This window comes from Nocardia sp. NPDC050713, assembly GCF_040654315.1.
Taxonomy (GTDB): Bacteria; Actinomycetota; Actinomycetes; order Mycobacteriales; family Mycobacteriaceae; genus Nocardia.
The window spans coordinates 56,886-114,556 of record NZ_JBFAHS010000007.1 but is presented as its reverse complement, the minus strand read 5'-3'; the positions used below and the strand labels follow the sequence as shown (position 1 = coordinate 114,556).

51 protein-coding genes (2 of these 51 cut by a window edge) are annotated in these 57,671 nt (G+C 69.9%); 18 read left to right on the top strand and 33 right to left on the bottom strand.

The genetic code is table 11. From position 1 onward, the window contains the following. From AB0H49_RS15680 to AB0H49_RS15610, 15 genes are all read right to left on the bottom strand, one after another. Positions 1-76, bottom strand: the start of a protein-coding gene (locus tag AB0H49_RS15680; protein WP_357251753.1) for a ComEA family DNA-binding protein. Its footprint begins 797 nt before the window's first position; the window shows 76 of its 873 coding nt (coding positions 1-76); its start codon is at positions 74-76; its stop codon lies off the left edge, out of view. Between the two features lie 364 nt (positions 77-440). After that, positions 441-908 (bottom strand): GNAT family N-acetyltransferase, encoded by a 468-nt coding sequence (locus tag AB0H49_RS15675; RefSeq protein ID WP_355000798.1) that lies wholly within the window; start codon positions 906-908, stop codon positions 441-443. A 61-nt stretch (positions 909-969) separates the two neighbouring features. Beyond that, a complete protein-coding gene (locus AB0H49_RS15670; RefSeq protein ID WP_355000799.1) occupies positions 970-1,812 on the bottom strand; it encodes a DegV family protein in 843 nt (280 codons plus the stop codon). Between the two features lie 3 nt (positions 1,813-1,815). Further along, positions 1,816-2,568 (bottom strand): diglucosylglycerate octanoyltransferase, encoded by a 753-nt coding sequence (gene octT, locus AB0H49_RS15665; RefSeq protein ID WP_355001151.1) that lies wholly within the window; start codon positions 2,566-2,568, stop codon positions 1,816-1,818. Between the two features lie 928 nt (positions 2,569-3,496). After that, the gene (locus AB0H49_RS15660) at positions 3,497-4,156 is read right to left on the bottom strand and encodes a histidine phosphatase family protein (RefSeq protein ID WP_355000800.1); all 660 of its coding nucleotides are present in this window, start codon (positions 4,154-4,156) and stop codon (positions 3,497-3,499) included. Next, the gene (rsfS, locus tag AB0H49_RS15655; protein ID WP_355000801.1) at positions 4,153-4,557 is read right to left on the bottom strand and encodes a ribosome silencing factor; all 405 of its coding nucleotides are present in this window, start codon (positions 4,555-4,557) and stop codon (positions 4,153-4,155) included. Before rsfS ends, AB0H49_RS15660 begins: the two co-directional genes overlap by 4 nt. Before the next feature lie 83 nt (positions 4,558-4,640). After that, positions 4,641-5,282 (bottom strand): nicotinate-nucleotide adenylyltransferase, encoded by a 642-nt coding sequence (gene nadD, locus AB0H49_RS15650; protein WP_084483097.1) that lies wholly within the window; start codon positions 5,280-5,282, stop codon positions 4,641-4,643. Positions 5,283-5,418: 136 nt separating this feature from the next. Continuing rightward, complete coding sequence (locus tag AB0H49_RS15645; protein WP_355000802.1) at positions 5,419-5,850, bottom strand: hypothetical protein; 432 nt, start codon at positions 5,848-5,850, stop codon at positions 5,419-5,421. Positions 5,851-5,862: 12 nt separating this feature from the next. Continuing rightward, on the bottom strand, positions 5,863-7,989 hold the full coding sequence (locus AB0H49_RS15640; protein WP_357251746.1) for an ATP-binding protein: 2,127 nt from the start codon (positions 7,987-7,989) through the stop codon (positions 5,863-5,865). 155 nt (positions 7,990-8,144) lie between these two features. Continuing rightward, a complete protein-coding gene (locus AB0H49_RS15635; protein WP_357251743.1) occupies positions 8,145-8,822 on the bottom strand; it encodes a DUF3298 domain-containing protein in 678 nt (225 codons plus the stop codon). Between the two features lie 101 nt (positions 8,823-8,923). Beyond that, complete coding sequence (locus AB0H49_RS15630) at positions 8,924-9,802, bottom strand: hypothetical protein (RefSeq protein ID WP_355000805.1); 879 nt, start codon at positions 9,800-9,802, stop codon at positions 8,924-8,926. A gap of 58 nt (positions 9,803-9,860) precedes the next feature. Beyond that, entirely contained in the window at positions 9,861-10,205 is a 345-nt protein-coding gene (locus AB0H49_RS15625) for an MmcQ/YjbR family DNA-binding protein (RefSeq protein WP_355000806.1), read from the bottom strand. A 1-nt stretch (position 10,206) separates the two neighbouring features. Continuing rightward, positions 10,207-11,634 (bottom strand): VWA domain-containing protein, encoded by a 1,428-nt coding sequence (locus AB0H49_RS15620; RefSeq protein WP_357251739.1) that lies wholly within the window; start codon positions 11,632-11,634, stop codon positions 10,207-10,209. 3 nt (positions 11,635-11,637) lie between these two features. Further along, positions 11,638-12,513, bottom strand: a complete 876-nt coding sequence (locus AB0H49_RS15615; RefSeq protein WP_355000808.1) for a MoxR family ATPase — start codon at positions 12,511-12,513, stop codon at positions 11,638-11,640. Positions 12,514-12,575: 62 nt separating this feature from the next. Further along, a complete protein-coding gene (locus tag AB0H49_RS15610; protein WP_357251735.1) occupies positions 12,576-13,841 on the bottom strand; it encodes a glutamate-5-semialdehyde dehydrogenase in 1,266 nt (421 codons plus the stop codon). Positions 13,842-13,956: 115 nt separating this feature from the next. Between AB0H49_RS15610 and AB0H49_RS15605 the strand changes: the two genes are divergently transcribed. The 3 genes from AB0H49_RS15605 to AB0H49_RS15595 all read left to right on the top strand — a co-directional run bounded on the left by AB0H49_RS15605 (position 13,957) and on the right by AB0H49_RS15595 (position 17,525). After that, positions 13,957-14,835: a ribokinase gene (locus tag AB0H49_RS15605; protein ID WP_357251732.1), complete on the top strand. Its 879-nt coding sequence runs from the start codon at positions 13,957-13,959 to the stop codon at positions 14,833-14,835. Between the two features lie 110 nt (positions 14,836-14,945). After that, a complete protein-coding gene (locus AB0H49_RS15600) occupies positions 14,946-16,307 on the top strand; it encodes a glutamine synthetase family protein (protein WP_357251729.1) in 1,362 nt (453 codons plus the stop codon). A gap of 126 nt (positions 16,308-16,433) precedes the next feature. Next, entirely contained in the window at positions 16,434-17,525 is a 1,092-nt protein-coding gene (locus tag AB0H49_RS15595) for an amidohydrolase family protein (RefSeq protein WP_357251726.1), read from the top strand. On the opposite strand, the gene AB0H49_RS15590 is transcribed toward AB0H49_RS15595, so the two are convergent. Beyond that, entirely contained in the window at positions 17,483-17,857 is a 375-nt protein-coding gene (locus AB0H49_RS15590; RefSeq protein WP_357251724.1) for a GNAT family N-acetyltransferase, read from the bottom strand. The genes AB0H49_RS15595 and AB0H49_RS15590 overlap by 43 nt on opposite strands. Positions 17,858-18,045: 188 nt before the next feature. Between AB0H49_RS15590 and AB0H49_RS15585 the strand changes: the two genes are divergently transcribed. After that, complete coding sequence (locus tag AB0H49_RS15585; RefSeq protein ID WP_357252120.1) at positions 18,046-19,269, top strand: RtcB family protein; 1,224 nt, start codon at positions 18,046-18,048, stop codon at positions 19,267-19,269. Positions 19,270-19,564: 295 nt separating this feature from the next. Next, on the top strand, positions 19,565-21,697 hold the full coding sequence (locus tag AB0H49_RS15580) for a RecQ family ATP-dependent DNA helicase (RefSeq protein ID WP_357251720.1): 2,133 nt from the start codon (positions 19,565-19,567) through the stop codon (positions 21,695-21,697). 256 nt (positions 21,698-21,953) lie between these two features. On the opposite strand, the gene AB0H49_RS15575 is transcribed toward AB0H49_RS15580, so the two are convergent. After that, complete coding sequence (locus AB0H49_RS15575; RefSeq protein WP_355000818.1) at positions 21,954-22,262, bottom strand: hypothetical protein; 309 nt, start codon at positions 22,260-22,262, stop codon at positions 21,954-21,956. Beyond that, entirely contained in the window at positions 22,259-22,510 is a 252-nt protein-coding gene (locus AB0H49_RS15570) for a DUF6364 family protein (RefSeq protein ID WP_355000819.1), read from the bottom strand. The genes AB0H49_RS15575 and AB0H49_RS15570 overlap by 4 nt, the downstream gene beginning before the upstream one ends. Positions 22,511-22,606: 96 nt before the next feature. Between AB0H49_RS15570 and ligD the strand changes: the two genes are divergently transcribed. The 7 genes from ligD (at position 22,607) to AB0H49_RS15535 (ending at position 30,109) form a co-directional block, all read left to right on the top strand. After that, positions 22,607-23,569, top strand: a complete 963-nt coding sequence (gene ligD / locus AB0H49_RS15565; RefSeq protein ID WP_355000820.1) for a non-homologous end-joining DNA ligase — start codon at positions 22,607-22,609, stop codon at positions 23,567-23,569. A gap of 195 nt (positions 23,570-23,764) precedes the next feature. Further along, complete coding sequence (locus AB0H49_RS15560; protein ID WP_355001152.1) at positions 23,765-24,706, top strand: D-isomer specific 2-hydroxyacid dehydrogenase family protein; 942 nt, start codon at positions 23,765-23,767, stop codon at positions 24,704-24,706. A gap of 169 nt (positions 24,707-24,875) precedes the next feature. Then, positions 24,876-25,862 carry an alpha/beta hydrolase gene (locus tag AB0H49_RS15555; protein WP_357251717.1) on the top strand — a complete coding sequence of 329 codons (987 nt, stop codon included), beginning with the start codon at positions 24,876-24,878 and terminating at the stop codon, positions 25,860-25,862. Positions 25,863-25,864: 2 nt separating this feature from the next. Beyond that, entirely contained in the window at positions 25,865-26,764 is a 900-nt protein-coding gene (locus AB0H49_RS15550) for an SDR family NAD(P)-dependent oxidoreductase (RefSeq protein ID WP_357251714.1), read from the top strand. A gap of 10 nt (positions 26,765-26,774) precedes the next feature. Then, positions 26,775-27,695: a ferritin-like domain-containing protein gene (locus AB0H49_RS15545; protein ID WP_357252118.1), complete on the top strand. Its 921-nt coding sequence runs from the start codon at positions 26,775-26,777 to the stop codon at positions 27,693-27,695. A gap of 8 nt (positions 27,696-27,703) precedes the next feature. Then, the gene (locus AB0H49_RS15540) at positions 27,704-29,212 is read left to right on the top strand and encodes an NAD(P)/FAD-dependent oxidoreductase (RefSeq protein ID WP_357251711.1); all 1,509 of its coding nucleotides are present in this window, start codon (positions 27,704-27,706) and stop codon (positions 29,210-29,212) included. Positions 29,213-29,347: 135 nt separating this feature from the next. Continuing rightward, a complete protein-coding gene (locus AB0H49_RS15535; protein ID WP_355000824.1) occupies positions 29,348-30,109 on the top strand; it encodes a MerR family transcriptional regulator in 762 nt (253 codons plus the stop codon). A 1-nt stretch (position 30,110) separates the two neighbouring features. Here AB0H49_RS15535 and AB0H49_RS15530 read toward each other — a convergent pair whose 3' ends face one another. Continuing rightward, positions 30,111-30,866 carry an ABC transporter permease gene (locus AB0H49_RS15530; protein ID WP_355000825.1) on the bottom strand — a complete coding sequence of 252 codons (756 nt, stop codon included), beginning with the start codon at positions 30,864-30,866 and terminating at the stop codon, positions 30,111-30,113. Between the two features lie 49 nt (positions 30,867-30,915). Next, positions 30,916-32,196 carry a glycosyltransferase gene (locus AB0H49_RS15525; RefSeq protein ID WP_357251707.1) on the bottom strand — a complete coding sequence of 427 codons (1,281 nt, stop codon included), beginning with the start codon at positions 32,194-32,196 and terminating at the stop codon, positions 30,916-30,918. Between the two features lie 65 nt (positions 32,197-32,261). On the opposite strand from AB0H49_RS15525, the gene AB0H49_RS15520 reads away from it, so the two are divergent. The 3 genes from AB0H49_RS15520 to AB0H49_RS15510 all read left to right on the top strand — a co-directional run bounded on the left by AB0H49_RS15520 (position 32,262) and on the right by AB0H49_RS15510 (position 36,263). Beyond that, entirely contained in the window at positions 32,262-34,850 is a 2,589-nt protein-coding gene (locus AB0H49_RS15520; protein WP_357251704.1) for a cytochrome P450, read from the top strand. Between the two features lie 129 nt (positions 34,851-34,979). After that, entirely contained in the window at positions 34,980-36,062 is a 1,083-nt protein-coding gene (locus AB0H49_RS15515) for a methyltransferase (RefSeq protein ID WP_357251700.1), read from the top strand. A 30-nt stretch (positions 36,063-36,092) separates the two neighbouring features. Beyond that, positions 36,093-36,263, top strand: coding sequence for a hypothetical protein (locus tag AB0H49_RS15510; RefSeq protein WP_355000829.1), 171 nt, complete (start codon positions 36,093-36,095; stop codon positions 36,261-36,263). A gap of 4 nt (positions 36,264-36,267) precedes the next feature. Here the strand turns inward: AB0H49_RS15510 and AB0H49_RS15505 are convergent, their stop codons facing one another. From AB0H49_RS15505 to AB0H49_RS15470, 8 genes are read right to left on the bottom strand one after another with little or no spacing between them, the layout of a single operon-like run. Beyond that, positions 36,268-37,188, bottom strand: coding sequence for a hypothetical protein (locus AB0H49_RS15505; protein WP_357251697.1), 921 nt, complete (start codon positions 37,186-37,188; stop codon positions 36,268-36,270). An 8-nt stretch (positions 37,189-37,196) separates the two neighbouring features. Further along, positions 37,197-37,832, bottom strand: a complete 636-nt coding sequence (locus AB0H49_RS15500; protein ID WP_357251694.1) for a nitroreductase family protein — start codon at positions 37,830-37,832, stop codon at positions 37,197-37,199. Beyond that, positions 37,829-38,815 carry a ScbA/BarX family gamma-butyrolactone biosynthesis protein gene (locus AB0H49_RS15495; protein WP_355000832.1) on the bottom strand — a complete coding sequence of 329 codons (987 nt, stop codon included), beginning with the start codon at positions 38,813-38,815 and terminating at the stop codon, positions 37,829-37,831. Before AB0H49_RS15495 ends, AB0H49_RS15500 begins: the two co-directional genes overlap by 4 nt. After that, positions 38,812-39,738 (bottom strand): nucleoside-diphosphate kinase, encoded by a 927-nt coding sequence (locus AB0H49_RS15490; RefSeq protein ID WP_357251690.1) that lies wholly within the window; start codon positions 39,736-39,738, stop codon positions 38,812-38,814. Before AB0H49_RS15490 ends, AB0H49_RS15495 begins: the two co-directional genes overlap by 4 nt. Then, positions 39,735-40,826 (bottom strand): SDR family oxidoreductase, encoded by a 1,092-nt coding sequence (locus tag AB0H49_RS15485; RefSeq protein WP_357251688.1) that lies wholly within the window; start codon positions 40,824-40,826, stop codon positions 39,735-39,737. Before AB0H49_RS15485 ends, AB0H49_RS15490 begins: the two co-directional genes overlap by 4 nt. Beyond that, positions 40,819-41,088, bottom strand: a complete 270-nt coding sequence (locus AB0H49_RS15480; protein WP_355000835.1) for an acyl carrier protein — start codon at positions 41,086-41,088, stop codon at positions 40,819-40,821. Before AB0H49_RS15480 ends, AB0H49_RS15485 begins: the two co-directional genes overlap by 8 nt. Next, positions 41,085-45,224 carry an AMP-binding protein gene (locus AB0H49_RS15475; protein WP_357251685.1) on the bottom strand — a complete coding sequence of 1,380 codons (4,140 nt, stop codon included), beginning with the start codon at positions 45,222-45,224 and terminating at the stop codon, positions 41,085-41,087. Before AB0H49_RS15475 ends, AB0H49_RS15480 begins: the two co-directional genes overlap by 4 nt. After that, the gene (locus tag AB0H49_RS15470) at positions 45,214-47,934 is read right to left on the bottom strand and encodes a phosphoenolpyruvate synthase (RefSeq protein WP_357251682.1); all 2,721 of its coding nucleotides are present in this window, start codon (positions 47,932-47,934) and stop codon (positions 45,214-45,216) included. Before AB0H49_RS15470 ends, AB0H49_RS15475 begins: the two co-directional genes overlap by 11 nt. 219 nt (positions 47,935-48,153) lie before the next feature. On the opposite strand from AB0H49_RS15470, the gene AB0H49_RS15465 reads away from it, so the two are divergent. The 3 genes from AB0H49_RS15465 to AB0H49_RS15455 all read left to right on the top strand — a co-directional run bounded on the left by AB0H49_RS15465 (position 48,154) and on the right by AB0H49_RS15455 (position 50,641). Then, positions 48,154-48,867 carry an ESX secretion-associated protein EspG gene (locus AB0H49_RS15465; RefSeq protein ID WP_355000838.1) on the top strand — a complete coding sequence of 238 codons (714 nt, stop codon included), beginning with the start codon at positions 48,154-48,156 and terminating at the stop codon, positions 48,865-48,867. Between the two features lie 83 nt (positions 48,868-48,950). After that, complete coding sequence (locus tag AB0H49_RS15460) at positions 48,951-49,325, top strand: hypothetical protein (RefSeq protein ID WP_355000839.1); 375 nt, start codon at positions 48,951-48,953, stop codon at positions 49,323-49,325. Continuing rightward, a complete protein-coding gene (locus tag AB0H49_RS15455; protein ID WP_357251679.1) occupies positions 49,322-50,641 on the top strand; it encodes a hypothetical protein in 1,320 nt (439 codons plus the stop codon). The genes AB0H49_RS15460 and AB0H49_RS15455 overlap by 4 nt, the downstream gene beginning before the upstream one ends. Positions 50,642-50,806: 165 nt before the next feature. Here AB0H49_RS15455 and proB read toward each other — a convergent pair whose 3' ends face one another. The 5 genes from proB to AB0H49_RS15430 form a co-directional block, all read right to left on the bottom strand. Beyond that, on the bottom strand, positions 50,807-51,946 hold the full coding sequence (gene proB / locus AB0H49_RS15450) for a glutamate 5-kinase (RefSeq protein WP_355001154.1): 1,140 nt from the start codon (positions 51,944-51,946) through the stop codon (positions 50,807-50,809). 130 nt (positions 51,947-52,076) lie between these two features. Then, entirely contained in the window at positions 52,077-53,531 is a 1,455-nt protein-coding gene (gene obgE, locus AB0H49_RS15445; RefSeq protein ID WP_355000841.1) for a GTPase ObgE, read from the bottom strand. A gap of 140 nt (positions 53,532-53,671) precedes the next feature. Further along, positions 53,672-53,938 carry a 50S ribosomal protein L27 gene (gene rpmA, locus AB0H49_RS15440; RefSeq protein ID WP_068065451.1) on the bottom strand — a complete coding sequence of 89 codons (267 nt, stop codon included), beginning with the start codon at positions 53,936-53,938 and terminating at the stop codon, positions 53,672-53,674. A 22-nt stretch (positions 53,939-53,960) separates the two neighbouring features. Further along, positions 53,961-54,272, bottom strand: a complete 312-nt coding sequence (gene rplU, locus AB0H49_RS15435; RefSeq protein ID WP_068065454.1) for a 50S ribosomal protein L21 — start codon at positions 54,270-54,272, stop codon at positions 53,961-53,963. A 297-nt stretch (positions 54,273-54,569) separates the two neighbouring features. Next, on the bottom strand, positions 54,570-57,671 hold the 3' portion of the coding sequence (locus AB0H49_RS15430) for a translation initiation factor IF-2 N-terminal domain-containing protein (protein WP_357251674.1). Its footprint extends 45 nt past the window's final position; the window shows 3,102 of its 3,147 coding nt (coding positions 46-3,147); its start codon lies off the right edge, out of view; the stop codon is at positions 54,570-54,572.

Sequence of the window (57,671 nt, the reverse complement as noted above, 5' to 3'; positions counted from 1 at the left end):
CCGCGCTGGTTTCCGTGGAGCGATGATCCGGCGGCAGCCGCTCCAAATGCCAACGGCCCGAGCTTTTCCCGGTCACGTCAGCTGGATGTGCCGTCTCGCTCTCAGGTGACGCGAAGGCATGCGCCTCCCCACGAGCAGCTTTCGGGGCACTGCCACCGGACGTCGCGGAGGCATCCGATCCGAACCCAACCCCTCGACTCGCCCCTACCCGGACGGTCAGCGCCCCGAGCTGCCGTCGTATCCGCTCGCGTTCGTCGTGTCGTCCCATGCCCGCGACCGTACGCAGCCGCCAGACCGAACAGCCCGCTGCGACCAGGCATTTCGTCAGCCCTGTTGATAACCCCGCCCCTGGGGACAACCCACCCGCCAAAGCCCCGGACCCGCACGTGCCAGTCCGGACCGCCAACTCCCGTGCGAAGGCGGTTCCGCGGGCCTGACGCTCAGTTCAACCGCTTGGCAAAGCAATTCGACAGAGGCAGCACCTCGTACGGCGCGAAGATCGGAATTCGGTGGTACCCGCTGCGGGTATAGAACCGCACGGCCTCCGGCTGAAGATGTCCGGTCTGCAGGATCAGCCGTGGCAGACCGGCGGCGCGGGTGGCGTCCTCGGCCGCGGTGAGGAGCGCGGCGGCGACGCCCGAGCCGCGGTGGGCGGGGCGAACGAACATTCGTTTCAGCTCGAGTTCGCCCGCGTTCCAGCGCAGCGCCGCGTGACCGGCCGCCCCGTCCGAATAGGCGACGAACGTGCGATGCACGGTGGCCTCGTCGACCGCGTTCGGATTGCCGCGCACCGAGCGGGCGAGATCGGCGTAGCGCGGTCCGACCTCGGCGGCCATCTCCTCGCGCAGGGTGACCGCGTCGGGATGCGCCCAGTCGACCGTCGCCACGGTCAGTGTCGAACTCGTCACCGTCGCGACGTTATCCGGCGCGGCGGCTCGGCGAACCGGTTGCGATCACCGTGATCGGCATTCACGCGCACCCGCCGGGCACCACGAGCACACCGACCGCGCCGAGACCCAGGTGCACGCCGAGCACCGGACCGAACTCCGCGACGATCAGTTCGCGGATCCCCGGAATCAGTTCGCGCAGTTGCCCGGCCAGGGTCTCCGCGGCCTCGGCCGCCTCCAGGTGCTGCACGGCCACCGCGGCGCCGTCTTCCCCGGCCGCGTCCACCGCCGCGGCGAGGAGTTTCGCGTACGCCTTGGAACGCGTCCGCGCTTTCTCACGCAGCTCGAGCCGACCCTCGACGATCTGCAACAGCGGTTTGGTGACCAACTCGCTGCCGAAGAACGCCGCCGCGCTGCTCAGCCGCCCGCCGCGGCGTAGCTGCTCGGTGCGGTTGACCAGAAAGAAGGTGCGCGCCCGGCTGGCGGTGGCGACGGCGGTGTCGTAGACGATGTCCAGCGGCGCACCGGCCCGCGCCCTACGTGCCGCCGCGAGGGTGGGAAGTCCGGTGGCGAGGCCCGCCCCGAGGGAATCGACGAGACGAACGCGGTCGGCGGCGTCCATGTCGCGCACGGCCTGCCTGCCCGCCTCCCAGGTTCCGGACAGCTGACGCGAAAGGTGCACGGCGACAACCCCATCGCCGCCGCTGCGCGCCAACGCCCGCTCGTAGACCTCACGCAACTCGCCGGGCGAGGCCGCCGACGTGGTCACGGTATCGGCGGCGTAGTCGATGTCGATCGGTTCCACGCCCTCGCGAATGGCGCGGTCACCGACCAGGACGTGCAGCGGAACGACGGCGATATCCAGCTCGTCGACGAGTTCGGCAGGGAGGCTCGCGGAGGAATCGGTGACGACCACGACGGCCACGGACTACCGAACCTCCTGCAAGGTCTTGACCATCGCGTTGGCGACGGCGGTGTGCCCGGCCCAACCCCAGTGGATCCCATCCGGATTGGCGTCGCCGGAGAAGATGTTCTCCCGCACCGCTTCACCGAGATCCACCAGCGGCACCGAACTCCGCGCCGACCACGCCTGCAGCGCCTTCACCGCGCGTGGCCTGCCGGAATGCACCCGCCCATAAGCCTCGCAGTTGTGCACCGAGGGCAGCACCGCGACGAACGGCAGATCCGGACGCAACTGCGCGAGCGCCTCGCGGGACTGCTCCAAGTAATCGACGCTCACCTTCGGCGGCAGCGCGACCGGGCGACCCAGCTTCGACAGCTTCGGTTGCAGCCAGTTGTACAGGGAACGGACGCGCCTGCGCAGACCCGGCGGACGCACATAGCGGATCAGCTCGCGGAGCGCGGTCGGCAGCGGCGACGGCAGGGTGTCCATGCCGCCGACGGCGAAGACCACCGCGCCCGCGTTCGGCACGGCCGCCCACACCCGCGGGTCGCCGATCAGCGCCCAGTAGGCATCGCGGCAGGTCCAGCCGATCCGGCCGACCAGCTCCACGTCCCAATCCAGTTCGGCGCCGACGAGATTCGGCCAGATTCGCGGATCGTCGGCGGGCAGGCCGCCCTTCGGACCGAAGTAGGACAGCGAGTCGGCGATGACCAAGAGCACCGGACGCTTGGCCGGAACCTCCTCGGCAGCGGGAACGACTTCACCGGCCGTCGCCACACTGGCGTCTGCGTTCACCCGCTCGGCGGCAAGCTCGGACGCGCCCGAAACTGCTGCCGCGGACGGGATCAGCGCCGAGACGGACGCCGCCGACGCCGCAGAAGGAGTCGACTCCGATGCCGCAGCGGGAGCAGACATCGCAGCCGGTGCCGCCAGAATTTGCGGCGCTGACACCTCGACCGTTGCTGCGCCATCGGACTTCGCAGGATCCACCGGCGCCGATTCAGTGGTCAGCGCGGAATTCGCAGGCGCGCCAGCATGCTCCCGCGCGCCGGCCGAGACCGATGCCGGTCCAGGGGCCGAGGTCGCGCTATCGGCCTCCGCGACGCGCGGAACGCTCTCGCCCGCAGCTACTTCCGTCTCGGGGTCGACAGAGCCGTGCGTCGCCGAATCGTCCTCGACGGCACGCCGCACTTCGTCCGAACGCTCGCTCCCCAGCGGGCCATCGATGGTCTCCGACGACCCGCTCGGACCCGGCTCTCCGGAATCCGCCACAACCTCGCTGCCCACCGCACCAACCGGGACATCGGACACCACTGCGGCACCCGAATCACCCTCGGCGACTTCGGTTCCCGAGGCGCCGTTTTCGACGGCACCGGTTTCCTGCCCCGATTCGACGTCGTCCTCGGCCTCCGCGTCCGCGGCATCTCCGCCCAACGGACCGTCGACCGCGCCCGACGCAGGCTCGACATCCCGATTCGGCGGTCCACCGAACAACGCGTCCGGCAGCTGCCGTTCCGGCTTGGCTGTCACCTGCTTGAACAACTCGTCCGGCACCGTGCGAAGGGGTTCCTCACCCTTCGCGGTGCTCTTCGCGGACCGCGCGGGCTTGTCGGCGGGACCGCCGAACAGCGCGTCCGGAAGCCGGCGTTCCGGCTTGGCGGTCACCTGCTGGAACAGTTCGTCCGGCACCGACCTGATCGGCTCTTCAGAGGACATCGGGAGCTACCTTTGCCGCTGCGTTCCACACATCGAGGCGCCACCCGGGCTGTTCGATGCCTGGACCGTGGCTGCTCAGTTGCACCCAGCTGGTATTGGCCAGTCCTCCGAGGATCGGCCAGTTCTGCGGCGGCAGGTCGAGCAGCGCGGCCGTCAGGGCGGCGATCAGCCCGCCGTGCGCCACCAGGATGATAGTCCGGCCCGGCCAATCCTGTCGCTCGCTGAACAGTTCCCGCACGACGGGAAGCGAGCGCGCGCCCACCTCGAGTTTGCTCTCGCCGTTGGGCGGCCGATAGGTGGCGTCGAGCCGCCAAGCGACCCGCGCGCCCGGATAATCGGCGTCGACCTCGAGGTGAGTGAGCCCTTCCCAGTCACCGAGGTGGGTTTCCCGCAGACGCGGGTCCCGCACGACGGGCACCGCGGTGTGCTCCGCGAGGGCGAGCGCGGTGTCGTAGGCGCGCTTGAGGTCGGAGGAGACGATCGCGATGGCATTGCGCGAGACCAGCTCGCGCGCCGCCTCTTTGGCTTGTCTTCGACCGAGCTCGGTGAGATCGGTGTCGATCTGCCCCTGCATCCGATCCGAGGCATTCCATTCGGTCTGCCCGTGCCGCAACAGGATCAGGGTGCGCACACCGGCATACTTGCTCACTCGGCGCCGTTCCCCTCGTCACCCTCGACGGCGCGCGGATCACCGACACCTGACACCGGAACCACCGGGCAGTCCTTCCACAGCCGTTCCAGCGCATAGAAATTGCGCTCGTCGTTGTGCTGGATGTGCACGACGACGTCGACGTAGTCCAGCAGGGCCCAGCGGCCCTCGCGGGTGCCCTCCCGGCGGACAGGCTTGTGACCGGCCTGCCGCAGCCGCTCCTCCACATTGTCGACGATCGCGTTGACCTGGCGTTCGTTCGGCGCGGAGGCGATCACGAAGCAGTCGGTGATCACCAGCTGCTCGGAGACGTCGAGCACGACCACGTCGGCAGCCAGCTTCTCGTCCGCCGCCCGCGCGGCGACCTGCGCCATCTCGACCGCCTCGACAGATGCGCTCATGCCTGCGCCTCGCTGACGCTCGGCTTCGGCATGCGCGAAGCGCGCTGGCACACGATTCGCTCACTCCGTTCGCTCATGCCTTCTCAGCTACCTTCCGCTGCTCCGGGCACGTAGAGGTGCCGCTTCGATATGTACTGGACCACGCCGTCGGGGACGAGGTACCACACCGGCCGATTCTCGGCGGCGCGTCGCCTGCACTCACTCGACGAGATGGCCAGGGCCGGGACCTCGATCATCGTCACCGCATCGGCCGGAAGATCACGCAGGTGTTCCTGGAGATGATCGGCGTTCAGCTCGTAGCCCGGACGGCTCACCCCGACGAACTTCGCCAGTTCGAACAGTTCCGCCCAATCCTGCCACGAGAGGATGTTGGCCAGTGCGTCCGCTCCCGTGATGAAGTACAGCTCGGCGTCCGGATACTGCGCGCGCATCTCGCGCAGGGTGTCCACGGTGTAGGTGACCTTGCCCCGGTCGATGTCGGCCCTGCTCACCGAGAACCGCGGGTTGGAGGCCGTCGCGATGACGGTCATCAGGTACCTGTCCTCGGCCGGACTGACCTTTTTGTGTGCTTTCTGCCACGGCTGTCCGGTGGGGACGAAGATCACTTCGTCGAGGTCGAACCGGTTGGCGACTTCGCTGGCGGCGACCAGGTGCCCGTGGTGGATCGGGTCGAAGGTGCCGCCCATCACCCCCAGCTTGCGTCCGGTCCGGCCTGTCTCTTGCATGAGTGCCGAGCTTAATGCTCAGCCGTCGGCCACCGTCCGGACGCCCGGCTGCTGGGCAAGCGTCCGGTTCATCGGCGCCGGGCGCGAACGGCGGCTGCACCCGGCCGACTGGATCACGACCCCGGCGCGGCGCAGCTCACGCCCCGTCGGTCGAACCGAAGCGGCGCACGAACTCGCCCGCCAGTCCCGTGCCCGCCGCGGCGACCAGCGCCCCGACGGCGGGATGGACGATCAGCCCCGTCACCGCGCCCGCGAGCTCGGGCAGCCGCCGGGCGAACCAGTTGCGGACGTACTCCATGGTCGACAGGTCCGGCTCGGACGCGGTGACCGCCTCTTCCAGCTCGTCCACCCGCTCGGCGGCTTGGTCCCGCAGCGGGCCGTCGGTGGGCAGCTGGGCGCGCAGCCGCTCGAACTCGGCGCGCAGACCGGCGAGGTCGACGCCGACGTTCTGGGTCGAGTCCCCGCCTGCCTCCACCCGGCTGACGGTGTTGTGGTGCCCGACGGCGATCTGCCCCGGCACGTCGCCGCCGACGTTCAGGTGGTAGTTGGCTCCTGATGCCTCGGTCACGGTGGTGTCCTCTCAGTTGGTGGGGAAGGGCAGATCGAAAGTGGGGGCGGTGGACGGTGGCGGGACGCTCACCGTCGGCGTGGTCGTGGTCGGCGGGATCGTGGTTGTCGAAGGCGGGGTGGACGGCGTGCTGGTGTCGCTCGGCGAGGTGGTCTCCGACGGTTCCAGCACCGCGACACCGCGCAGTTCGAAGGTGATGGCCGAACCACCCGAGTCGGACGGGATGACCAGCTTCGCGGCGTAGTCACCGGGCTCAGTGGGGCTGAAGGTGAAGTCGTACACGCATCCGCCCGCTCCGACGGGCGGGCAGGGGTTGGGCGTCGCCCGAAAGACCGGATCGCCGGAGAGAGCGGCGGCCGCCTCGTTGTCGCAGGTCAACCAAGGGAATCCTCCCGAACGAGTCACGGGTTCCCCGCCCGCGATCGCCTCGAAGGTGATCACATAGGTCTGGGGAGCGCAGTCGGTGGCTCCCGGCCCGGGGTCTGCCCGCGGCGGTGGGGGTGTCCGCGGCGGAGCCTGGGCCGGGCCGCTGGTCTGCTCCGGGGTCGAGGTGACCGGGAGCGGACCGGTCGTCGCGGTGGCCAGGACAGTCGTGATCGGCGCTTGCCCGACCGCGGGCGGGGCGTCCCCAGAGGTGAGGCGGACTCCGGTGACCGTCGCGGCGACCGCGAGCGTCGCGACCACGGCGCCCGTCGCGACCGGATGACCCAGTGCGGTCGAACGCAGCGCCTCCCGCACCGTGTGCGACCCCACCTGCTTCGCCGCGACGACCGTCGCGCTCGCCCCGACGCCGACGGTCGCCCCGACCGCCATGCCGAGCGCCTGCTCGCGCACGTGCGTCTCCCTGGTGAAGTACGCGAGATCGGCGGCGTGACCCACGTGGGTCGCCGCCTGCGAGCCGAGCGCGAGCACCTCTTTCCAGCATCCCCACCGCAGGGACCGGCCGAGCACCGGCGAGACGGCCCTGGCCAGCTCGCGCACCGGATCGTGCCGGCCGCGGACCATTCCGGCCCGCAGCACCCGCACGACGACGATGTCGACCTCGAGTATCTCGGCGTGCGTCGCCGACCCGACCACCCAATCACGCAGCGGGACAAGGTAATCGGACGGGTCGGGCGGGGGTCCCTGCCACTCGGCGGTGAGCGCGGCCGGACTGCCGGTCAGCCGGTAACCCGACGCGAACCGTTCGGCGAGGTGGATGCGCTCGAGCGCGGTCAGCGCCGCCGACGCGTCCGGCCTGCGGATCAGCACGCCGAGCGCGGCGGGCGTCACCGTGGCGCCCGCCAGTGCGCACAGGGCCCGGAGGGCATCGCGCACGTGACCGGCCAAACCGGCGACCATCGCCCGCTGGAGCACGCCGGGATCGGCGAAGAGCTCGTCGGAACCCGACATCCCGACCCACGCGGCGGCGCGCACCAGGGCGAGCGGATGCCCGCGCGCCGCCCGGCACAACCGCCTCGCCGCGTCCGTGTGGGGGCCGAGACCGCGACCGAGCGTGCGGGCGATCAGCGCCATGGCTTGCGGCTCGGGCAGACCCTGTACTTCCAGCGAATATCCGTGGCCCCACAGCATTCTCGTCGTCGTCGCGACGATCAGATCACCGGAGGGCACCGTGTCGAGCAGGCTTTCCAGGTCGGCGGCGGAACCCTCGAAGTCATCGATGACGATCAGCGCGCGGATCGATCCCATCAGCCTGCGCAGCGCGGTGGGATCCGGCCGGTAGTCGACCGCGTCGTAGCAGGCCTGAAACAAGGAGTGGAGCAGATCCTCGACGGCGAGACCAGCAGCCGACAGGTACACGACGGGATGACCGCCCCGCGCACGGTCGGCCGCGAAACGGCGAAGCAGCGTCGTCTTGCCGACCCCCGGTAGTCCCGAGATCTCCACCGGCACAGACCGATCCAGTGACGTGGCCACGCTGTGCAATTCACGCAGCCGCCCGATCATGTCGCCGCGCGCCCGCGGGATCGGCATCCCGACCGGCCTGCTGCGCCGCCGCACCGTGGGCGGCGGACCCTCGCGCACGAAGACCTGTGATCCGTGCGCGTTGATCACGACGTTGTGCTCGCCGACCACAACCTGCCCCGCGACACTGCCGCCGACGGTGACGCGGTGGCTCCCGCCGTATTCCCCATCCATACGAATCTCCCCCGCGACCTCGGTCGTAGCGCAAAGAGTAATCGATGGATTACTTTCCGGCTCAGTGATTTACGCGAGCCGAATGCCGACATCTTTCGTTCGGGCAATCAGTAATTTCGCCGCATACTTTGCGGACTGGACGACCACGGCGTTGCTCAGCTGCCGACGATATCCCGAATGCCCGGCGTGAGAACGGTTTCCAGCTGGTACCAGGGCACCGTGACGACGACGTCACCGGAAATCCGCTCGGCGGGCGCGCCGAAATGTATTTCCATTCCGGCGGGGGTAGCCAGCCAGACGCGGTAGTTGTATTCGGCGGGCTCGAGCGTGCTGGCGGGTAGCTCGGCGTTCTGCGGCAGAAGGGCCGCGGCCCGGGTGGCGAGCGTGTCGAGGCCACGGTCGAGATCGGTGAACAGGTCGGCGAGGGTGATCGTACGACCGGTGCGCGCGTCGGTCACGTGACTCGTGCGCAGGGCGACCTGCGTATCGCCGGTATTCACCGACACCGACAGCAGCCCGCTCAGCACCCGCGTCCCGACGTAGGTGACCTGTCCCGGACCTGGCGCGAGCGTGGTCCGCGAATCCACCTGATCGATCCAGAATCGCGCCGCCGCACGCATACCGGCGTTGAACGCCGCCGCGGCGGGATCGTCACCCGCGACCCGCGGGACGTCGAGGACGTATCCCGGCCCCGTCACGAGTTCCGAAGTCGCGACGCGCACCGGGACGCTCGGCGGCGCCGCGACGGCGTCCGGCTCGATGCCCGCCGCGCAGGTGGTCAGCAGCCCGGCCAGCACCGCGACGATGGCGGCGGCGGTGGCGTAGATCCTCATTCCGGTCTCCGAATTCGCGACGCACCGAGGCGATCTCGGTGTCTTCGGTTACGGTCCGGCACGCCGCCAAAGAACGGCTGAGCATCCGCTGAAGAACGCCGTCAGCGCTCGCGCATGTCCGCGAGCTGGTTGCGCGTGTATTCGAGTTCGAGGCTCACCTGGGCCGAGGGTTCGCGTTCGGCCAGCGCCTCGAGTTCGGCGAGCACCTCGCCGAGCGCGGCGATCCCGTCCTCCCGCTCGGTCTCCGAATCGGCGGACCAATACCGCAGCCAGGCCGCCGAACGCAGGCAGCGCGCGCGGGGACCGATCCGGTCGAGCTCGCCCCAGAGCTGGGCGGCCCGCAGGTACGCGAGCCGGGCCTGGTCCTCCGCGCCGCCCGCGTCCAACGCGGAGGCGGCCGACCAGACCAGCTCGGCTTGGAGTTCGACGCGCGCGTGATCGGCGCGGACCAGCCGCGCGCCTTCGAGAAACTGCTCGCCCGCTTCGCGATACCTGCCGACGACTCGCAGCGATTTGCCGAATTGCCCACGCAGCACCGCCATTTCGGCGGCCGGGTAGGGCGCGGCTCCCACCGTGAGCGGCGGCTCGAAGAGTTCGACGGCCTCGGCATGCCGTCCCGCCCGGTGCAGCGCGCGCGCCGCGACCAAGGTCAGATGCACCGCGTCCGCGTCGGACACACCGCCCCAGCGCGCGGCGGCGTGCAGGGCCGTCTCCGCCAGCTCCAGCTCCCGCCCCGCCCTGCCCGAAAGCACCATGACCAGTTGCGAATGCCACCGCGCGAGCGTCTCGGCGGGTAGCGCGCCCGCGCCGAGCGCCAGCGCCTTACGCAAGTACTCCTCCGCCTCCGCGGGCGCGTCGAGCAGCCGGGCCGCGGCCAGTTCGGCCAGGCGCTCGGCTTCCTCGCCCCGTTCGTCCCCTTCCCCGTCGCCACTCTGCTCGGCACACCCCGACCCGACGCCTTCCGGCGCTTCGTTCCCCATGCGGGGCATCGTTCGCGGGACCGCCAAAGAAACGCTTAACGAATCCTGATGGGATCGGTCATAGCTTCGGGCGCTTGGATTTCGGCAGCTTGCTCACGATCGCGTCGTAGGACTGGTCGACGAGTTCGCGCAGTTCGTCGGCCGGGACGGCGCCGCCGACGCGGATGCTGTTCCATCCGTAGCGGCCGATGTACGCCGAGGCGGTGACGTCGTCCGGGTAGATGCGCACGAGTTCGTCGGCCTCCTCGCGGTTTCGACCGCATTTGAGGCCGACCGAGTCGCCGCCGCCGAGGAACGCGAAGATCTTGTCGCCGACCTTCGCGACGACGTCGCCCTCCCACGGTTCGTCCTGCCATGCCCCCGGCTTGGCGAGGCAGTAGGCCAGCAGCTGTGCGTCGTCCATCTCAAACCGGCAGGAGTCGGGAGACGACGTCGGTCAGCTGTCTGGCCGAACGGCATTCGTACATGTCGATCACCTCGCGATAGCGGTCGGCGGCGGAATCACCGGAGCCCCATTGGGTTCGCGGTTCCGGATTGAGCCAGTGCGCGTGCTTGGCGAACCCGACGAGTGCGCGCAGCGTATCCAGTTGCGGGTCACGGTAGTTCGTGCGGGCATCGCCCAGGATGAGCAACGAGCTGCGGCTGGTGACGGCATCGGGGAACTCCCTGGCGAACGCGGTCAGCGCGCCGCCGTAGTCGGAATGCCCGTCGAAGCCGACGACGTCGGACTCGGTGAAGATCTTGGCCATCGCCTCGTCGAGCTGCGTGCTCGGGTCGAAGAACCGGGTCACCTCGTCGGTATTGTCGACGAACGCGAAAATCCGTACCCGCGAGAACTGTTCGCGCAGCGCGCTCACCAGCAGCAGGGTGAAGTTGCTGAAACCGGCAACGGAACCGGAGACGTCGCACAGCAGGACCAATTCCGGCCGCCCCGGATGCGGCTTGCGGTTCACCAGATCGATCGGCACGCCACCGGTCGACATGGACTTGCGCAGGGTGCGCCGCAGGTCGATCTCGCCGCGGCGAGCGTGCTTGCGCCGCACTGCGAGTCGCGAGGCCAGGATGCGGGCCAGCCGCTGGCTGCTGCGCCGCAATTCGGCGAGCTCGCGGTCGGAGGCGCGCAGGAAGTCCACGTCCTCGGCCTGCCGCGCGACACCGTAGCTGGCGACCCGCTCGCGGCCGATGCGTTCGGCCACTCGCCTGCGCGTCTCGGCCTCGACGGCGGCGCGGAAGCCATCGATGCGCTGACGGGCCGCGCGCCGGGCGATCTCGGTGTCGAACTCGCTGGTGTCCGGTCCGATGGCGAGCCCGGCCAGTATCTTGGCCAGCAGCGTCTGCGGCTGAACCTCCTTGAGCGCCTGGTAGGCCGAGAAGGAGGGGCCACGCGCGGACTGGTACTGGCCGAGTTGTTCGACCAGCTGCCCCGCCAACTGCTCCAACTGTTGGCCGGGATCGTCGAGCGCGAGCAGTTCGGCGAGCATTTCCCGCAGCGCGGGAATGTCCACCTCACCGGCGGGCGTGCGCGGGATCGCCACCTCGTCGGCGGCCACGCCGCGCTGACCCACCGCGACCGGGAACCACAGGTCGAACAGCCCGTCGAAGGTCGCCCGGTGGGTGGTGCGACGCAGCAGCGCGCAGGCCAGGCCCTCGCGCAGCACCTCCCGATCCAGCAGATCCAGCACCGTCATCACCCGGCCCGCGTCCACCGTCTCCGACGGTCCGACCGGGATACCGCGCGCCCGCAGCGCCTCGACGAAACCGACGAGATGGCCCGGCAGCCCGTGCGGGGCGTCCAACGACACCGAATCCGCCGGGCCCGATCCCGCGACCACGGCTCAGGCCAGCTTCAGCTCGGCCAGCGCGCGCTGGTGATCGCTCTGGTGCTTCAGCACGACGCCGAGGGTGGCGCGCACGGTGGAGTCGTCCAGATCCTTCAGGCCGAGCGCCAGCAGGGTGCGGCCCCAGTCGATGGATTCGGCGACCGAGGGCAGCTTCTTCAACTGCATCCCACGCAGCACGTGCACGATGCGCACCAGCTGGGCCGACACCGCGGCGGACAGCTCCGGCACCCGGCTGGCCAGGATGCGGCGCTCGAGTTCCTCGTCCGGGAAGTCCAGGTGCAGGTACAGGCAGCGTCGCTTGAGCGCCTCGGACAGCTCCCTCGTGGCGTTGGAGGTCAGCACCACGAACGGCTTACGGCTGGCGGTGATAGTGCCCAATTCCGGGACTGTGACGGCGAAATCGCTGAGCACCTCGAGCAGCAGGCCCTCGATCTCGACGTCGGCCTTGTCGGTCTCGTCGATCAGCAGCACCGTGGGGTCGGCGCGGCGGATGGCGGTCAGCAGCGGCCGGGAGAGCAGGAACTCCTCGGTGAAGACATCGGCTTTCGTCTCCTGCCAATCGTTTTCGCTGGAGGCCTGGATGCGCAGGATCTGCTTGGCGTGGTTCCACTCGTACAGCGCGCGGGCCTCGTCGACACCTTCGTAGCACTGCAACCGCACCAGTTCCGCGCCAGCGGTCTGCGCGACGGCGCGGGCCAGCTCGGTCTTGCCGACACCGGCCGGGCCCTCGATCAGCAGCGGCTTGCCCAGCCGGTCGGCGAGGAACACCGAGGTGGCGGTGGCCTTGTCGGCCAGATAGCCGGTGGTGGCGAGCCGCTCGATCACATCGTCGACCGAGGTGAAGATCGGCTCTTGCGGTGCATCGGCCACTGGTCATTCCTTCCTTCGAAAAGCAGGAGGCGGTCGCCTCCGAAAAGCCCGCGCGCAGCGGACTACACCGGCCGGGTCTGCCCGTCGCCCCAGACGATCCACTTGGTGGAGGTGAGCTCCGGCAGCGCCATCGGGCCACGCGCGTGCAGCTTCTGGGTCGAGATGCCGATCTCGGCGCCGAAGCCGAACTGCTCACCGTCGGTGAACGCGGTGGACGCGTTGACCATCACCGCCGCGGCGTCGACCCGGCTGGTGAACTCCCGCGCCGCCGCCAGTTCGGCGGTGACGATGGCCTCGGTGTGGCCGGTGCCCCAGGTGTTGATGTGCTCTACGGCGGCGTCCAGGTCGTCGACGACCTTGAGCGCGATGTCCAGGGTGAGGTACTCCTCGCCCCAGTCGGCGTCGGTCGCGGGCACCTGACCGGGCAGGTCGCCGTGGATGGTCACGCCGTGCCGCTCGAGCGCCGCGGTGAGCTTGGGCAGCGCGGTGTCGGCGATGGCCTTGTCGATCAGCACCGTCTCGGCCGCGTTGCAGACGCTGGGGCGGCGGGTCTTGGCGTTGATCAGGATCCGCTCGGCCATCTCCAGGTCGGCGGCCGCGTGCACGTAGACGTGGCAATTGCCGGTGCCGGTCTCGATGGTCGGCACGGTGGCGTCGCGCACCACCGCGTTGATCAGCCCGGCGCCGCCGCGCGGGATCACCACGTCGACCAAGCCGCGCGCCTGGATAAGGTGGGTCACGCTGGAACGGTCGTGGCTGGGCAGCAGCTGCACGGCGTCGACCGGAATGCCCTGGGCCGCCAGCGCTTTCCGCAGCACCTCGACCAGCGCCGCATTGGACTCGGCGGCCGAGGAGGAACCGCGAAGCAGCGCGGCGTTGCCGGATTTCAGCGCGAGACCGAAGGCGTCGACGGTGACGTTCGGCCGTGCCTCGTACACCATGCCGACCACACCGAGCGGCACCCGCACCTGACGGACCTCGAGCCCGTTGGGCAGCGTCGAGCCGCGCAGCACGCCGCCGACCGGGTCCGGCAGACCGGCCACCTGACGCAATCCGGAGGCGATGCCGTCGATGCGCGCCTTGGTCAGCCGCAGCCGGTCCAGCAGCGAGGCTTCGGTGCCCGCGGCCTCGGCGGTCGCGATGTCCTTGTCGTTGGCCGCGAGCACCTCCTCGGCCGCCGCGAGCAGCGCGTCGGCGGCGGCGTGCAGCGCCTCGTTCTTCTGCGCGGTGGTCAGCTGGGCCAGCGCCCTGGACGCGACGCGGGCCTTTCGCGCGGCGTCGTGTACCGCCTCGCGGACATCCAGCTCGGTCGTCGTTCCTACCGTCATGGGTACAGCCTACGCACCGGGTCGGCGGCGCTTTCCACCTGCTCGAGCACCCGGCGCGCGGGCGTACCGTTCGGTTGCGTGCGGGCACGGCGACCGGGGACTACCGTCCGGCGGTATGACCGCTGACGCCCCCGCGATCGCCGTCCTCGGCAGCATCAACATGGATCTCGTCACCACCACGCGGCGACGCCCCGCGCCCGGCGAGACGGTGCTCGGCAGCGGGTTCACCATGGTGCCGGGCGGCAAGGGCTCGAATCAGGCGATCGCGGCGCGGCGGGCGGGTGGCGCGGTGTCGTTCCTCGGCGCGGTCGGATCCGATGTGTTCGCGGGCGATCTGCGCCGGACGCTCACCGCGTCGGGCGTCGGCGCCGACCGGCTGCGCACGGTGCCGGGACCGAGCGGGATCGCGGCCATCGTGGTGGACGGCACGGGTGAGAACAGCATCGTCGTGGTCGGCGGGGCCAACGCGGCGCTGACCGAGCTGACGCCGGACGATCTCGCGGTGATCGCCGCGTCCGATATTCTGCTGTGCCAGTTGGAGATTCCCGTGCCGACCATCGCCGCCGCGGCGCGGCACGCGCGAGCCAACGACACTGTCGTCATGCTGAATCCGTCTCCAGTGCAACGTCTTCCGCCGAAACTGTGGGAGGACGTCGATGTGGCTGTGGTCAATTCGGGTGAGGCAGCCGAGCTGGGTGACGCGCTGGACACAGTCGCACACCTCGTGGTCACCCGTGGGGCCGCGGGCGCGACCTATCGCGATCCGGACGGTGCGGAGCTGTCGGTTCCCGGCGTCCCGGTGGAGGTCGTCGACACGACCGGCGCGGGCGACACCTTCACTGGAGCGCTCGCCGCCGCGTGGCATCGCGGACCGCGGCATGCGCTCCAATGGGCTTGCGTCGCAGGGGCTCTGGCCACCACTCGGCTCGGTGCGAGCAGTGCGATTCCGGACCGCGAGCACATCGAGGCCCTACTGGGCGAACACACGACCTAGCCAGGTTTCCCTCGCCGCTCCGGCAGCCCGCGAAGGGCCTCGTCGGGCACCGGCGCGTCACCCCGCGTTGTCCCCACGACCGCGCGGCACAGCGCCTATCGTTGGGATTCATGCCCACTATGCCCGAGCGCATTCCGGCCGACGGGGAAGCAGCGGAGCTCATCGCCCGCGTCGACCCGGAGATGGTCGCGCTGTCCTTCGTGGACAACGCGGGCATCACGCGGGTGAAAACGGTACCGGCCGCGCGTCTGGCGCACGCGGCACGCTTCGGCGTCGGCGTCTCGCCGTGTTTCGAGACCTTCGGCTTCGACGATCTGATGACGGTCGGCCGCTATCTCGGCGGACCCGACGGAGACCTGCGGCTCGTCCCCGATCTCGCCGCGCTCACCGAACTCGCCGGTCAGCCCGGCTGGGCGTGGGCGCCCGCCGACAAGTACACCCAGGACGGCACGCGGTTCGCGGCCTGTCAGCGCGGTTTCGCGGCGCGACAGGTGGAGGCGGCGCGGCGGGCGGGATTGCGGCTGTCGATGGCCTTCGAGACCGAGTGGGCGCTGGGCCGAGCCGAGGACGAGATCGGCTTCACCCCCGCGATACGCGGACCCGGCTACGGCATCATCCGGCTCGGCCAAGTAGCGGAGTATGCGCGCGAATTGGTGGGTTTACTGATTCAGCAGGGCCTCCGGGTCGAACAGTTCCACCCGGAATACGCCGCGTCGCAACTGGAGATCTCCATCGCGCCCACCGATCCGGTCGCGGCGGCCGACGGGGCGGTGCTGCTGCGGCACACGATTCGGCAGCTCAGCGCGAAATACGGATGGCGCGCGACGCTGGCGCCCTGCCTCACTCCCAATGACGCGGGTTCCGGTGCGCACCTGCATCTTTCGGCGCACGACGAACGCGGTTCGCTGTTCGCCGATGGGCCGGGTCCCTATGGCATGAAGGAGCAAGGCGCGTCGTTCCTCGCAGGCGTGCTGCGGGAACTGCCCGCATTGGTCGCGATCGGCGCCGGGAATCCGGCCAGCTTCCTGCGGCTACAACCCTCCCGGTGGGCGGGGATCTGGCAGTGCTGGGGGCGTGAAACACGCGAAGCGGCAGTGCGTTTCGTCACGGGTGTGCGTGGCACCGAGCGCTGGGCCGCCAATGCCGAGGTCAAATGCTTCGACGGGACGGGCAATCCGTATCTCATCGTCGGCGCGGTGATCGCCGCCGGGCTCGCGGGCATCGCCGAAGGCTTGGCGCTGCCCAACGAAATCATCGGTGATCCAGCGACTTTCGGACGGAAGAATCAGGTGCGCAGGCTGCCGACCAATGCCGCGGAAGCGGCCGATCATCTGGCCGCCTCGACCGTGCTGGCCGAGGCGCTGGGGCCCGAGCTGCACGACGCGCTGCTCACGGTGCGGCGAGCGGAGGCCTATCGGTACCGTGACGCCACTCCGGAAGAGCTCGTCGAACTCACTCTCTGGCGGTTCTGATGATCATCTCCCGGGCTGCGAGGGGCGTCGATCGACGGCCTTCAGCGCGCCACCCCGTCGACCGCGACGGCATGGATCCCCGACTGCCGGTCGGCGCGGCCGCTCGAGCCGTGGAGGGCGCTGATCATGCTCACCGATGACGTCACGCTCACCGACCACCACTGCCACGGCGTCACGGCAGCCGACCTGGACCGTCCCGGCTTCGAGGCGCTGCTCGGCGAAGGTCCGCGCGGCAGCTTCGACTCCGCCCTCGGACTCGCGGTGCGGCGCTGGTGCGCGCCGGTGCTCGACCTGCCGCCGCACACCGGGGCGGACGCGTACCTGGCGCGCCGCGTCGATCTCGGCTGGCGTGAGGTGGCCGCGCGACTGCTCGGCGCGGCGGGGACGGCGCGCTGGCTGGTCGACACCGGACTGCCCGGCGGGCTCACCGATCTGCCCGAGTTCGGCGCGCTGGCCGGTGGCGAGGTCGGCGAGATCGTGCGGCTCGAACAGGTCGCCGAACAGGTCATCGCGGAGGTCGGTGGCACCGCCAAGGTCTTCGACCGCATCGAAGCCGCGGTGCGGGAACGGGCCGTCGGCGCGGTCGGACTCAAGACCGTCGTCGCCTATCGAGTCGGCCTCGACTTCCCGCTCACGAGCACGCCGCCGCCCACGCTCGCGCCCGAACACCGCCTCACCGACCCCGCCACGCTCGGCTGGCTCGTCGGACTCGGCGCCCGGCTCGGCGCGGAACTGGGCCTGCCGTTGCAAATCCACACCGGTTTCGGCGACCCCGACCTGCGCTTGCACCGCGCCGACCCGCTGCTGCTCACCGACTTCCTACACGCGAACACCGGCCTCACCGTCGTGCTCCTGCACTGCTGGCCGTTCCACCGCAACGCCGCCTATCTCAGCCACGTGTTCGAGCACGTCCACATGGACCTCGGCCTCGCCATCCCGCACGTCGGACGTGGCGCGCGGGCCGTGCTCGGCGAGGCGCTGGAGCTCGCGCCCTTTCGCTCCTTGCTGTACTCGTCGGACGGGTACGGGCTTCCGGAACTGCACTACCTCGGCGCGGCGCTGTGGCGTGAGGCGCTCGGCAGGTTGGTGGATGAATGGCTCGGCGACGATGTGATCACGATCGCCGACGCCGAAGCCCTCGTCTCCGGTCTCGCCCATGGGAATGCGGAGCGGATCTATCCGTCCTCGGATACTTCACGAAAGCCCAAGCCACGGTAGAGCGCGATCGCCGCGACACGAAAATCCTCGGTACGCAAAGTCATTCGGACATACCTGGGCGAAATCGCGAAGCCGCAGGCAGCGCGTACCAAGGCGTTGCCGATGCCGTGACCGCGCCATCCGGTGTCCACGGCGAGCCAGTGCAAATCGGCGGCCTCTTGGTCCCCGGTGGAATGCACCGATAATAGTCGCGAGGTCTCCGCTGCCCGAGGTGGCCAGCGTGACGCCGTTGGGCAGGTGATATCGGTCAGCAGGACGTTGAAGGTATTCCCATAGCGCTGGTACAGGCGTCGCAGCTTCCCGAACAGGTCATCCCCTACGCCGAACGGCATCCTGCGATCAAGGGTAGGTCCGGCGACGAAATGGGGGCATCGACTTGCTCGACATCGGTCCCGGTTGCTGCCGGGCGCTGGCGCTCGCTCGGCTGCGTCGATGCCCGGTGACGGCGCGTTTTAATCGAGTGCGGAGCGGTCAACCAGTCTTTACGGTGGAATCATCGAGAGAGAAAGAAGGTAGACCGATGTTTCCCGTCGAGCTGCGCGGTACCCGAGCGCAGACGCTGATGTGGGCCAACGAGCACGATATCGAGCCTGCCGCGTTGCGGCAGCTGCGGAACATCGCGCAACTCGAGTGGGTGCACGGAGTGCGCGTGATGCCGGATGTGCATCTGGGTAAAGGGGCGACGGTCGGGTCGGTGATCGCGATGAAGAACGCGGTGGCGCCCGCGGCCGTCGGCGTCGACATCGGCTGCGGTATGGAGAGCGTGCGGACGGACCTGACCGCCGCCGACCTGCCCGACAACTTGCATTCGCTGCGGTCGCGGATCGAGGCCGCCGTCCCGGTGGGCTTCCACGCGCACGACGACCCGGTCAACGTCGGCAAGATCGGCGCCGAGGCCTCGGCCTTCGGCGCGGGCACCGCTACGTTGCGTTCGGGATGGGATCGGTTCTGGGGATCGTTCACCACTCTCGACAAGGGTGTCTTCGCGCGAGAGTCCAAGGCGCACAAGCAGATGGGCACCTTGGGTGGCGGCAACCACTTCATCGAAGTGTGTCTGGATCAGGACGATACGGTGTGGATCCTGCTGCATTCCGGTAGCCGCAACATCGGCAAGGAACTCGCGGAACGGCATATGAGCGTCGCGCGTTCGTTGCCGCACAACGTGGGCCTGCCCGACCGAGACTTGGCGGTATTCCTTTCCGGCACTCCGGAAATGGACGCCTACCGCCACGACTTGACGTGGGCTCAGGAATACGCGGCGCGCAACCGCGCGGTGATGCTGGCCCTGGTCTGTCGTGCGGTGCGCGACGAATTCGCCGGTCGCACCGTGTGTTTCGACGACCCGATCTCGTGCCACCACAACTATGTGGCGGAGGAGATCATCGACGGCATGCCGATGCTGGTAACCCGCAAGGGCGCCGTTCGTGCGGGCGAAGGTGATCTCGCGCTGATCCCGGGCTCGATGGGGACGCGCTCGTATGTCGTGCGAGGCAAGGGAAATCCCGACTCGTTCCAGTCCGCCTCGCACGGCGCGGGTCGCCGGATGAGCCGGACCGCGGCGAAGAAGCAGTTCTCCGTCGCGGACCTGATCGCCCAGACCGAGGGCGTCGAGTCCCGCAAGGACGCCGGTGTCGTGGACGAGATCCCGGCCGCCTACAAGGACATCGATGAGGTCATCGCCGCCCAGCGCGACTTGGTCGATGTGGTGGCGACACTGCGTCAGGTGCTCTGCGTCAAGGGGTGACCGTCGCCCGGTCTGCCGCGGCAACTACCCGAAGAACGGCGTGCTGGTTCCCGCACGAACAACCCGCGGCGAGTGATGCGCCGTCCCATGTACCGGTATGCCGCCGCCCTTGGCCCAAGGACGGCTGAATCGCGCTCGACAGACAGCGCTGCGGGCGGTGCGCCGTCCTGCTCCCGGGCCCCCGGTCCGAAGAACGGCGGGCTGCCTGCCGCACAGATGGCGGGGCGGCGGGCGGGCGCCGTCCCGTCTCCCGGGGAGGGGCGGGCCGTGGAAGGTGTCGGTGGGGTGGGGCACGATGGAGCGCGTGACCACGGCCGAGGAGAGTTTCGCGATCGACGGCACCACTTCCGACCTGCGGGAGCGGGCCGAAGCACTGTTGCGCGAGCTGGCGGGGGCAGGGGCGCGGCTACGGGAGGATCAGTGGACCGCGATCGAGGCGCTTGCGGTCCACCGGCGCCGGGCTCTGGTCGTGCAGCGCACCGGTTGGGGTAAGTCGGCGGTGTACTTCATCGCGGCGAAACTGCTGCGCGCCGAGGGCAGAGGTCCGACGGTGATCGTCTCGCCGCTGCTGGCGCTGATGCGCAATCAGGTGGCGGCGGCCGAGCGCGCGGGCGTCGTCGCGGCGACCATCAATTCCGGCAATGTCACCGAATGGGACGAGATCCACGAGCGAGTCGCCCGTGGCGAGATCGACGTGCTGCTGGTGAGCCCGGAACGGCTGAACAACCCGGACTTTCGCGATCAGGTGCTGCCGAAGCTGGCCGCCGACGCGGGCCTCGTCGTCATCGACGAGGCGCATTGCGTCTCCGACTGGGGCCATGATTTCCGCCCCGACTACCGCCGCATCCGCACCCTCATCGCCGACCTCGGTTCGGATGTGCCGGTGCTCGCCACCACCGCGACCGCCAACGACCGCGTGGTCACCGACGTCGCGACCCAGATCGGCACCGATACCCTCGTCCTGCGCGGCACCCTCGACCGGGAATCGCTGCACATGTCGGTGGTGCGCTTCGACGACGCGGTAGAACGCACGGCCTGGCTGAGCGGTCACTTGCACCGGCTGCCCGGCTCCGGCATCGTCTACACGCTCACCGTCGCCGCGGCCCATGATCTGGCCGACGTGCTGAACTCGCACGGCCACAACGTCGCGGCCTACACCGGTCAAACAGATCCGGCCGAGCGCGAGGCGCTGGAATCGGCGCTACTGCGCAACGAGGTGAAGGCGCTCGTCGCGACCTCCGCGCTGGGCATGGGCTTCGACAAACCCGATCTCGGGTTCGTGGTGCACGTCGGCGCGCCTTCCTCGCCCATCGCCTACTACCAGCAGGTGGGTCGCGCCGGTCGCGGCACCGAGCGCGCCGAAGTGGTGCTGCTGCCCGGTCCGGAGGACACCCGGATCTGGAGCTATTTCGCCTCGGTCGCCTTCCCGCGCGAGCACATCGTGCGCAGCGTGCTCGACGCCCTCGACCACGACCGAGCGCTCTCGACCGCCGCGCTCGAACCGCTGGTGGAGCTGAACCGTTCGCGTCTGGAGATGGTGCTCAAGGTGTTGGACGTGGACGGCGCCGTGCGCCGGGTGCGCGGCGGCTGGATCGCCACCGGTGAGCCGTGGGTCTACGACACCGAGCGCTACGAACGTCTGTCCGCCGCCCGCGAGGTCGAACAGCAGGCGATGCTGGACTATCAGTCGACCACCGGCTGCCGGATGAACTTCCTGCGCCGCCAACTCGACGACCCCGGCCTCCCCGCATTGGACGGCCGAACCCCGGGCTGCGGCCGCTGCGACAACTGCACCGGCACGCGTCCGGACGCCACGGTGGATGCCGACGCCGTCGCGGCCACCCGCGCCCGCTTGGACCGTCCCGGCCTCGACCTCGCGCCGCGCAAACAGTGGCCGACCGGCATGGCCAAGCTCGGCATCCCGCTATCGGGCAAGATCAGCGACGGTCCGGAGACCGGCCGTGTGCTCGGCAGGCTCACCGATCTCGGCTGGGGCCAGCGCCTCCGCGCCCTTCTCGACGCACCCGACGACCCCGTTCCCGACACCGTCTTCGACGCCTGCATCGCGGTCCTGCGAGATTGGGACTGGTCCACCCGCCCCACCTCGGTCATGGCACTTGCCCCCGACCGCCACCCCGTGTTGACCGCCACCCTCGCCGCGCGCCTGGCCGAAATCGGACGCCTGCGCGATCTCGGTACGCTCCCGACCCGCCCCGGCCACCCGCCGGTCTCGGCCGCCAACTCCGCCCACCGGGTCGCGGGGCTCTACGACTCGTGGGACGTGCCCGATCTTTCCGGGCTCGACGGGCCGGTGCTCTTGGTCGACGCCCTGACCGATACCGGCTGGACGCTCACACTCGCCGCCCACGCACTACGGCGCGCGGGAGCGCCTGCTGTTCTTCCGTTCGCCCTGGCTTCGGTCACGTAACCGCGCCCAGCACCGTTCGAGGCAACCTGGGGAAACCGCACCTTCTCGCACGCGAACATCCGGAACTCGTCCCCGAAAGCCGCCCGCGCCGAATGTTCCGCCACGCGTGCCACAGTCCCCGGCCACGTTGAGGAGCCCGCCGTCGGCACCAAAGGGTTCCGCGCACCAAAACCCACCGACCACGCCGAACTTCGCCATCGGTACCAGAGGTTCCGCCATGCGCGGGCAACTCCGACTACCAGCTACACGCGACCACCTACAAACTCAACGTCGCCCGCAAACTCGCATCCAGCGACTCGGTCTCCGCGGCCGTCAATTTCCCCAGCTTTTCGGCGAGCCACGGACGGTACGCGCGATGCAGTTCCAGCGCGTCGGCCCAGCCGTGTTCGGTGTAGACGCCCAGCACGTGCCCCGGATCGGTAGCGATGACCGGGACCACATGCAGCCACCGGTACGGCGAGGTGATGACGGCCGGGTCGGAGACCAGCACCACTGTGCTGCGGCGCGGGAAGGGTGTGCCGTCGCTGAGGGTCGGTGCGTAGCTCCAGATTTCGCCGCGCCTCATGCGGCACCGCGGGAGCGGCGGCGGGCATCGGCGGCGGCGGACTCGGTGAGGTCGAGTTCGTCTTGGGCGGCAGCGCGGTCGGCGGCGTCGTCGACGGGGAGACTGGTGAGGCTTTCGTGCACGAGAGCGGTCCGCAGAGAGGCGTTGATCAGGGAGGAGAGGCTGCGGTTCTGGCGCTCGGCGGCCTGCTTGGCCCATTCGGCGACCTGCGGATCCAGGGTCACCGTGATGCGAGTCGCCTTGCTCATACCTTCATGCATACCAGAACGGTGCACCGCACGGAACCGGCGCGATCTGCGGGCTTTCGACCAGCCGCGACCGGTCCGCCCCGTTAAGCTCGCACCGTGGCCAGCAAGTCCGCGACACCCGCCGTCGAGCTGGACGTCGGCGACCATACGGTGCGAATCTCGAACCCGGATCGGGTCTACTTCCCCGAGACCGGCGCGACCAAGCTCGACCTCGTGCAGTACTACCTGAGCGTCGGCGACGGCATCGTCAACGCGCTGCGCGACCGCCCGTGCATGCTGCACCGCTTCCCCAAGGGGCTGGCCGGCGACAAGGTGCATCAGAAGCGCTTGCCGCAGGGCGCGCCGGAGTGGATTCCGACGGTCCGGGTCTTCTTCCCGCGCTATGGCCGCCACGCCGACGAACTGTGCGTGCGGGAGTTGGCCGACGTGATCTGGGCTGTGCAGATGTCGACGGTCGAGTTCCACCCGTGGAACTCCCGTCGCGCTGACACCGAACGCCCCGACGAGTGGCGTATCGACCTGGACCCGATGCCGGACTGTCCGTGGTCGCGGGTACAGCGGGTAGCGGGGGTTGTGCACGAGGTGCTCGACGAACTCGGCGCCGTCGGGTGGCCCAAGACCTCCGGCGGCAAGGGTCTGCACGTGTACGTGCGGATCGCGCCGGAGTGGGGCTTCGCCGATGTGCGAAGGGCCGCACTGGCTTTCGCGCACGAGGTGGAGCGCCGGGCGCCCGACGACGTCACCACCACCTGGTGGCGCCGTGATCGCGATCCGAACCTGCTGTTCGTCGACTACAACCAGAACGCACGCGATCACACCATCGCCGCGGCCTACTCGGTGCGCGGCGTGCCGGAAGCGACCGTCTCCACCCCGGTCCGCTGGGACGAGATCCCCGACATCGACCCACGCGACTTCACCATGAAGACCGTGCCGTCTCGCTACGCCGAGTTGGGCGATCTGCACGCCGGGATCGACGACGCCGTGTTCGCCATCGACCCACTGCTCGAATGGGCCGACAGGGACCGGATCGAAGCGGACCCGCAGGAGGGCGACTCGTAGTCGTTCGCGGACAGGCGTGCGTATAGCTTCCTGGTGCTAACGTCGCGGTGGCGAGCAGTCGGTCCGCGCGCGGGCCGCCGGTACCGGGTGAAGGAGGTCCGCGATCATGGGTGAGCGCCGGCGAGCGAACCGACGACACAGCGCGCCCTCGCGCACGACGGAGCCGAGCGTCAGCGAGGCGCAGTCGTGAATGAGATGGCAGTGCCGATCGCGATCGGCCCCACCCAGCCCGCGCCGACCTTGCTGGAGAAGGCGGTCACCGAAGGTGGCGCGACGCTGAGCGACCTCGCCGATGCCAGGGCGCTGATCTGGGCGGGCGGCCCCGGCGAGTTTCCCGAGGAGCTGCCCGGCACCGTCGAGTGGGTGCAGCTGCCCGCGGCGGGCGTCGAGGACTGGTTCACCGGAGGTCTGATCGCCCGTCATCCGAACGTCCTTTTCACCTCCGCCGCAGGCGCTTTCGCCGCGAGCGTCGCCGAGCACGCGCTGATGATGCTGCTCGCTGGCGTGCGCTATCTGCCCGAACACCTGCGCGCGGGCAGCTGGCGACAGCAAGACTTCTTCCCGCACGTCGGCACCCTGCGCGGCAAGACGGTCACCATCGTCGGCGCGGGCGGCATCGGTCGCGCGCTCATCCCGATGCTGGTGCCGCTCGGCGCGCACATCATCGCGGTGAATCGGTCCGGACGACCGGTCACCGGCCCCGGCATTCCACCGACCGTCGAGACGATCTCCGCCGAACAAGTGTCCAAGGTGTGGCCGCGCACCGATCACGTGGTGGTAGCCGCGCCCGCGACCGCCGACACCCAGCACCTGATCAGCGCCGACGTCCTGGCTCGGCTGAAGCCCTCCTCGTGGGTGATCAACGTGGCCCGCGGCAGCCTGGTCGACACCGACGCGCTGGTGGCGGCGCTCGCCTCCGGCGCGATCGGCGGCGCCGGACTCGACGTCACCGACCCGGAGCCACTCCCCGACGGACATCCACTCTGGGTCCTGCCGAATGCGATTGTGACGCCGCATGATTCGAACCCACCGCAGTTGCGGTTCGCGGCCTTCGCCGACCACGTCGAGGCGAACGTCGTCCGCTTCGTCGAGGGACGACCACTGCTGGCCTCGATCGATCCCGCGCGCGGCTACTGAGCTCGCCGCCGCCCGCGGACGAACGCCCCCGCGCGGTTACTGAGGATCCCGACATGGCGCTGCCACACATGCACGGCACTGCCTCGGACCGGAAGCCACCGCACCGTGACACCAGCGTTCCCCAATTCGCCATTGACAAATGGCACATTACAAGATGATCCTTATCTCCATGACAAGGTCAACGAAGACCTCGGTCCCCGGCGTACCCGCCGCGCCCTCGCTGCGCGCCGGGCTTGCCGCCGCGGCCGCCGAGTACGGATTGCGGCCGCTGAACTGCGCGATTCCGCTGAACACGCCGGGTATCTGGTTCGCGCGCAAGCTGATCGCGACCATCATGGCGGCCGGTGGGCCACCGCCATCCGGCACGACCGTCAGCCGGGTCCGCGCGGGTGCGGTGCGGGGCGAGTGGGTGCGGGCCGACGGTGTCGAGTTCGGGAAGCGGGCGATCTACTACATCCACGGCAGCGGGTACGTGCTGTGTTCGGCGCGGACGCATCGCGGGCTCGCCGCGCGGCTCTCCCGCGAGACCGGTCTGCCGGTATTCCTCACCGACTACCGACTCGCGCCCGAGCACCGCTTCCCCGCCGCGGCCGACGACGTGGCCGCTGGCTACGACTGGCTGTTGACGCACGGCTTCGCGGCGAAAGACATCGCCGTCGCCGGTGATTCGGCGGGCGGGCATCTCGCTCTGGATCTCTTGGTGCAGAACGGAACTCGATCGGTGCCGCAACCGGCCGCCGTGGCGATGTTCTCCCCGCTGCTCGACCTCACTCTGACGCTCGCCGCGGAACAGGAACGGCGCAAACGCGATCCGGTCATCTCCGCACGCGCCGCCGCTCGGCTCCCCCGCCAATACACCCGCGGCCTACCCGCCGACACACCGCGACTGCGGCTCACGGTGCCCTCGGGCATCGAGTTGCCGCCGATCCTGGTGCAAGCCGGTGGCGCCGAGATGCTCAGCGCGGACGCCCGGCGACTGCACGAGATGGTGCGCGCCGCGGGCGGCGCGTGCGAGCTGGAGATCTGGCCGGGCCAGGTGCACGTCTTCCAGGCGCTGCCCCGGTTGGTTCCGGAGGCCGACCTGGCGCTGCGCCGGGCCGCGGAATTCCTCGGCGCGGCATTGGCCGCGCGCACCGATGTGGAACAGGTGAGCTGAGAATGTTGGAAAGAATTGTGCCGCTGAGTCTTCGAGCGCGCCGCAGTCACGGCGCGCGCGCCGTGGTGACCGGCGCTGGCAGCGGCATCGGTCGCGCCTTCGCGGTCGAAATCGCGTCTCGCGGCGGTCGGGTGATCTGCGCCGATATCGACCAGGCGCGCGCCGAGGAGACGGTCGCCCTCATCGAGCGCACCCGGCCCGGCGCGGCTCACGCCTTCCGCTGCGATGTCTCCCGGCGCGCGGACGTGGAGGTCCTCGCCCGTTTCGCCGAGTCCGTCTTCGACGAGCCGGTCTCGCTGGTGATCAACAACGCCGGTGTCGGCATCGGCGGAAAGCCCGTGGGGGCCATCGGTTTCGCCGACTGGGAGTGGGCGCTCGGCATCAACCTGTGGGGCGTGGTGCACGGCTGCGAGATCTTCACCCCGATGCTGCGGGAGGCGGGTCGCGGCGGCATCATCAACGTCGCCTCGGCGGCCGGTTTCGCGGCCGCGCCGTCCATGGCCGTCTACAACACCTCCAAGGCGGCGGTGCTCTCGCTGTCCGAGACCATGGCCGCCGAGCTCGGCGGCAGCGGAGTCGCGGTCACCGTGCTGTGCCCGACCTTCGTCAAGACCAACGTGGCCAAGGACGGCCGCATCACCGCGCAGTCCATGAAGTTGGCCGAAACCCTCATGCGCTGGACCGGTTTCACCCCGGAACACGTCGCACACGTCACCCTCGACGCCAACGACCGCGGCAGCCTCTACGTCCTGCCGCAACTCGACGCGCACCTGATCTGGCGCCTCAAGCGCTACTTCCCCGCGCAGTACACCTTCGTCCTCGGCCTGCTGGAACGGCTCCTGCCGCAAGACGATTCGACCACACCGGACCGCCAAGCGGTCACCGACAGAACAGGAGTCTGACATGGCCGCCATCGCGATGGACTTCGAGGACATGCTTCGCAAGATCAAGGACCGCCAGTGGGCCCTTGCCGACATCGACTGGGACGCCCCCGGCGCCGAGACCATCACCCCGGAACTGCACGCCCGCCTCAAGCCGTTCATGGCCGACCTGATGTGGATCGAGAACGTCGGCGCGCGCGGTTTCGCCGCCATGGCCAAGAAGGCGCCCACCGAGACCCTGCGCGAGATCTACCGCTACTTCCACGCCGAGGAACAGAAGCACGCCAACGCCGAACTGGCGCTGATGCGCCGCTGGGGCATGCTGGAGGGCGACGAGATCCCGCAGCCGAACGTGAACGTCAAGCTCGTCATCGACTTCCTGGACAAGTACTCCGACGACATGTCGCTGTCCTTCCTCGGCACCGTGATCCCGATGCTCGAGGTGGCGCTGGACGGCGCGCTGGTGAAGTTCATCATGGACGAGATCGACGATCCGGTCTGCCAGGAGGCGTTCAAACGGATCAACGCCGACGAATCCCGGCATCTGGCGGTCGATTTCGCGGTCATGGATCTGCTCGGCCACGCCGAGATGCGCAAGCTGCTCATCGAGCTGGTCGGCGGCTGGGTCAAGCCGACCTTCCTGATCGGCGTGCTGAGCTATGTGCCGCTGCTGAACAAGATGCGCGACAACATCGTCGCGATGGGCGTGGACGAGAACAAGCTCTACAAGGCGCTCGAGCGCTACCGCAATGTCGGCGAGCGCAGCGATTTCGCGCGCAGGCTGCCGATGTATCAGATCGTGAAGATGCACGGCGGATGGGTGGTCGACCGCGACCATCCCTACCACCTGCTGGCCGACGCCCTGGTCAAGATCACCGCGCGGGTGCCGAAGCGGTTGCTGCGCAAGGACCCGAGCTGGGCCAAGGAAATCACCTACCAACCCGCGGCATGAGGGACGACATGACCAACGCACAGACGCTCGACGTCGCGGTGATCGGCGGCGGCTTCGCCGGTATCGGCGCTGCGATCCGGTTGAAACAGCACGGCATCGAGAACTTCGCCATCCTGGAGCGCAGCACCGCGCTCGGCGGCACTTGGCGCGACAACACCTATCCCGGTGCCGCATGCGACATTCCGTCGCGGCTCTACTCCTACAGCTTCGCCCCCAATCCGAACTGGTCGCAGACCTATTCGGGCAGCGCGGAGATACTCGGCTACATCGAGTCGATGGCGGCGCGGTATCGGCTGCGCCCGCACGTCCGATTCGGTTGCACCGTGGCCGGAATCGCGTTCGACGAGGACACGGGGCTCTGGGACGTAGCGATCGAGGGCAACGTCGCACCGGTGCGGGCGCGCACCGTGGTGCTCGCCTCCGGCCCCCTGGCCAACGCGGGCTTCCCCGACATCCGTGGCATCGAGACCTACGAGGGGCACAAGATCCACAGTGCCCGTTGGGATCACGACTACGACTTCACCGGCAAGCGGGTCGCGGTGATCGGCACCGGCGCGAGCGCGGTGCAGATCATTCCCGAGCTGGTCGAGAAGGCCGCCTCGGTCAAGGTGTTCCAGCGTACGCCGGGATGGGTGCTGCCCCGGGTGAACCGGCGGACCAACCCGCTCACGAAGAGTCTCTACCGGCACGTGCCCGCGGCGGAGTCGCTGGCCAGGCGCGCGTGGTTCTACGGGCACGAGTCGGTGGCGCTCGGCGTCGTGTGGAACACCCCGCTGACCCGCGTCGTCGAGCTGGTCGGGCGGGCCCAGCTGCACCGGCAGGTGCGCGATCCCTGGCTCCGCCGCCAGCTCACGCCGGACTTCCGCGCCGGGTGCAAGCGCCTGCTGATGACCGACGACTACTACCCGGCATTGCAGCGCGACAACTGCAAACTGATCACCTGGCCGATCGCGCGCCTCGCGCCGCACGGTATCCGCACCGCGGAAGGTGTTGAGCACCAAGCGGATTGCATCGTGTTCGCGACCGGGTTCGAGGTGTCCAAGGCCGGGACTCCGATTCCGATCGTCGGCCGCGACGGCCGGGTGCTCGCCGAGGAGTGGTCGCGCGGCGCGTTCGCGTACAAGAGCGTCGCCGTGTCGGGCTATCCGAATCTGTTCTTCACCTTCGGGCCGAACTCCGGACCTGGCCACAACTCGGCGCTGGTGTACATGGAAGCCCAGATCGACTACCTGGTCCGGGCGATCGGCACCATCCTGGACCGCGACCTGCGCATGCTCGACGTCCGCAGGGATCGCCAGGACCGGTACAACGAGACCATCCAGCGCAGGCTCACCGGGACCACCTGGAATTCGGGCTGCCACAGCTGGTATCTGACCGATGACGGTTTCAACGCCACCATGTATCCCGGCTTCGCGACGCAGTACGTCAACCAGTTGCGCAGCCTGCGGCTCGAGGACTACCACGTGGTGTCGGCCGACGCGGGCACGCGGGCGGCGCGGATCGCGGCGGTCTCCTGAGTCGACCCGCCGCAACGACACGAGTCCGGCGCGCGCCCACACCGGTGCCGCCGGGCTCGTCTCGATAGACTCGGTCTTTCGACGATCAAGGTCGCGGCCGTCCGATGCGCCGCGGCGGGCGAGGAGGTGAGCGCGGTGGCCGAGTATCGGATCGACGATCTGGCCCGCGCGGCGGGCACCACCACCCGCAACGTGCGCGCGTACCAGGAGCGGGGCCTGCTGCCGCCGCCGATCGGCAAGGACGGCCGGGCGAGCATCTACGGCGAGGCGCACCTGGACCGGTTGCGGCTGATCGACGCGCTGTTGCAGCGCGGTTTCACCACCGCGCACATCGCCGACTTCATCACCAGCTGGGAGACCGGCAAGGACCTGACCGAGGTGCTCGGGCTGCAACACGCCGTCACCGCGTCGTGGGCCAAGGCCGAGACCTTCGAGGTGCCGCGCGAACTGATCGACACGCTGCTCGGCGCCGAGGCCGCCGACCTCGTCGACCGGTTGACCGAGATGAAGCTGGTCCGCGTCGAGGGCGAGACCGTGGTGTTCACCGACACCCACCTGCTGGCCTCGTTCGCCGAGCTGCACGAGTACGGCCTGGAGCTGCGCACGCTCATCGAGATCTACGCCAAGGTCGCCGACCGGATCGACGACATCACCCACATCATGATCACCGCCGCCAAGCAGCACATCATCGACGAGCACGGCCCGGGCTGGCTGCCGCAGACGAGCTCCGAAATCGCGGAGACCACAACGATGTTGAACAAGATGCGGGAGCTTGCCACCACTTCGGTGCACGCCACGCTGGCCCGTTCGCTCGATGTGACGCTGCGCCGCGAGCTCGGCGACTACCTCGCCACCGCCGCCGAGCGGGAAGCCAAGCGCACCGGCAAAGGCGCCTGACTCAGCGCCGCGCGTAAAGGGCTGCGGCGCAGACATATCCGAGAAGCGTCAGCCCGAGACACCACAGCACGGCGGCGACGGCCTGCCCACCTCCGCCGGTCGTGAGGAGAGCCCGCACGGTGCCGATCACGGGGGTGGCGGGCTGGTTCTCGGCGAACCCGCGCAACCAGCTCGGCATGGTGTCGATCGGGACGAAGGCGCTGCTGATGTAGGGAACGAACATCACCGCGTAGGTGAAACCGCCCGCCGCCTCTGGACTTTTCGCCACTACGCCGAGCGCGACCGCGATCCAGGTGACCGCGTGCACGAACAGCGCGATTACCCCGAGGGCCGCCATCCAGTCGAACAGTCCCGCGCTGGAACGAAATCCGAGCGCGAAAGCGATCAGCAGTACGATGCCGACGGCGGCGAGATTCCGGACGACCCCTTCCCCCGCGTGCCCAGCGAGAAGTGCCTGCCGGAAGGCGGGGAGCGTCCGAAACCTCTCCACCGCTCCCGAGACCATGTCCGCCGAGATGGCCGTCGCGGTGATGGACGCGCCGAAACCCGTGCACAGCAGAATGATTCCCGGCAGCACATAGTCCAGGTAGGGCATGCCGACCCGGATCGCTCCGCCGAACACGTACACGAAAAGCAGCATGATCAGGATCGGCAGCGCCAGCGAGATCACCAGGGTGTCGCGGCCGCGTACGGTGCGCCGCGCCGCGCGCCGGAACATGACGACGGAATCCGCGACGGCCGCGCCGACCCGCCTCATCAGTCCCGTGCTGTGGCGCGGCTCGGCAGCGGGCGGAACGAGTGCCGGATCATTCCGCCGCCCGCTCGACGATATCGGCCGTGCGCCGGGTCGCGTCCGAGCTCGAATGCAGTTGCACCGCGAGGCTTTTCGCCCGCTGACCCGTCTCCGGCGCGAGCAACGTGCGCACGCCCTCGGTCAACCTCTCCGCGTCCAGCCGCTGGAACGGCACGTGCGCGCCGACCCCGAGCCGCTCGACCTGCCCGCCCCACATCGGCTGATCGAACGACACCGAGCAGACCAGCGTCGGCAAGCCCGCGCGCAGACTCTCGAAGGTGGTGCCGATCCCGCCGTGGTGCACGGCCGCGGCGCACAGCGGGAAGACGATGTCGTGCGCGAGCGGTCCGACGACCCGCACGTTCGGACCGGTCTCGGCGTTCGCGGCGTCCAGATCGCTCCACCCCGCGCTGACCAGACCGCGCCTGCCGAGCCGTCCGCACACCTGCTCGACGATGGCCAGCACCGCGTGCGTGTCCCGGATGGGCATACTGCCGAATCCGAAGTACACCGGCGGCTCACCTTCCGCGATCCAGTCCAGCACCGCACTGTGGTCGGCGGCGAGTTCACCGATCGCCTCGCGCGCCGACCGCTCGAGCGGCAGGAAACCGACCAGCGGCCTGCGCTCACCCCACTCCTCGACAAGACCGGGCACCAGCGCGCGATCGTAGATCTGCACCTCCGGCACGCCGCGGCGTTCGAGCATCGCGGCCGGGCTCGCCGCCGACCTGGGCAGACCGAGTTCGCGGCGCAACTGGTTGAGATAGCGCAGGAACACCATGCGACGCAGGTTCTCGGCCAGCGCCCAGGTGGCGCGGTTGATCGCGGCGGGCGGACGCCAGTGCGGCGGCAGCGCGCCGGGGAACGGATACGCCCCGTTCTTGCGGCCGGGAAAACCGTGCATGGTCACCATCGGCACCCCCATCGCCTCGGCGACCGACGCGGCCCGATCCTCGGTGAGCAACGTGGAGACGATGACATCGGCGTCCCGGCAGACCTCGACGACCTCGCGGTTCATCCGCTCGGCGTAGTCGGCCATTTGCTTGCCGACCAGCTGCATCAGACGGAAACTGCTGCCCGCGGCCAGCGCCCGCTGGCCCTCGTCGGAGGCGTACAGCTGTTGCACGTCCGGACCGCACGGTGTCGCGGTCAGTCCGGCGCGGGCGGTGAAGTCGACCAGATTGGGCGGTGCGCCGACGGTCACCTCGTGGCCGCGGCGGCGCAGTTCGAGACCGAGCGCCACCGCGGGCTGCACATCACCGCGGGTGCCGGTCAGCGGTATCGCCACCTTCATGCCGTCGCCTCCCGCTCGGCGCGATTTACCCTCATCGGACCTCCTGCGTCCGTACGGTGGTGGCCATGCACGTCGCGTTGTTCACCGACTTCCATCCCGCCACTCTCGGCGGGATCCAGACTTCGGTGAACGCCTTGCGGCGCGGCCTGGAACGGGCTGGTCACCGGGTCACGGTGTTCGCCGCACCCACGCCGGAATCTACCGAACCCGACCCGGACCTCGTGGTCCTTTCGGCACTCGCGGGCGTGCGGGTGAACGGATTCGCGATGGTGCTGCCGACGCCGGACAACACCCGGCGAATCGACGCGGCCTTCGCCGACCGCGGCCCGATCGACATCGTGCACGTGCAGACCACCTACGGCGTCGCGATCGCCGGGCTGCGCGCCGCGCGCCGCCACGGCATTCCGGTCGTGCAGACGGTGCACAGTCGCGACGACGCGTTCATCCAGCACACCTCGCCGACACCGTACCTATCCGCGCTCGCCGTGCGTCTGCTGCACGGGCGCTTCGTTCCGCACCGGAAGACGGTGCCGCACAAGGGAGAATCGCGCGCCGCCCGGCAGGCGTGGCACACGATGGTGAACCACGCGCGCGCCGCCGATCGGGTGATCGTGCCCACCGAACACTTCGCCGACCGCTTCCGCGCGCACGGGCTGGACCGCCCGATTCGGGTCATCTCCAACGGCATCGACGACGAACTGCTCGACATGGCCCGCGCCGCAGCGGCTACCGGTGCCAACGACGAATCACGCAGTACCGCACTCGATTTCACGCCGGAAGCGGCTACTCCGCTGCGCGTGCTGTGGTGCGCGCGTTTGTCACCGGAGAAGCGGCTACTGGAAGCGATCGAGGCCGTCCGCCGAACACCGGGCTGCACGCTGGACGTGTACGGAAGCGGCGATCAGGAGGCGGCCGCCCGGGCGGCGATCGAGGCGGGCGACCTCGCGGATCGGATACGCCTGCACGGCGGCGTGCCCCAGCTCGACTGCCTCACCGCGATGGCGGCGCACGACGTATTGCTGTTCCCCTCTTCGGGATTCGACACCCAAGGCATGGCGCTGCTGGAAGCCGTGGCGATGGGGCTGCCTGTGGTGTACTGCGACCCCGATCTCGCGGAGACGGTGCCGCCGGGCGGCGGTATTCGCACCCGTGACCCCTCGGTCGCTTCGATCGCCGCGGCGCTGCGGGATCTGGCCGCCGATCCGGCGCAGCTGATCCCGATGCGGAAAGCCCTGCGCGAGTACGCGGACACGGCGCGGCAATCCCGGTTGATCGCGCAGGTCACCGCCGAGTACGCCGAGCTGACGGCCGCACGGGGCGACGAGCGTGTCACAGGCATCCCGACCGCCCCGGGCAGGCTGCCGGTGCTCGGCCACAGCCTCGCCGCGCTGCGCGGCGCACTGCCGTTCGTCGCCTCCCTGGCCGAGATCGGGCCGATCGTGCGCATCTATCTCGGCCCGCGCCCGGCCTACGTTCTGACCACGCCCGAACTCGTCCGCGAAGTCGGCTTCGGCGATGCCGGGTCGTTCCATCGCGAAGAGTTGCGGGAAGCGATGCACGAGGTGATTCGCGGGGCTTCGAATGTGCTCAGCGGGACACCGCACGAGCTGCGCCGCCGCATGATCGCCCCGGCGCTGCGCCAGCGCAGGCTGGCCGAGTACACCGCCGTGGCCGCGGATCTGGCCAATGCGTGGGCCGACGCCTTGCCCGCGAACCGTCCGCTGAATCTGGTCGACGAAGCACATCGGCTGGTCCTGGACATCATCTCGGCCACCCTGTTCACCGCCGATTTCGGCGCGGAGGCGAAACGCGAAGTGCGCGAGAATGTTCCATGGCTGCTGGGTCAGGTGATCCAGCGGGCCGCGCTGCCGCGATCCGTGCGGCGGCTGCGGGTGGTCGCGAATCGCCGCTTCGCCGCGAAGTCCGCCGCGTTGCGCGCGCAGATCTCCGCGGTCGTCACCGAATACCGCAGGGCCGACCGGGATTTCCACGACGTGCTCTCCGCACTCGTCCGGCACACCGATCCGGAGACCGGTGCGCGGCTGTCCGACGAGGAGATCGTCGACGAGCTCATCCTGATGCTGGCGGCGGGCGTCGGATCGACGGCTTCGATCATGGCGTGGGTCTGGCACGAGACCATGCGAAACCAAGATATCGGCGACGAACTACGCAGGGAACTGGATGATTTCGTCGCCTCGGGACAGGTACGGCCGGATCACCTCGTCGCACTGCCCTACTTGCGGTTGGTGGTGCTGGAGACCCTGCGGTTCTGGGGACCGTGGGTCAGCACGCAGACCGCGGACGGCCCCGTCACCATCGGCGGCATCACCCTGCCCGCCGGCGCGATGGTGGTCTACAGCCCGTACCTGGTGCACCACACCGAGCGCTACTACCCCGCACCGGAGACCTTCGATCCGGACCGGTGGTTCGCCGGGCGAGTCGAGGAGATCGACAAGAAGGCGATCCTGCCGTTCGGCGTGGGAGCGCGGCGCTGCCCCGGCAACAACTTCGCCGTCATGACGATCACCCTCGCGACGGCGGCGCTGTTCGCCCGCTGGCGGCCGGAACCGGACCCGAGGTACCGGGTGCGGCCGGCCACTCTCGATTTCGTGCCATCGCCCGCCAAGCTTCCGGTGGTCCTGAACCACCGGTGAACGGCGTCGTTTCCGGTCATCTACCAGCGCTTTTCCATCGCGCGACCGGGCAGGCGACGTACCCTGCTCGACAAGTGTGTGCCGACCACCGACCGATGGAATGGACCGCCCATGGCCTCCGGACGACCCATGATGCCGCCACTCCACCTCCTGCGCGCGGTCGATCGCTTTCGCGGCGCGCTGGCGGTGCTGCACCGAAAACTGGTTCCCGGCCATATCGCGCTGATGGAGATGATGACCTCCGGCTGGCTGGCGCAGGCCATCGCGACGGCCGCCGAACTCGGCATCGCCGACGAGCTCGCCCGCGGTCCACGGCAGGGCGCGGAGCTGGCCGCCGCGGTGGGCGCCGACGAGGACGCGCTGCACCGGCTGTTGCGACTGCTGATCAGCCACGGCATCTTCGCCAGGCGGCGCGACGGCGCCTACCGGCTCACCCCGCAGGCGCGGGCGCTGCGCCGGGACGCCCCGGTCTCGCTGCGCGACGCGTTCCTGTTCTTCGGATCCGCCCAGCACCGCGGGCACTGGTCGCATCTCACCGACGCGGTGCGCACCGGCCTGCCGGTCGGCCCGGCGCTGAACGGCATGCCGTTCTTCGACTACGTGCAGACCGACCGCGAGCTCGGCGAGCTGTTCGACAACGCGATGACCAGCATCAGCACGCTCGCGCTCGAACCGCTCTTGGCCGCACACGATTTCGCGCGCTACGACACCGTCGTCGACATCGGCGGCGGCCACGGCAGTCTGCTCGCCGAGATCCTGCGCCGCGCACCGCGCTCCCGCGGCGTCCTGTTCGATCTGCCCGAGGTGGTCGCGGACGCCGCGCCGTACCTGGCCGAGCGCGGCGTGACCGATCGCTGCTCCGTGACGGCCGGGTCGTTCTTCGAGGCCGTGCCGGAAGGCGGGGACGCGTACCTGCTCAAGCACATCATCCACGACTGGCCGGAGGACGAGGCGGGCCGCATCCTGCGCACCTTGCGCGCCGCCATGCCTCGGGACTCCCGGCTGTTGCTGGTCGAACTGGTACTGCCCGAACACGATCGGCCGCACCCCGGCAAGTACATCGACATCGAGATGCTGGTCAACGCGGGCGGACGCGAGCGCACCGAGTCGGAGTACCGAGATCTTTTGGCGCGCAACGGATTCACCCTGCTGCGCATCGTTCCGACGGTGTCTCCCGACAACATCCTCGAAGCGTGCCCGGCCGAACGGTAGCCTCGCGGTGACGCTTCAGGAGGGGACGCCATGGCACACGACGAAGCCGATCGCGCCGAGGACCCGCGCGCGCACTGGCGGCAGCTGCCGCCGGAGCCCGTCACACACATCGAGGAGATCCACGTCGGCCCGAGCGCATCCGACCACGCCCTACCCGCCTTCGACCCCGATCAGGACTTCATCCGGCGCTACGGTGCGTGACCTGTCAGGTGACGCAGAGCAATGCCTGCGCGATGAGCGCGAGGTAGAGGGCGAGAACGAACGCGACCGCGGGCAGGACCGGGTGCTCGGGTTCGTCCGATCGCAGGAACCGCCACTCTCCGTACGCCGGAATCAGCAAAAGCACCAGGGGTATCCACGCGACCGCGGCTCGCGCGCCGCTGAACTCCCAGGGCTGGACCAGCGCGAGTTCGACCGCCACGGCGAGCGCGGCGAAACCGAGAATCGCGGCTGCACTGCCCGCGACGCCCAGCCGATTCGAATACAGGTGCGCCGAACGCCGTTCCCGCGCGGTCTTTCGCGCGAACTCGAAGTGCAGGAACGCGCCCGCGAAGATCGCGACGACAGCGGCGGTCTGCCATCCGGGGGCGACCTCCCCGGTGTCCCTGGCCGAGACGAGGACATACGCGGCCACCAGCAGCTGAACCGGGTACGTGACAACGAGATTGAGCAGAATGTCGTCGCGCACCGCGGCCGAGCGCCGCTCCAAGGCCCACAGGAACACCCCGTACGCCAACACCGCCGCGATCGCCACGGCGGAGGACACCGACAGAGCCAGGCTCGCGCCGATCGCCCCCACCGCGATCACGCCCATGGCCGCGCGCAGTTCGCCCGCGCTCACCGCGCCGGTCACCAGCGGCCGGTCCGGGTTGTGGACGCGGTCGTAGTCCAAGTCCTTCTGCTCGTCGACCATCCGCAGATACAGCAGCACGAAGGCCACGACGACGATGCGCAGGATGGTGCCCCAGCCCGGCCGCCACGGTGTATCCGGTTGGGACACAAGGGCGGCCGTGCCCTCGAGGGCGAGCACGAAGAGGACGCCGTACAGCAGGTAGTGCGGCTTGTACATGACGGCGGTGAAGCGCGCGACGCGCCGCGCGGAGCCGAGCGGGCTCGGGGACCGCACGTCGCTTCTCATAACCCGCCCCACCGTTCCCACGCGGTGACCTCGGCGGCGGGCATCCTGCGCGGCGCCGCCTTCGACGGACCCGGCCGCAGGTGCGCGACCGGAACCAGCGCGACCTGGGCGACCTCCTCGAACGGAATCCCGAGCAGGTCGGCCACTTCGCGCTCGTAGGCCAGGTGAGCGGTCGTCATGGTGCCGCCGAGCCCGCGCTCGTGCAGGGCGAGCAGGAAGCTCCAGACAGCCGGATAGACGGAGCCGTAGTAGCTCGCCAGGTGCAGGGCCGAACCGGTCGCGGGCGGGCGGCCGAGCGAACAGACCAGCACCAGCGCGGGCACCTCGTGCATACGCTCGGCCAGATACCGGCCGGAGGCGAGATCTCCGAGCTGATCGGGTCGCGGTGTGCGAGCGGACAGGTACGCCGCGAAACCCTTGCGGTAGTACTCCGCGATCTGCTGCCGGGCGCGCTGGTCCTGCACGACCAGGAAGCGCCACGGCTGTCGGTTGGTGCCGCTTGGCGCGTGCACGGCGGTGTCGAGGCAGCCGAGCAGCTCCGCGCGGTCGACGGGGCGGGTGAGATCCAGCCGTCTGCGGAACGCGCGGGTCGTCCGAAGCAGCTCGGCGGCGGTCATCGGGTCGGCGGTCATCGGGATTCGGCGATGGTCTCGGAATCCAAAGCGTCCACGTCGAATTCGAGATCCAGGCGCGCCGCGACAGCGCCCGCCTGGTGGATCTCGCAGTGCACGACGGTGGTGTCGAGTCCGGGTTCGGTGATCTCGGCGACGCACTCGGCGGGCAGATCCAGTTCCACGAACCGGTCGAAGGTGCTTGCCACGCAGACCAATCGGGGCAGATCGCGCAGGACCATGCTCAGCGCGGTCTGTCTGCACGCCTCGATCAGCAGGCTGCCCGGCACGTGGTCGAGCTGGTGATCGAACAGGAAAGGGTGGGACAGGTCGGGGACCAGTGCGGCACGGGCGACGCGACCGTCCGTGTCCGGCGGCGCGATCACGACGTTGCGCCAGTTCTCCCGGCCGACCGCCGCCGCGTCGGCGCGCTCGCCGAGGGCCGACGCACCGTGGAAAGCGCCGAGTCCCAGACTTTTCCGGAACTGATCGCGCAACCCGGTCCACTGCCGCGGCGTGGTCCAGGAGAAGGACCCGTCGACGGTGAGCATCGCCTCGCCGCCGGAGAAGATCTCCAGCACCATGTCCAGGCCATGGAGCGTCTCACCGCGGCGGTGCCTGCGCGGAACCCGCACGTGCATCACGAGATCGGCGGGGGCGATACCGGTCTCCCACGCCGGGGTGTCCGAGCCGGTGCCGTTGAACGTTCGCACGATGAACGCCATATTCTCCGGCACACCGTAGAACTCGTGGGTGACCGAGATCGCCGCCTGCCGCGCGGCCTCCATCACCAGCAGCGGATCGTGGCGCAGGCTTAGCGATCCGGCGTGGTCACCGTAATAGGCGTGCATGCGCGGCAGCTGGGCGCCGACCAGGAACGCGTCGGGCCCGAGGGTGTCCAGCGAGGTGACGAACACCTCCGAGACCGCGCAGCGGTGCGCCAACTGCCTGGGAATGGTGCGGTTGTGCGTGGCGGTCTTCTCGACTGCCGCGTGTGTTGTCACGATCGGCCCTCCAACCATTCTCGCGCGGCCACCGGCGGCAGCGTCTGCGACCGCGTACCGACCCGCATCGGAAGCACATAAGACCCGAGCACCAAGACCGACCAGGGATCCAGCTCCGCGTCCGCGGCCCACGCCGAGTACAGCAGCCGCGCGCCGTCCGCGTCCTCCCCCGCGTCGATTCCGGCGCGGCGCAGATCGGCCAGAACGGTGCGCAGCGCGTCGTCCCGGTCGAAGCTGCGGGCCGGGACCCGCGCGTACAGGTCGGCCGCCAACGCGCTGACCGCCGCCGTGCGATCCAGTCCGGCCGTCACCTGCGCGAGCAGGTCGGCGCGGGTGTCTTCGTCGAAGTAGATGGCCAGTTCGCGCAGCACGTCGGCCGGGTCGTCGGGCGAGTGCACCAGGTTCAGCAAGAAGTTGTGCCTGCCGAGCACGTAGCGCAGTTCGCCCGGGTTGCGCTTGCGCGGGTCGGTGGCGCCCTTGGCCTCGGTGAGGCGGATCGGCACCGGCAGCGCGTCGTCGGCGCCGTGCACGATGAGCACCAGCACATCGGAGATGTCGACGAGCAGGTCGGCGAGGCGCCTTCGTTCCGGCGAGGCGATGTTCCACGCGAAGTACCACAGCGCGCGCACCAGGTGCCGGTTCACTCGCATCCGGTGCGCGGCTACCACGCGAAATCCCCTGGCGGGCAACCATTGCAGTGTCGGCTCGACGGCGCGCGCCACGATCGCGTCCGGCTTCAGCAGCAGCAGCGAATGCTGCCTGGCGAAGGCGACGGGATCGATGCCGAGCCGCTCGAGCTGGTCGACGGCCTCCTGCACGTAGGTGTCGTCCGCGTAGGCATCGATCTTCGCGGCGGCGGGTGTCAGGCGGTCCAGCAGCGCGTGCAGCGACGCGCCACTCTGTTCCGCTGGCGTCGCCGTCATCGGATCGCCCCGTCGAAACCGTTGGCGGCCAGGACTTCAGCGATCGAGGGCAGCGGAACGCCGAGGTAGCCGGATTCCAGGCAGTAGTCCAGCAGCAGGCGCAGGTAGTCCTTGCCGGTGGGCGGCGACGGGCGGCCGAGCAGTATCTCGGCGCGCGTGGTGTCGAAGTCGAGGCGGCGCTCGAAATAGCTGGTGTAGAGCGCGCCGATCCGGCGGTAGTACTCGCGCTCGACCGGATCCAGATCCGACTCGGCGAAGGTGGATTTCGGAACGAAGGTCGCCACCTCGAACGACGGATACTCGGCGAGCACGTCGGACACCTCGCGCAGCGAGAGCGCGTCCCGGCCGAGCGCGTGCAGCGTGCGGAAGTCCGCCGAGTCGAAATCCAAGACAGCCGCGGCGATCACATCGGCCACGTGGTCGACCGGGGCCAGCGCGAGGGTGGCGTCGTAGCGGCCGGGCAGGGTCCGCAACTTGCCCTCGACCATCAACTTCACGACGGTGTACAGGTTCTTGTACTCGCGAATCTCACCGGTGGCCGCGTGGCCGGTGACGATGCCGGGCCGCACGATGGCCCACCGCAATCCACGCTCGCCCGCCGCGTGCACGAGCTGTTCGGCGCGGAACTTACTGCGCTCGTAGCGGTTTCCGAACGACTGACCAGCATCGAGTTCGTCTTCGCCGATCGTGCCGCCGCGCATGCCGCACACATAAGCGGTGCTGACGTGCACCAGCGGCACATCCCACGCCAGCGCGAGCGCGATCGCGTGCTCGGTGCCGCGCACGTTGAGTTCGACGTAGTCGGCGTCGGCGGCGTCGAATGCGGTGGTGGCGGCGCAGTGCACGATCACGCCGACCCGCTCGGCGAGATCTTCGCTGTCGCGCGCCGAGAGGCCGAATCCGGGGCGGCGGATATCCCCGGCCACGGGCGTGCCCGCCTCCAGCACCGTGCCGTCGTTGCGCACGATGTCGGCGTTGCTGTGCAGCACCGCGGCGACGGGTCTGCTCGCCGCGGACAACCGAGCGACCACTTCCGCGCCGACCAGTCCGGTCGCCCCGGTGACCAGCACGGTCTCGCGCTCACACATGATCGCTCCCCCGCATGCCATTGCCGACCAGCGCGATCACCTCGCCGACCCGGCGGATCCCGACCAGGTCCTCCGGCCGTTGCCTCGGTAGCTCGAATGCCCGCTCGAGCGCCACGGTCAGCTCCATCAGACGCAGCGAGTCGAAGCCCAGATCCTCCACGAGGCGGTGCTCGTCGGCCAGGTCGGCAGGCGGATCCGGCGCCATGGCCTGGACGAGGCGCCGCACCCGGGCGGCGAGGGTGGTGTCGGCGGCGGCGGTCATGACGGTTCGCTTTCCCGGAGATGGGGCTGGTGGCCACCGGTGGTGAGCAGGTCGCGGGCTTCGTCCAGCGGCAGGTCGGTGTCGAGATAAGCGGCGAGGCGCAGCCAGTCGTAGCCGATCGCCAGGGTGCGCCGCCACTGCTCACGCGAGTCGAACGAGGCGGGGAAGACGAGCGCCGCGTCGGCGCCGCCCGCTACGGTGCGCACCAAGGCGACGAAGTCGTCGAGGACCGCGAGTCCGGCGAGGGTGTCGCCGCCGCGGCCGAGCGGTTCCGAGAACCGCACCCCGCGTGCGGCGTCCAGCTGCGCGAGCACCTCCGCGCGCCGCCACGCGCCGGGCGGCAGCAGTCGCGCGACCGTGGCGGACGGCGCCACGTCGGCGGGCAGCGGGTGGATACCGAAGGCGGACAGCAATACTCGCACCGCCATGGCGATCAACCGGTGCGCGGCGATGTCGGCGACGCCGCCTTGACCGTTCTTCACCGCGCCCGCCAGATCTTCCCTGGCGTTCTCCAGCACGATGTTCGACCAGACCAGGTGCAGCGCGCACTCAGTGAAGCGACGCGCGGGCAGCGGCGCGAGGGTCGCGATCGCGTCGTCGCGAGCCGCGCCGGCCAGACCGAGCGCGGGACTGCACGCGCTCGGCACCGGCGTGTAGGGCGCGACGGGCTTGCACATGGCGAGCGCGGGTTCGATCGGGCCAGCATCCCGCCACTGCAAGCCGACGAGTCCGAGGCGCACGAATTCCGCCAGCTCCGTGGCGATGTCGCGCGGAGCTCGGGCGAGCACGTCTCGCACGGAGTGCTTGAAGACCACCGATCGCCAGGCGCGGGCGGCGGTGTCCGAGAGCGCGAAGACGTCGCGATCGTCGCGCACCACGTGGATGCGGCCGCCGATGGTCCAGGTCGTCACGGCCGGGCGGCGGGCGAACAGGATGCGGTGTGGGTCGTCAGTCGTGTCCTCGATGCCGAGATCGGCGACGAGTCGCCAGAGTTGTCGCCAGGTGGTGTCTTCGGCCAAGCGGCGGGCCTGGGTATCCGGGAGGAAGGCGGAGGCGTCGAGGCGCGAAGGTGTCGGTGATGATCCGGATGTTCTGTCGGACAACGGTTCCAGGACCGCCAACGGCTTCCCGCGACGGTGTCCATTGGTCGTCGGCTCGGTCGAGGCGTCGCCGTCGAACCCCTGCGGGCTTTCGAATGTCCACGCTGCGGGATCGCTCAGCTCGCGGTAACGGTCGATGACGTCGTGGCCGCCGATCCGATCGAGTTGGCGCGGCAGCCATTTGGTCTCGAGGTAGGTCTCGCCACGGCGGGCCGCCCACGCCTTCACGGCTTGCAGCAGTCCGTCGCGGGCCCACTCGCTCGCCTCGTCGGCGGCACCCAGCGCGCGCAGCGCCACCGCGTAGCGCAGCGCCTGGACCGCGCGAGCCGTCCACCACTCTGCCATCAGGGTTCGGAAGTCGTCGTGCGGGAGCAGAGCGCGCAAGCCGTCGATATCCACCGCGCCAGGCCGGACCACAGTGGCGCGCAGGAAGCGCTGGCAGCGGTTGAGCAGGTCCTCGTCCAGCTCGGCGGCAACGCCTCGCGCCGCCCGCTCGAGCTGGCAGCGCAGCTGGGCCACCGAGCGGGTGCGGACCTCCACCCGACGGCCGTCGATGAACAGGACCGTCGGGAGGGTCGGGAGTTCTTCGGCGCCGGGGACGACGGCAAGGAAGTCTACGTCGGAACCTTCGTTACCGAAGCCCTCGGCCAGTGAGCCTTCGAACAGGACCGCCGAATCAGAATGGAGCACAACGGTTTCCAGTGACACTTCGAGGAGTCTGCGCACACGCTCGATCGGCAGAGCGGGCACCGGCGTATCCGGCACCGGTCGATCGTTCTCGGCGCGGGGTGACGCCGTCGATCGCGAACCGTCCAACGCCATCGGACGCGAGCCGTCCAACGCCATCGGACGGGAGCCCTGACCGTCCCCCGCGGATCGGCCTTCTTCGGCCGCAGCGGATCCCGACACCGTGTTTCGCGGCCCACCCGAGGCCAGCGCGTCGCCCTCCGAGCCAAGGCCGACGCGGGACGGCTCCGAGACCGGGTCGACCGAGTGAACCGTTTCCCGGCGGTCCGCGCCCACCGCAGGCGGGGCGCCTGGGGATCGGCCGTCCGCGCCTGGGGATCGGCCTTCTTCGGCGGCAACGGGTTTCGGCTCCGTGTTTCGCGGGACGCCCAGCGCGACCGCGTCGCCGACGGAAACCACCCCGTCGGCACTCGAAACCACCGGGCCATCGCCCGAGGAGATCACGTCACCGGAGCCTCGGCCATCGCGCGCGGGCATCGCGACAGGGCCGCCCATGTCCACCGGTCTCCGGCGGTCCGCTGCTGCGGCGGGCCGGAACTCGGCACCTCCGAGAGCCTGTCCGCCCGTCTCCGTCGTGCGCGAACCGGCGGTCAGCGCGGTTGTTCCGTCCGCCTCGTGCACCTGCACCCCGACGAGTCCGCCGTCCCGGAACAGCTGCCACAGATGGCGGCGGCGCGGCTTGCCGCTGGACGTACGGCGGATGGTGCCGCGCGGGCCGGTGACGATGGCGATCGCGGCCGCGGGACCCAGTTCACCGCGTATCACCTTGCGCGCCTGCGCTATCCACGCGCCGGGCGGTGCTTCGGCGAACAGCGCGATGCCCGGCGCGCCTACGTCGGTGAGTGCGACGGCGGCCAATTTGCCTTTGGTCAGGCCGGTCTCACCGGCCACCCGGGATTCGACGTCTTCCATGTACACCGAGCGGCCGCGCACCTTGAGGCTGGAGCCCATTCTGCCGAGCACGAAAACCTCGTCGTGGTACAGGAATCCAGCGTCTCCCGTGTAGAGCTCGCCGTCCACGATTCGGGTCGCGCCGCCGTCGTCGGCACCGGTGTAACCCATGGCGACGGAGTCGCCGACGACCACCAGTTCGCCGAGCACACCGTCGGGCAGCTCGCGCCCATCTTCGTCGACCACGCGGACGGTCGATTCCGGCGTCGAGTAGCCGAGTCCGGTGATCCAGCCCGCGCCGTCGACGCGGTGGGTGTCGTCCAGCCGCGCCTCGGCCAGCACTCCGACCGGATGACCGAAGCGCAGGTTCGGCGTGTCCAGGCGCAGCGCGGTGATCGGCCGCCGCCGGGCCGAGGACGTCACCATCAGCGTGGCCTCGGCCAAGCCGTAGGCCAGCGTGTAGGCGTCCATCGAGAAGCCGCGCGGTCCGGTGAGCTCGGCGAACGCCTGAAGGTCGGCGACCTCCACCGGCTCGGAGCCAACGGCGAGGGTGCGCCAGCCGGACAGATCCAGATCGGCGATCTCCTCCGGTCGGACCCGGTGCGCCACATAGCCCAGCGCGAACGAGGGCGACGGCGAGTGCTGGGCCGAGGCCATCGCGCGCAGCCAGCGCGCCGGGTCGCGGACGAACTGGTCCGGCCGCATCAGGTAGAGATCGCCCTGGTTCGTGACGGTCGTCAGGAACGCGCCGACCAGGCCCATGTCGTGATAGAGCGGCAACCACGACACCATGGCCTCGCCGGGGCGCCAATCGATGAGTCCGGAGATCATGGCGATGTTGTTGGCCAGGTTGCGCCAGCTGACCCGCACACCCCGTGGCGTCCCCGTCGAGCCGGAGGTGAATTGCAGCAGTGCGCAATCCGCGGGCGCGCCGAGTTCGCGCTCGGCGGGTGGCTGCGGTATGTCGGCGCCGATGACCAGCGGCTCGTCGCGCCGCCCTGCCGCCACCGCCGCCCGGCGTACCAGATCCTCGAATTCCGGTGCGGTGACCACCAGCCGCGGCGCGGCGGCGGTCAGGATCGCGGCGATATGCGCGACGATCTGGTCGAGGTCGCCGAACATCGGCGGCGCGATGGGGGTGAACACCCCGCCGCAGGCCCACACCGCGTAGAACGCCGCGGTGCAGGCGAATCCGGTGGGCATGACGACGCACGCGCCCGCACCGTCGGTGAGTCCGTGCTCGCGCATCAGCGCGGCGATGGACCAGGACTGCTCGGCCAGTTCCCGATAGCTGCGGAACTCCCAGCCGTCGACCTCGGCGGCCAGGTGAATGCCGGTCTCCCGCGCCGGGCGCAGGAGCCAATCTCGCACGGCCGCAACGTCTTTGTCAGGTGCCATCGCGGTCAACTCCTTCGGACAGCACAGTAACCGTTCCGGCCGTTCCGTCCACCCGAATTCGCATACTGGTCCGTATTTTCTTCGTGACGTCCTTGACCTGAACGACCGTCGGCACGCCGAGCTCGCGGGCCACGATCGCCACGTGCGTGAGCGGGCTACCGCGTTCGATCACCAGCGCGGAAGCCGAGGGCAGCGCCGCGACCCACCCCGGGTCGGTGCGGTAGGCCACTAGGATGCCGCCCGCGACATCGTTCGGCTCGCTCACGACCACCGCCTCGCCCTCCACGATCCCCGCCGCCGACGGTGTACCGCCGAGCACGGTGCCGACGGTCGCCGCGGGCGTCTCGCCGACCGGCACCCAGCCCTGCGCGGCCAGTTCCGCGCGCCCGAACGTCCCGCCCCGGGTGACGAACCGGGCGGGCGCGACCAGATCGGCGTCGGCGGCGCGCTGCGCCTTGCGCGCGGCGACCAGCGCGCGCAGCGGCTCGGTGTCGGCGCCCTCGTAGCAGCCGCGCAGTTCGTCAACGGTCAGATAGAACACGTCGGCGAATTCGTCGAGCACGCCGCGCTGAACGAGGTCCCGGCCCATCGCCCGGATCATCCGCTTCACCATGCCGAAGGCCCTGGTGCGGCAGAACCGCAGGCGCTCGCGGTGCGCGGCGCACCGAGATACCTTGGCGCGCAGACGTTCGTAGACGCGACGGCGCGGGCCGCGCAGGTGGGCGTCGAGGTAGGCCTCGGCCTCGTCGCGCCGGTCGGATGGCGCTTCCTGCTCGTGCACCCGCCCGAGCGCGCTGCGCAGCATGATGAACAGACCCGACGGGTCCTCGCGCAGGTCCGGCGTCTCCAGCTTCAGTTCGTCCAGGCTGCGATAGCCGTAGCTGTCCAGGTAGGCGTCGACCTCGGCGCGGAACTTCGGATGGTCGGCGAGGGCGTCGTACAGCCGGTCCGGCGCGGTCGCGTGCACCAGCGCCGTCAGCTCCGCATCCGCCCGCACGGTCTTGGCGAGCGCGGTCATCGCCCGGGCGGGCTCGGCCGATTCGACGTCGGCGCCGGGACCGACGACCGCGTACAGGAACCACTCCGGCGCGTTCGGCAGCAGCGCCTTGGTCAATGCGTAGAGCAGGCCGGTGCAGGTCAGCAGGATCGCGTCGAGCACCATCAGCGGGCCCCAGCGTTCGACGAGATCGCGATCGACCGTGCGGTAGGCGGCATAGGCCTGTTCGCCGGAGAGCGACGTGTAGTCGAGTCCGTCGTACTCGTCGTAGACGCGGTAGAAGTCGGCGAGGAAATCCTCGACCATCGCGTCGATGCCGAACAGCCGCCGCAGGTAGGTGGCCGTGGTCACCGCGCGGGACCGCAGCCGGGCCAGGGGGTTGCGGAAGGTGAAGGGCCGCAATGTCTTCGCGATGTCGTCGGGGAGCGGCTCGGCGACGCCGAGCGCGGCCTCCAGCACCCGGCGGTTGAGCGGATAGCCCGGCGCGATGCCCACCATCCGGTACCAGTGCAGCAGGTTGTAGTACACGCGGCCGTGAAACCAGCCGAGCAGCACCGGAGTCCACGCGTCGGTCTGACGCAGCTGGGCCGGTGGCACGCGCAGCGAGGCGGCGTAGCCGCGGTACACGCGACCATAGATGCCCACCGCGGTGGTGTACGTCAGCGGGGAGGTGATGCCGCTGAAACTCTCGATGATGTTGGAGTTGTCCCAGATTCGCAGTTCGCCGGGCGCGAGCGTCTCACCCGCCCCGCGCAACGACGCGTCCGCCGCCTCGGGCGGTGCGGGCTCGGTGGTGATCGGGCGAGACTGAAGTATCCACAGTCCCACGTCGTCCAGCGCCCACTCGATGTCTTGCGATGCGCCGCAGACGATTTCGATCTTGCGACCGAGATCGACCAGTTCGGCGATCTCGTCGTCGGCTAGCACGGCCCGTTCACGCAGCGCCGCCGCTACCTCGCCGACCTCGCAGCCCTGCGCCGCGGCGGGGTGGTAGCTGCTGTCCTTGTCGCCGACGATCGTGTCGAGCACGACGCCGGTCGCCTTGTCGACGGTGACGGTGTCCGCGTCCACCGCGCCCGACACCAGCCCCTCACCGAGCCCGTACACCGCGCTGATCACCAGTCGATCGGACGCACCGGTACGGGGATCGGCGGTGAACAGCACGCCGCTGGCCCGCGCGGCTATCAGCCGTTGCAGCACAACGCCCGGCGCGCCGCCGACCGGGCGCGACCGCGCGAAGGCGTACCGTATCGACCGCTCGGAGAACGCCGAGGCCCAGCAGTCCCGCACGCGGTCGGTGACCGCCGCGACGCCGTTGACGTTGAGGAAGGAGTCGAACTGTCCCGCGTAGGAGTGCTCGGCGCCGTCCTCCACGACCGTCGAGGAGCGCACGGCGATCGGACCGCCGCCGATCCGTTCGTAACCGTCGGCGACGAGTTCTCGCAGGTCAGCGGGCAACGGAGCGGCTTCGATAGCGGCGCGCAGGTCGGCGGCAAGCGCCAGCGCCCGGTCCGGATCGTCCGCCATAGCCAACGCGGAAACTCGCTCGGCCAACCCGTGTTCGGCGAGGAAGCGCTCGAACGCGTCGGTGCCGAGCGCGACCCACTCGGGAACACGGAAGCCTCCGTTGTGCACGACGTGCAGGCCGCGCGCCTTGCCGCCCGCCAGCGCGGCGATCGTCGCCGGTTGGTCCCACGTCCCGAGTACCTGCACGGCATCTCTCCCATCGCCCCTGATCGACGCGTCGGAGCCGGGCACTCCAGGCCCGCGTACAGCCGCGCGAGAACCAAGGGTTCGTCTGGGTATATCCGAGTTGTCGGCGCGGCGTTAGCCCCTGATCCAGTGGTACCAGTTCTCGAACAGTTCGTCGCGCGGCCAGGGTCACCGATATGCTGCGGGCAGTTCGGTGGGTTCGGTGAGGAGTGATTCGGCGTGGGTTGGACGTTCACCCCGGACGAGTTCGCCCACGTCTGGCGGGAAACTCAGGTGGATCGCCACCCCTATCCGCTGCGCATCCTGGAGACGCCGCGCACCGAGGCCGAGGCCGAGGCGCTGCGCGCCCAGCTGACTCAGCGCCTGCCGCTCGGCGCGGACCCGGACCTGTCCGCCTGCCTGCGGATTCTCGCCGAACCGCACACCAGGATCGTCGCCATCGGCGGCGCGCACATCCCGAACAGCGAGCTGCGGCTACTGGCCTGCGCGGTGTACGACCGCGCGGTGCTCGCCATTCAGGAACCCGGCACCCGCCCCGATTTCGGCGGACGGGTGCGCATCTCGATCGGACACGCGAGCAAGCTGGGCAGCCGCATCGCCACGCTGCTGCCGAAGACACCCGCCGGACGCGAACCGGCCCGCGCCGCGAGCGCCGCCGCGGTCCGCGACACCGAGACCGTCGTCGCCACCCAGCCCGCCGCGAACCCCATCCGCAGGCTGCTGCTCAAACCGCACACCGCCGAGGGACATCTACGCATCGAAGCTCGGCTCGATCGGGACGAACCCGTCCCACCGATCCACTACACCTGGATCGATGTGCAGGGCGACGGGCGGTACCTGATCAAAGCGGGCGAGACCGTGCACATCGTGCCCGCATCGCCCGAACAGATCGCCGCCCAGCTCCAGAAACGCATTCCGGCACAGGCGAGGTGAGCGCCATGCGCGGGTTTTGGGCGGACTCCGTCCGGCTGTAACCATTAGGCTGAAGCCAACCGACCGATCCCCGGGGGGTGCGCATGACGATCGAGAGCAGCCGAGCCGAAATAGCGCGGTTCAAGCAGGAAGCGCAGGCAGGCACCGTCAAGTTCGATCCGGACGCCGCGCGGCGGTGCGCCGAGATCTACGAGAACCAGGCCGACCGGCTGATCTACCTGCAGCAGCGCCTCGAATCCGCAGCCGAGTTACACGGATTCGGCGGTTTCGTCTCCGCGCAGCAACTGCAGGCCGGATTCGGGCACAAGGCGCGCGACGCCGCGGCGCTGCTCGATCACTACATCGAGGCCGCCTACCGCATGAAGGAAGCGTTCCTGATCAGCGCCGGACTCTACGAAGAAGCCGACGCCGCCAACGCGGCCGCGCTGCGCGCGGTGGAAACGAGGCTGCCCCGATGACCGGCACCGACCCCACCTACATCAACTCGATGGAGCACTTCGAGTCGATGCCGCACGAGGAGATCTACGCCAAGACCCAGCAGATCGACGCCGGGGAGATCCTGCGCGCCTCGGTCACCTGGCTCGAGGTCGCCGCCGCGCTGGCCACCTCCATGCCGCTGACCCGCGGCAGCGCGGACCGCGTCATGAACGGCATGGAATGGGAAGGCGCGGCGGCGAACGCCGCTTACGCGAGCACGCGCAGCTTCGCCGCGTCCATCGACGAACTCAGCGCCGTCATGGGCCAGGTCGGCGCGCGCCTCGGTGGGGTCGCGGCGGCGGCCGAAGCGGTCAAACTGGCCGTGGTGCCGCCCGGCAGCTCCGGTCCGATCGGCGCCATCGCCCAACTGCTCGAAGCGGCGAACGTCATCGACGCGCAGATGGCGCAGGAGGCGCTGCGGCAGGAAGCCGTGCTCGCGATGAACATGGTCTACAAGCCCGCCTATTCGATGGCGGGGAATGGCGTGCCCGCGCTGCCGGAACCGCCTGTGCTGTCGACGCTTTCGGACTCGGAGGCGATTCCGCAGTCGCCGAATGGGTCGTCGAAGTACGGGCCCGATGGGTCGAACGGGTCGACGGGAAATTCGCCGAACGCGCCGGAAAACGTTCCGCCGGGCGGGGATTCGCAGCCGGAGCCACCCACCGAGGCCACGCCGGAGCCGTCGCCGCCGGAATCCCACGCCCCCACCGCACCGACCCCGGACGCGACACCCGATGTGCCGCCGACCCCGGACGCGCCGCCGAGTCAGGAGACTCCTCCGCCCACGCAGGAGACCCCCGCGCCGCCGACACAGGAAACGCCTTCGCCGACCCCGGAGACCCCGGCGCCACCGACCTCGGACGCACCGCCTCCCACGGAGGAAGCTCCGACACCGCCGCCCACCCAGGAGGCACCGTCGCCCACCGAGGCGCCGCCGACGCAGGACGTCCCTCCGCCCACGCAGGAGACGCCCGCACCTACCCAAGAGTCGCCGGTGCCACCACCCACGCAAGAGACCCCGGCACCTCCGCCCACCCAAGAATCGCCGGTGCCACCACCGACCCAAGAAACCCCTGCACCCCCGCCCACCCAAGAAACCCCTACGCCCCCGCCGACCCAGGAGGCACCACCTCCCCCGCCGTCACCGGAACCGGCTCCGCCGCCCGGCGAACCCGGACCACTGCCCGACCCGGGCGGCCAGCCCGGCGTCACCGGTCCCATCCCGGAGGGGCAGAACCAAGGCTCCTCCCACACCGACCAACCGGGCGTGGTTCCCCAATCCGGCGCAACCAGCTAGCGCGCCGGATCCACACCACTCCCCAGTGATGGCGCGCACGAAACCCGCTCCATCCCAACATGACCACCGCTACCGAGGTCCCACACACCGCTTGCACGCCTCACAAAGCCGCTGCCTATGTGAGGAGTACGAACGGCGTGTGGCGCTGCATGCCTCGCCGGAAACTCAGACCTTCACCAAGTCGTCGGCGTGAATCACCGGGCGCTGCATGGTGTCCGGTAGTTCGGTGGTGGAGCGGCCGAGCATGGTGGAGAGTTCGGTGCTGTCGTATTCGACTACGCCGCGGGCGATCAGGCGGTGATCGGCGGCGAGGAGGTCGACCACGTCGCCACCGTAGAAGCGGCCGCGAACAGCGGTGATGCCCGCGGCGAGCAGGGAGCGGCGGCGGTGGGCGACGGCCTGCACGGCGCCGTCGTCGAGGACGAGCGCGCCGCGGCTGTCGGCGGCGTGGCGGACCCAGAACTTGCGGGCCGACAGGCGAACCGGGCGCGCGGCGAACGCGGTGCCGACGGTGCCGGAGGCGAGCGCGGTGGCGGCCTCCTCGGCGGCGGCGAGCAGCACGGGGACCCCCGCGTCGGCGGCCAGTCGTGCGGCCGAGAGCTTGGAGGCCATGCCGCCGGTGCCGAGCGCGCCGCCGCTGCCCGCGATGACGCCGTCGAGGTCGGCGCTGCTGCGGACCTCGGGGATGAAGTTGGCGGCGCCCTTGCGCGGGTCGCCGTCGTAGAGGCCCTCCACATCGGAGAGCAGGATCAGCGCGTCCGCCCCGACCAGGTGCGCGACGAGGGCCGCGAGCCGGTCGTTGTCGCCGAAGCGGATCTCCTCGGTGGCGACCGTGTCGTTCTCGTTCACCACCGCGACCGCGCCGAGCGAACGCAGGCGGTCCAGGGTGCGCTGGGCGTTGCGGTGGTGCTCACGACGGGAGAAGTCGTCGGCGCTGAGCAGCACCTGGCCGACGGTACGTCCGTAGCGGGCGAAGGAGGTGCCCCACGCGTGCGCCAGCGCCAGCTGGCCGACGCTCGCCGCCGCCTGCTTGGTCGCCAGATCCCGTGGGCGACTGGACAATCCGAGCGGCGCGAGACCCGCACCGATGGCGCCCGACGAGACGACGACCACGTCCGAACCGGCGCGCATGCGGGCCTCGACGGCGTCGGCGAGCCGATCCAGCCGCGTCGTGTCCAGACCGCCCTTCAGGCTGGTCAACGCCGACGAGCCGATCTTCACCACGACGCTGCGCGCCGCGGCGATCGCCTGCCGCGCGTCGCTGAGCCCGCCGGGCGACACCGCGTCCGCTAGCCCCGAATTCACCTGCGTCACAACAGAACTCCCTGTACCGCAACCGAATGTGCTGTCCGAAGGGCCGTCCGCCCGAACCCGCCGCCGAACGATCGAAACCGTTCGGACGATCGAAACCGTTCGGCGGCAACGGTTTGCACGATCAATCCTCGTCCTCGGTGACCAGACCGCGGCGCACCCGCGAGGCGTGCTTGCGCTCCGCGGCGCTGACGCGGTCGGTCTGCTCCAGGCGGATATCGGTGCCGCGCCCGGTCGGCACGTGGTCGACGCCCGCCGAGATCTGCGGCTCCCAGTCGAAGCTGACGTCGCCGATGGTGACCGGAGCGCCTGGTTCGGCGCCGAGCCGCACCAACTCGTCCTCGACACCGAGGCGGGCCAGCCGGTCGGCCAGGTAGCCGACGGCCTCGTCGTTGTCGAACTGGGTCTGGCGCACCCACCGCTCGGGGCGCGCGCCGCGCACGATGAAGCCGCCCGGCTCCTCCGGATCGGCGATCACGCTGAAGCCGGACTCGTCCACCGCGATCGGCCGGATCACCGGACGCTTCGGCGCCGCCTTCGGGTGCGCCTCGCGGTACTCGCGCACCAGGTCGGCGAGCGCGAAGGTCAAGGGGCGCAAGCCCGCTCGGCTCACCGCGGAGATCTCGAAGACCGGCCAGCCGCGCGCGGTGAACTCGGGCGTCACCATCTCCGCCAGCTCGGCGCCGTCGGGGACGTCGGTCTTGTTCAGGATCACCACACGCGGGCGGTCGGCCAGATCACCGAGACCGGCGTCGGCGGCGAGCGCGGGCTTGTACGCGGCAAGCTCGGCCTCGAGCGCGTCGACGTCGGAGACGGGATCGCGGCCCGGTTCGAGGGTCGCGCAGTCGACGACGTGCGCGAGCACCGCGCAGCGCTCCAGGTGGCGAAGGAAGTCCAGGCCGAGGCCGCGGCCCTCGCTGGCGCCGGGGATCAGGCCGGGCACGTCGGCGATGGTGAAGGTGGTGTCGCCACTGGCCACCACTCCGAGGTTGGGCACCAGCGTGGTGAACGGGTAGTCGGCGATCTTCGGCTTGGCCGCGGAGAGCACCGAGACCAGCGACGACTTGCCCGCCGACGGGAAGCCGACCAGGCCGACGTCGGCGACCGACTTGAGTTCCAGGACGAGATCGCGTTCCTCGCCCTCCTCGCCGAGCAGCGCGAAGCCGGGCGCCTTGCGCGCCTTCGAAGCCAGCGCCGCGTTGCCGAGTCCGCCGCGTCCGCCGCGCGCGGCGACATAGCGGTTGCCCACGCCGACCAGGTCGGCCAGGATCTCGCCGTCCTTGCCCAGCACGACGGTGCCGTCGGGCACCTTCAGCAGCAGGTCGCCGCCGGTCTTGCCGTCCCGGTTGCCGCCCTCGCCCGGCTTGCCGTTGCCCGCCTTGGCGTGCGGGTGGAAGTGGAAGTCGAGCAGCGTGTGCACGTTCGCGTCGACCTCGAGGATGACGTCGCCGCCGTTGCCGCCGTTGCCGCCGTCCGGTCCGCCGAGCGGCTTGAACTTCTCGCGGTGCACCGACGCGCACCCATGACCGCCCTTCCCGGCACGCACGTACAGCACGACACGGTCGATGAATTTCGACATGGTCGAATCATCCTCCTTCTGGGCTGGTCGTTCTTCGAGGGCTCGCGCTGATTCTTCGGCGGTCGCCGCCACGAGAACGCGAAAGCGGGCCAGGGTGACATACCCTGACCCGCTCGGCTTGTGTCTGGACGGCTAGGCGGTCAGGCCTGAACCGGCTCCGGGACGACGATGTTGACGGTCTTGCGGCCGCGCTTGGTGCCGAACTGGACCGCGCCCGCCTCGAGGGCGAACAGGGTGTCGTCACCACCGCGACCGACGTTCACGCCGGGGTGGAAGTGGGTGCCACGCTGACGCACCAGGATCTCGCCGGCCTTGACGGTCTGGCCGCCGAAGCGCTTGACGCCGAGTCGCTGGGCGTTGGAATCGCGTCCGTTCCGGGAGCTGGACGCGCCCTTCTTGTGTGCCATAGCTGAGTCTCCTCGGGATGTCTTACTTGATGCCGGTGACCTTCAGGACCGTCAGCGGCTGACGGTGACCCTGGCGCTTGTGGTAGCCGGTCTTGTTCTTGAACTTGTGGATGCGGATCTTGGGGCCCTTGGTCTGCTCGACCAGCTCCGCGGTCACCGAACGCTCGGCCAGCTTGGCCGCGTCGGTGGTCAGTTCGGCGCCGTCCACCACGAGGACGGGCGAGAGCTCGACGGCGGAACCCGGCGCACCCTCGATCTTTTCGACCTTCACCAGGTCACCGACCGCGACCTTGTACTGCTTTCCGCCGGTCTTGACGATCGCGTACGTTGCCATCGGTCGGCTTCCTCCACTCGATGTCTTCTCGTGCTTCACTCACGCCGCAAGTCGCGACGTGAATTCTCTTGGCTGGTGCTGCACGGGGCGCATACCTCGCTGCGTCAGCAGCTTCGGGCGCATCGCCAGGCAGCGACCGTCCAAGGCTACCAGACCCCAGGTCTACGACCCAATTCGCTGGTCGGCAGCCTCCCGGCAACCTACGCCACGCGCGGTTTCCACCGAGCGGACCGGCGCCGGAACGGTTTCGGCCGGTCGCCCCTCTCGGGTCCGACCGGCCGAATCGCCATGCTCTTCTCAGTTCGGCGTATCGACCGGCGGCGGGCCCGCGGGACGGCCGACGGCCCTGCGCCGCGGACGTGCGCGCTGCGGCAACTCGACCGGCTCCGGTTCCGAGTAGTCGACCGCGGGCGCGGTGTCCTGATCGCCACTCGACAGCACGAAGACCGCTCCGGCACTGTCTGCCGAAGGAGCGGCCGCCGAACGCGCCACGCGGCGACGGCGACCCGTCTGCGGGGGCGCCGGTTCACCGTTGGCAACCGACCTATCGGCGGTGGCGACAGCGGCTTCCGCGACGGCGGGCTCCTCCCGCACCGGCGGCACCGGCTCGGCCGCGGGCTGCTCGACCTCCGCCACCGAAACCGGACCGGTCTCGGCGGGGACCGTCGCCACCGGCTCGGCGACCGGCGCCTCGACCTCGGCGACCGGCTCGACCTCGGCGGCCTCCTCGGACACCGTCTCGACCTCGGCGGCTTCCTCGGCCAGCGTCTCTTGCGCGGCGGCCACGGCGTCGGCCACGTTCGCCGCCACCGCGTCGGCATCGGTCGCGACGACCTCCACCTCGGCGACCTCGGCCTGTTCCGGCTCGGTGTCCGTGGCGGTGTGCGCGGCCATGGCCAGCGCCACCGGATGCGCCCGCCGCACGGCGGCCTCTTCTTCGAGCGACTCGCTCGGCTGCGGCGTCCCGTTGGTTGCCGACACGGCGGCCGCGCTCTTGTCCTTGCCGCGGCGACGACGCGAACCGCTCTCGCGACGGGTCGAGGTGTCCTCGGCGGCCGACGGCTCCACCGGATAGGTGTGCACCAGGATGCCGCGACCGTGGCAGTGCTCGCAGGTGGTCGAGAACGCCTCGACCAGACCGGTGCCCAGCTTCTTGCGGGTCATCTGGACCAGGCCGAGCGAGGTGACCTCCGAAACCTGGTGCCTGGTGCGGTCCCGGCCGAGCGCCTCGGTCAGGCGGCGCAGCACCAGGTCGCGGTTGGACTCCAGCACCATGTCGATGAAGTCGACGACGATCATGCCGCCGATGTCGCGCAGCCGCATCTGGCGCACGATCTCCTCGGCCGCCTCCAGGTTGTTCCTGGTGACGGTCTCCTCCAGGTTGCTGTTGCCCGACCCGGTGAACTTGCCGGTGTTGACGTCGATGACGGTCATGGCCTCGGTGCGGTCGATCACCAGGGTGCCGCCGGAAGGCAGCCACACCTTGCGATCGAGCGCCTTGGCCAGCTGCTCGTCGATGCGGAAGGTCTCGAACACGTCCACGCCGTTGTTCTCGTGCCGGGAGACCCGGGCGAGCAGGTCCGGCGCGACGGTGCGGATGTAGTTCTCGACCGTGCTCCACGCCCGGTCGCCCTCGATGACCAGCCGCGAGAAGTCCTCGTTGAACAGGTCGCGGATGACCTTGACCAGGAGATCGGGTTCCTCGTACAGGGTCTTCGGCGCGCCGCCGTCCTTCTTGGCCTGCTCGTCGATGCTGCGCCAGGTGCTCTGCAGCCGCTCCACGTCGCGGGCCAGCTCGGCCTCGCTGACGCCCTCGGAGGCGGTGCGGATGATCACGCCCGCGTCGGCGGGCACGATGTCGCGCAGGATCTCCTTGAGCCGCTTGCGCTCGGTGTCGGGCAGCTTGCGGCTGATGCCGGTGGAGGTGCCGCCCGGCACGTACACCAGGAAGCGACCGGCCAGGCTGATCTGAGTCGTCAACCGGGCGCCCTTGTGGCCGACCGGATCCTTGGAGACCTGAACGAGCACCTGATCGCCCGGCTTGAGCGCCTGTTCGATCTTGCGCTCCTTGCCACCGAGCCCGGCGGCCTCCCAGTTCACCTCGCCCGCGTACAGCACGCCGTTGCGACCACGGCCGATGTCGACGAACGCCGCCTCCATGCTGGGCAGCACGTTCTGCACCTTGCCGAGGTACACGTTGCCGACCATGGACGCCTGGCCGGTGTTGGTGACGAAGTGCTCGACGAGGACGTTGTCCTCGAGCACCGCGACCTGGGTGGCGGTGGGGTGCTCGGAGAACGACTTCTCGCGCACCACCATCACCCGGTCGACCGCCTCGCGGCGGGCCAGGAACTCCGACTCGGTCAGGATCGGCGGGCGGCGGCGACCGGCCTCGCGACCGTCGCGGCGACGCTGACGCTTCGCCTCCAGGCGGGTGGAGCCGGTGATGCCCTGCACCTCGTCCGAGGCGGCGCGGTTGCGGCTCTTGTTACGCGGCTCGCGCTCGTGCACGACCGTGTTCGGCGGGTCGTCGTCGGCGGGCTCGGCGTCGCCGCCCTCACCGCCGACCTTCCTGCGGCGACGGCGACGGCGACGGCGGCTCGCGCCCTCCGGCACCGACTCGTCGGACTCGGTGTCGGCGTCGGCCTCGTCGGTCGGCTCGGCGGCTTCCGCGCCCTCGGCGCCGCCCTCGTCCTCGGCGTCGGTCTCGGCCTGCTCGCCCTCGTCGCCCTCGACGTCGGAGTCGGCGTGCTGTTCGCCACGGCCGCGGCCACGACCACGCCTGCCCCGTCGCCTGCGGCGCGGCTGCCCGTCACCCTCGCCCTGCTGCTCGGCGGTGTCCTGCTCGTCCTCGGTGGTGTCGGGTTCCTCCTCGACCACCTCGGGGGCCGCGGTCTCCTCGGCGCGTTTGGCCTCGCGTTCGGCGCGGCGACGCTTGCGCATATCCTCGGCGGCCGCCGCGTCGGGCGACAGGAACAGCGGCGCGGCGACGGACGGCGCCTCGAAGACCGGCGGCGCCTCGACTTGCGGCTCGCGCTGGGCGGCGTGAGTGAACAGCTCGGTGGGCTGTGCCGGCGTGCTCGCCGCGGTCGGGTGTCCGGTGTGTTGCTGATCCGGTGCGGAGAAGAGCAACCCGCTCGGCTGCCCGGCCGACTCCGGCTCGGCCGCGTCGGCCGCCTCGGGTGCTGGGGCCGGAGGTTCGGCTGCCGCGGCGGGCGTCGTCGTCTCGGGTTCGGTGGCGACGAGTGCGTCGCGTACCGATTCCGCGACCGCCCGGTCGACATTGGATTGCGCGCTGCGCGCGTCGGCGCCCAGCTCGGTGAGTTTGGCCAGGATGCGCTTGCTCGTCACTCCCAGCCGCTTGGCAAGCGCGTGAACTCGGATTCGCTCCGGCAATTG

Excerpts from the sequence above, each read along its gene's own strand:
- AB0H49_RS15520 (WP_357251704.1), top strand. The coding sequence starts at position 32,262 with ATGCACGTCGCGTTGTTCACCGACTTCCATCCCGCCACTCTCGGCGGG.
- AB0H49_RS15600 (WP_357251729.1), top strand. The coding sequence starts at position 14,946 with ATGCCCACTATGCCCGAGCGCATTCCGGCCGACGGGGAAGCAGCGGAG.
- AB0H49_RS15555 (WP_357251717.1), top strand. The coding sequence starts at position 24,876 with ATGACAAGGTCAACGAAGACCTCGGTCCCCGGCGTACCCGCCGCGCCC.
- AB0H49_RS15460 (WP_355000839.1), top strand. The coding sequence starts at position 48,951 with ATGACGATCGAGAGCAGCCGAGCCGAAATAGCGCGGTTCAAGCAGGAA.
- AB0H49_RS15530 (WP_355000825.1), bottom strand. The coding sequence starts at position 30,866 with ATGAGGCGGGTCGGCGCGGCCGTCGCGGATTCCGTCGTCATGTTCCGG.
- AB0H49_RS15485 (WP_357251688.1), bottom strand. The coding sequence starts at position 40,826 with ATGTGTGAGCGCGAGACCGTGCTGGTCACCGGGGCGACCGGACTGGTC.
- nadD (WP_084483097.1), bottom strand. The coding sequence starts at position 5,282 with ATGCAAGAGACAGGCCGGACCGGACGCAAGCTGGGGGTGATGGGCGGC.
- AB0H49_RS15540 (WP_357251711.1), top strand. The coding sequence starts at position 27,704 with ATGACCAACGCACAGACGCTCGACGTCGCGGTGATCGGCGGCGGCTTC.
- AB0H49_RS15625 (WP_355000806.1), bottom strand. The coding sequence starts at position 10,205 with ATGGACGACGCACAGCTGCTGGCCTACTGCCTCGCCAAGCCGGGGGCA.
- rpmA (WP_068065451.1), bottom strand. The coding sequence starts at position 53,938 with ATGGCACACAAGAAGGGCGCGTCCAGCTCCCGGAACGGACGCGATTCC.
- AB0H49_RS15525 (WP_357251707.1), bottom strand. The coding sequence starts at position 32,196 with ATGAAGGTGGCGATACCGCTGACCGGCACCCGCGGTGATGTGCAGCCC.
- AB0H49_RS15550 (WP_357251714.1), top strand. The coding sequence starts at position 25,865 with ATGTTGGAAAGAATTGTGCCGCTGAGTCTTCGAGCGCGCCGCAGTCAC.
- AB0H49_RS15475 (WP_357251685.1), bottom strand. The coding sequence starts at position 45,224 with ATGGCACCTGACAAAGACGTTGCGGCCGTGCGAGATTGGCTCCTGCGC.
- obgE (WP_355000841.1), bottom strand. The coding sequence starts at position 53,531 with ATGTCGAAATTCATCGACCGTGTCGTGCTGTACGTGCGTGCCGGGAAG.
- AB0H49_RS15605 (WP_357251732.1), top strand. The coding sequence starts at position 13,957 with ATGACCGCTGACGCCCCCGCGATCGCCGTCCTCGGCAGCATCAACATG.
- rplU (WP_068065454.1), bottom strand. The coding sequence starts at position 54,272 with ATGGCAACGTACGCGATCGTCAAGACCGGCGGAAAGCAGTACAAGGTC.
- AB0H49_RS15570 (WP_355000819.1), bottom strand. The coding sequence starts at position 22,510 with ATGAGCAAGGCGACTCGCATCACGGTGACCCTGGATCCGCAGGTCGCC.
- AB0H49_RS15590 (WP_357251724.1), bottom strand. The coding sequence starts at position 17,857 with ATGCCGTTCGGCGTAGGGGATGACCTGTTCGGGAAGCTGCGACGCCTG.
- AB0H49_RS15480 (WP_355000835.1), bottom strand. The coding sequence starts at position 41,088 with ATGACCGCCGCCGCCGACACCACCCTCGCCGCCCGGGTGCGGCGCCTC.
- rsfS (WP_355000801.1), bottom strand. The coding sequence starts at position 4,557 with ATGAGCGCATCTGTCGAGGCGGTCGAGATGGCGCAGGTCGCCGCGCGG.
- AB0H49_RS15490 (WP_357251690.1), bottom strand. The coding sequence starts at position 39,738 with ATGACGGCGACGCCAGCGGAACAGAGTGGCGCGTCGCTGCACGCGCTG.
- AB0H49_RS15630 (WP_355000805.1), bottom strand. The coding sequence starts at position 9,802 with ATGGGGAACGAAGCGCCGGAAGGCGTCGGGTCGGGGTGTGCCGAGCAG.
- AB0H49_RS15515 (WP_357251700.1), top strand. The coding sequence starts at position 34,980 with ATGATGCCGCCACTCCACCTCCTGCGCGCGGTCGATCGCTTTCGCGGC.
- AB0H49_RS15595 (WP_357251726.1), top strand. The coding sequence starts at position 16,434 with ATGCTCACCGATGACGTCACGCTCACCGACCACCACTGCCACGGCGTC.
- AB0H49_RS15580 (WP_357251720.1), top strand. The coding sequence starts at position 19,565 with ATGGAGCGCGTGACCACGGCCGAGGAGAGTTTCGCGATCGACGGCACC.
- AB0H49_RS15610 (WP_357251735.1), bottom strand. The coding sequence starts at position 13,841 with ATGACGGTAGGAACGACGACCGAGCTGGATGTCCGCGAGGCGGTACAC.
- AB0H49_RS15500 (WP_357251694.1), bottom strand. The coding sequence starts at position 37,832 with ATGACCGCCGACCCGATGACCGCCGCCGAGCTGCTTCGGACGACCCGC.
- AB0H49_RS15575 (WP_355000818.1), bottom strand. The coding sequence starts at position 22,262 with ATGAGGCGCGGCGAAATCTGGAGCTACGCACCGACCCTCAGCGACGGC.
- AB0H49_RS15635 (WP_357251743.1), bottom strand. The coding sequence starts at position 8,822 with ATGAGGATCTACGCCACCGCCGCCGCCATCGTCGCGGTGCTGGCCGGG.
- AB0H49_RS15560 (WP_355001152.1), top strand. The coding sequence starts at position 23,765 with ATGGCAGTGCCGATCGCGATCGGCCCCACCCAGCCCGCGCCGACCTTG.
- AB0H49_RS15455 (WP_357251679.1), top strand. The coding sequence starts at position 49,322 with ATGACCGGCACCGACCCCACCTACATCAACTCGATGGAGCACTTCGAG.
- AB0H49_RS15585 (WP_357252120.1), top strand. The coding sequence starts at position 18,046 with ATGTTTCCCGTCGAGCTGCGCGGTACCCGAGCGCAGACGCTGATGTGG.
- AB0H49_RS15640 (WP_357251746.1), bottom strand. The coding sequence starts at position 7,989 with ATGGATGGGGAATACGGCGGGAGCCACCGCGTCACCGTCGGCGGCAGT.
- AB0H49_RS15510 (WP_355000829.1), top strand. The coding sequence starts at position 36,093 with ATGGCACACGACGAAGCCGATCGCGCCGAGGACCCGCGCGCGCACTGG.